50 protein-coding genes, 1 pseudogene and 1 riboswitch are annotated in these 53,905 nt (G+C 73.6%); of the genes and pseudogenes, 28 read left to right on the forward strand and 23 right to left on the reverse strand.

Annotated elements, in window-relative coordinates; translation table 11 throughout:
- The first annotated feature begins 54 nt into the window (after positions 1 to 54).
- Complete coding sequence (locus ACWFQ8_RS15960; protein WP_453786816.1) at positions 55 to 1,494, forward strand: alkaline phosphatase PhoX; 1,440 nt, start codon at positions 55 to 57, stop codon at positions 1,492 to 1,494.
- Positions 1,495 to 1,554: 60 nt separating this feature from the next.
- Here ACWFQ8_RS15960 and ACWFQ8_RS15965 read toward each other — a convergent pair whose 3' ends face one another.
- The 4 genes from ACWFQ8_RS15965 to ACWFQ8_RS15980 all read right to left on the reverse strand — a co-directional run bounded on the left by ACWFQ8_RS15965 (position 1,555) and on the right by ACWFQ8_RS15980 (position 5,182).
- The gene (locus ACWFQ8_RS15965) at positions 1,555 to 1,731 is read right to left on the reverse strand and encodes a hypothetical protein (RefSeq protein WP_453786817.1); all 177 of its coding nucleotides are present in this window, start codon (positions 1,729 to 1,731) and stop codon (positions 1,555 to 1,557) included.
- A gap of 102 nt (positions 1,732 to 1,833) precedes the next feature.
- Positions 1,834 to 3,111, reverse strand: coding sequence for a TerD family protein (locus tag ACWFQ8_RS15970; protein ID WP_453786866.1), 1,278 nt, complete (start codon positions 3,109 to 3,111; stop codon positions 1,834 to 1,836).
- Between the two features lie 62 nt (positions 3,112 to 3,173).
- Positions 3,174 to 3,395, reverse strand: a complete 222-nt coding sequence (locus tag ACWFQ8_RS15975) for a hypothetical protein (protein ID WP_453786818.1) — start codon at positions 3,393 to 3,395, stop codon at positions 3,174 to 3,176.
- Positions 3,396 to 3,649: 254 nt separating this feature from the next.
- Positions 3,650 to 5,182, reverse strand: a complete 1,533-nt coding sequence (locus ACWFQ8_RS15980) for an aldehyde dehydrogenase (NADP(+)) (protein WP_453786819.1) — start codon at positions 5,180 to 5,182, stop codon at positions 3,650 to 3,652.
- Positions 5,183 to 5,310: 128 nt separating this feature from the next.
- Here ACWFQ8_RS15980 and ACWFQ8_RS15985 point away from each other — a divergent pair, with 128 nt between their 5' ends.
- From ACWFQ8_RS15985 to ACWFQ8_RS16025, 9 genes are all read left to right on the forward strand, one after another.
- Positions 5,311 to 6,093 carry an IclR family transcriptional regulator gene (locus ACWFQ8_RS15985; protein WP_453786820.1) on the forward strand — a complete coding sequence of 261 codons (783 nt, stop codon included), beginning with the start codon at positions 5,311 to 5,313 and terminating at the stop codon, positions 6,091 to 6,093.
- A 205-nt stretch (positions 6,094 to 6,298) separates the two neighbouring features.
- Positions 6,299 to 7,282 carry a hypothetical protein gene (locus ACWFQ8_RS15990; protein ID WP_453786821.1) on the forward strand — a complete coding sequence of 328 codons (984 nt, stop codon included), beginning with the start codon at positions 6,299 to 6,301 and terminating at the stop codon, positions 7,280 to 7,282.
- Positions 7,283 to 7,389: 107 nt separating this feature from the next.
- The gene (locus tag ACWFQ8_RS15995) at positions 7,390 to 8,658 is read left to right on the forward strand and encodes a sensor histidine kinase (RefSeq protein WP_453786867.1); all 1,269 of its coding nucleotides are present in this window, start codon (positions 7,390 to 7,392) and stop codon (positions 8,656 to 8,658) included.
- Positions 8,659 to 8,729: 71 nt separating this feature from the next.
- Positions 8,730 to 9,350 carry a response regulator gene (locus ACWFQ8_RS16000; protein ID WP_453786868.1) on the forward strand — a complete coding sequence of 207 codons (621 nt, stop codon included), beginning with the start codon at positions 8,730 to 8,732 and terminating at the stop codon, positions 9,348 to 9,350.
- A 62-nt stretch (positions 9,351 to 9,412) separates the two neighbouring features.
- Positions 9,413 to 10,861 (forward strand): peptidoglycan D,D-transpeptidase FtsI family protein, encoded by a 1,449-nt coding sequence (locus tag ACWFQ8_RS16005; protein WP_453786822.1) that lies wholly within the window; start codon positions 9,413 to 9,415, stop codon positions 10,859 to 10,861.
- Between the two features lie 131 nt (positions 10,862 to 10,992).
- Positions 10,993 to 11,196: an antitoxin gene (locus tag ACWFQ8_RS16010; protein ID WP_453786823.1), complete on the forward strand. Its 204-nt coding sequence runs from the start codon at positions 10,993 to 10,995 to the stop codon at positions 11,194 to 11,196.
- A 179-nt stretch (positions 11,197 to 11,375) separates the two neighbouring features.
- Positions 11,376 to 11,588, forward strand: a complete 213-nt coding sequence (locus ACWFQ8_RS16015) for a hypothetical protein (RefSeq protein ID WP_453786824.1) — start codon at positions 11,376 to 11,378, stop codon at positions 11,586 to 11,588.
- 71 nt (positions 11,589 to 11,659) lie between these two features.
- Positions 11,660 to 12,718 carry an aminotransferase class V-fold PLP-dependent enzyme gene (locus ACWFQ8_RS16020; RefSeq protein WP_453786825.1) on the forward strand — a complete coding sequence of 353 codons (1,059 nt, stop codon included), beginning with the start codon at positions 11,660 to 11,662 and terminating at the stop codon, positions 12,716 to 12,718.
- A 532-nt stretch (positions 12,719 to 13,250) separates the two neighbouring features.
- A complete protein-coding gene (locus tag ACWFQ8_RS16025) occupies positions 13,251 to 13,400 on the forward strand; it encodes a hypothetical protein (protein WP_453786826.1) in 150 nt (49 codons plus the stop codon).
- A gap of 126 nt (positions 13,401 to 13,526) precedes the next feature.
- On the opposite strand, the pseudogene ACWFQ8_RS16030 reads toward ACWFQ8_RS16025, so the two are convergent.
- From ACWFQ8_RS16030 to ACWFQ8_RS16040, 3 genes and pseudogenes are all read right to left on the reverse strand, one after another.
- A pseudogene (locus ACWFQ8_RS16030) lies at positions 13,527 to 14,480 on the reverse strand (helix-turn-helix domain-containing protein).
- A 36-nt stretch (positions 14,481 to 14,516) separates the two neighbouring features.
- The gene (locus tag ACWFQ8_RS16035; protein WP_453786869.1) at positions 14,517 to 15,053 is read right to left on the reverse strand and encodes a nucleotidyltransferase domain-containing protein; all 537 of its coding nucleotides are present in this window, start codon (positions 15,051 to 15,053) and stop codon (positions 14,517 to 14,519) included.
- An 837-nt stretch (positions 15,054 to 15,890) separates the two neighbouring features.
- Positions 15,891 to 16,592: a hypothetical protein gene (locus ACWFQ8_RS16040; RefSeq protein WP_453786827.1), complete on the reverse strand. Its 702-nt coding sequence runs from the start codon at positions 16,590 to 16,592 to the stop codon at positions 15,891 to 15,893.
- A gap of 447 nt (positions 16,593 to 17,039) precedes the next feature.
- On the opposite strand from ACWFQ8_RS16040, the gene ACWFQ8_RS16045 reads away from it, so the two are divergent.
- Both ACWFQ8_RS16045 and ACWFQ8_RS16050 read left to right on the forward strand, forming a co-directional pair.
- A complete protein-coding gene (locus ACWFQ8_RS16045) occupies positions 17,040 to 18,167 on the forward strand; it encodes an amidohydrolase family protein (protein WP_453786828.1) in 1,128 nt (375 codons plus the stop codon).
- 393 nt (positions 18,168 to 18,560) lie between these two features.
- Positions 18,561 to 19,490, forward strand: coding sequence for an SCO1860 family LAETG-anchored protein (locus tag ACWFQ8_RS16050; RefSeq protein WP_453786829.1), 930 nt, complete (start codon positions 18,561 to 18,563; stop codon positions 19,488 to 19,490).
- 234 nt (positions 19,491 to 19,724) lie between these two features.
- Here the strand turns inward: ACWFQ8_RS16050 and ACWFQ8_RS16055 are convergent, their stop codons facing one another.
- Both ACWFQ8_RS16055 and cobC read right to left on the reverse strand, forming a co-directional pair.
- Positions 19,725 to 20,972: a CapA family protein gene (locus ACWFQ8_RS16055; RefSeq protein WP_453786830.1), complete on the reverse strand. Its 1,248-nt coding sequence runs from the start codon at positions 20,970 to 20,972 to the stop codon at positions 19,725 to 19,727.
- A gap of 265 nt (positions 20,973 to 21,237) precedes the next feature.
- Positions 21,238 to 22,662, reverse strand: a complete 1,425-nt coding sequence (gene cobC, locus ACWFQ8_RS16060) for an Rv2231c family pyridoxal phosphate-dependent protein CobC (protein ID WP_453786831.1) — start codon at positions 22,660 to 22,662, stop codon at positions 21,238 to 21,240.
- Positions 22,663 to 22,838: 176 nt separating this feature from the next.
- Between cobC and ACWFQ8_RS16065 the strand changes: the two genes are divergently transcribed.
- Positions 22,839 to 23,564: a ZIP family metal transporter gene (locus ACWFQ8_RS16065; RefSeq protein ID WP_453786832.1), complete on the forward strand. Its 726-nt coding sequence runs from the start codon at positions 22,839 to 22,841 to the stop codon at positions 23,562 to 23,564.
- Between the two features lie 11 nt (positions 23,565 to 23,575).
- Here the strand turns inward: ACWFQ8_RS16065 and ACWFQ8_RS16070 are convergent, their stop codons facing one another.
- The 7 genes from ACWFQ8_RS16070 to ACWFQ8_RS16100 form a co-directional block, all read right to left on the reverse strand.
- Positions 23,576 to 24,946: a cobyrinate a,c-diamide synthase gene (locus ACWFQ8_RS16070; protein ID WP_453786833.1), complete on the reverse strand. Its 1,371-nt coding sequence runs from the start codon at positions 24,944 to 24,946 to the stop codon at positions 23,576 to 23,578.
- On the reverse strand, positions 24,940 to 25,539 hold the full coding sequence (gene cobO / locus ACWFQ8_RS16075) for a cob(I)yrinic acid a,c-diamide adenosyltransferase (protein ID WP_453786834.1): 600 nt from the start codon (positions 25,537 to 25,539) through the stop codon (positions 24,940 to 24,942). Before cobO ends, ACWFQ8_RS16070 begins: the two co-directional genes overlap by 7 nt.
- Positions 25,539 to 27,707: a putative cobaltochelatase gene (locus ACWFQ8_RS16080; RefSeq protein WP_453786835.1), complete on the reverse strand. Its 2,169-nt coding sequence runs from the start codon at positions 27,705 to 27,707 to the stop codon at positions 25,539 to 25,541. The genes cobO and ACWFQ8_RS16080 overlap by 1 nt, the downstream gene beginning before the upstream one ends.
- Before the next feature lie 85 nt (positions 27,708 to 27,792).
- The gene (locus tag ACWFQ8_RS16085; RefSeq protein WP_453786836.1) at positions 27,793 to 29,313 is read right to left on the reverse strand and encodes a cobyric acid synthase; all 1,521 of its coding nucleotides are present in this window, start codon (positions 29,311 to 29,313) and stop codon (positions 27,793 to 27,795) included.
- Entirely contained in the window at positions 29,310 to 30,308 is a 999-nt protein-coding gene (locus ACWFQ8_RS16090) for a cobalamin biosynthesis protein (protein WP_453786837.1), read from the reverse strand. The genes ACWFQ8_RS16085 and ACWFQ8_RS16090 overlap by 4 nt, the downstream gene beginning before the upstream one ends.
- 37 nt (positions 30,309 to 30,345) lie before the next feature.
- A riboswitch (cobalamin riboswitch) is annotated at positions 30,346 to 30,499 on the reverse strand.
- Between the two features lie 116 nt (positions 30,500 to 30,615).
- A complete protein-coding gene (locus tag ACWFQ8_RS16095; RefSeq protein ID WP_453786838.1) occupies positions 30,616 to 30,837 on the reverse strand; it encodes a hypothetical protein in 222 nt (73 codons plus the stop codon).
- Positions 30,838 to 30,862: 25 nt separating this feature from the next.
- Positions 30,863 to 32,128 (reverse strand): anion permease, encoded by a 1,266-nt coding sequence (locus tag ACWFQ8_RS16100; protein WP_453786839.1) that lies wholly within the window; start codon positions 32,126 to 32,128, stop codon positions 30,863 to 30,865.
- Positions 32,129 to 32,437: 309 nt separating this feature from the next.
- Here ACWFQ8_RS16100 and ACWFQ8_RS16105 point away from each other — a divergent pair, with 309 nt between their 5' ends.
- Both ACWFQ8_RS16105 and ACWFQ8_RS16110 read left to right on the forward strand, forming a co-directional pair.
- Positions 32,438 to 33,568 carry an alpha/beta hydrolase family protein gene (locus ACWFQ8_RS16105; RefSeq protein ID WP_453786840.1) on the forward strand — a complete coding sequence of 377 codons (1,131 nt, stop codon included), beginning with the start codon at positions 32,438 to 32,440 and terminating at the stop codon, positions 33,566 to 33,568.
- A 116-nt stretch (positions 33,569 to 33,684) separates the two neighbouring features.
- On the forward strand, positions 33,685 to 35,127 hold the full coding sequence (locus ACWFQ8_RS16110; RefSeq protein WP_453786841.1) for a hypothetical protein: 1,443 nt from the start codon (positions 33,685 to 33,687) through the stop codon (positions 35,125 to 35,127).
- Between the two features lie 32 nt (positions 35,128 to 35,159).
- On the opposite strand, the gene ACWFQ8_RS16115 is transcribed toward ACWFQ8_RS16110, so the two are convergent.
- Positions 35,160 to 35,555 carry a VOC family protein gene (locus ACWFQ8_RS16115; RefSeq protein WP_453786842.1) on the reverse strand — a complete coding sequence of 132 codons (396 nt, stop codon included), beginning with the start codon at positions 35,553 to 35,555 and terminating at the stop codon, positions 35,160 to 35,162.
- A gap of 329 nt (positions 35,556 to 35,884) precedes the next feature.
- On the opposite strand from ACWFQ8_RS16115, the gene ACWFQ8_RS16120 reads away from it, so the two are divergent.
- The 8 genes from ACWFQ8_RS16120 to ACWFQ8_RS16155 all read left to right on the forward strand — a co-directional run bounded on the left by ACWFQ8_RS16120 (position 35,885) and on the right by ACWFQ8_RS16155 (position 41,451).
- Positions 35,885 to 37,483 carry an ABC-F family ATP-binding cassette domain-containing protein gene (locus tag ACWFQ8_RS16120; protein WP_453786843.1) on the forward strand — a complete coding sequence of 533 codons (1,599 nt, stop codon included), beginning with the start codon at positions 35,885 to 35,887 and terminating at the stop codon, positions 37,481 to 37,483.
- 352 nt (positions 37,484 to 37,835) lie between these two features.
- On the forward strand, positions 37,836 to 38,057 hold the full coding sequence (locus ACWFQ8_RS16125) for a helix-turn-helix domain-containing protein (RefSeq protein ID WP_030010789.1): 222 nt from the start codon (positions 37,836 to 37,838) through the stop codon (positions 38,055 to 38,057).
- A 166-nt stretch (positions 38,058 to 38,223) separates the two neighbouring features.
- A complete protein-coding gene (locus ACWFQ8_RS16130; protein ID WP_453786844.1) occupies positions 38,224 to 39,003 on the forward strand; it encodes an enoyl-CoA hydratase/isomerase family protein in 780 nt (259 codons plus the stop codon).
- A 209-nt stretch (positions 39,004 to 39,212) separates the two neighbouring features.
- On the forward strand, positions 39,213 to 39,644 hold the full coding sequence (locus tag ACWFQ8_RS16135; RefSeq protein ID WP_453786845.1) for an Asp23/Gls24 family envelope stress response protein: 432 nt from the start codon (positions 39,213 to 39,215) through the stop codon (positions 39,642 to 39,644).
- Between the two features lie 17 nt (positions 39,645 to 39,661).
- Entirely contained in the window at positions 39,662 to 39,865 is a 204-nt protein-coding gene (locus ACWFQ8_RS16140) for a hypothetical protein (protein ID WP_453786846.1), read from the forward strand.
- 7 nt (positions 39,866 to 39,872) lie between these two features.
- Positions 39,873 to 40,253: a hypothetical protein gene (locus ACWFQ8_RS16145; RefSeq protein ID WP_453786847.1), complete on the forward strand. Its 381-nt coding sequence runs from the start codon at positions 39,873 to 39,875 to the stop codon at positions 40,251 to 40,253.
- Positions 40,250 to 40,888, forward strand: a complete 639-nt coding sequence (locus ACWFQ8_RS16150; protein ID WP_453786848.1) for a DUF6286 domain-containing protein — start codon at positions 40,250 to 40,252, stop codon at positions 40,886 to 40,888. Before ACWFQ8_RS16145 ends, ACWFQ8_RS16150 begins: the two co-directional genes overlap by 4 nt.
- Positions 40,885 to 41,451: an alkaline shock response membrane anchor protein AmaP gene (locus tag ACWFQ8_RS16155; RefSeq protein ID WP_453786849.1), complete on the forward strand. Its 567-nt coding sequence runs from the start codon at positions 40,885 to 40,887 to the stop codon at positions 41,449 to 41,451. Before ACWFQ8_RS16150 ends, ACWFQ8_RS16155 begins: the two co-directional genes overlap by 4 nt.
- A 25-nt stretch (positions 41,452 to 41,476) precedes the next feature.
- On the opposite strand, the gene ACWFQ8_RS16160 is transcribed toward ACWFQ8_RS16155, so the two are convergent.
- The 5 genes from ACWFQ8_RS16160 to ACWFQ8_RS16180 all read right to left on the reverse strand — a co-directional run bounded on the left by ACWFQ8_RS16160 (position 41,477) and on the right by ACWFQ8_RS16180 (position 45,311).
- Positions 41,477 to 42,232: an SDR family oxidoreductase gene (locus tag ACWFQ8_RS16160; protein WP_453786850.1), complete on the reverse strand. Its 756-nt coding sequence runs from the start codon at positions 42,230 to 42,232 to the stop codon at positions 41,477 to 41,479.
- A 9-nt stretch (positions 42,233 to 42,241) separates the two neighbouring features.
- Entirely contained in the window at positions 42,242 to 43,030 is a 789-nt protein-coding gene (locus ACWFQ8_RS16165; RefSeq protein WP_453786851.1) for an SURF1 family cytochrome oxidase biogenesis protein, read from the reverse strand.
- Positions 43,031 to 43,236: 206 nt separating this feature from the next.
- A complete protein-coding gene (locus ACWFQ8_RS16170) occupies positions 43,237 to 43,470 on the reverse strand; it encodes a hypothetical protein (protein WP_453786852.1) in 234 nt (77 codons plus the stop codon).
- Between the two features lie 94 nt (positions 43,471 to 43,564).
- Positions 43,565 to 44,536 carry a DEDDh family exonuclease gene (locus tag ACWFQ8_RS16175; RefSeq protein ID WP_453786853.1) on the reverse strand — a complete coding sequence of 324 codons (972 nt, stop codon included), beginning with the start codon at positions 44,534 to 44,536 and terminating at the stop codon, positions 43,565 to 43,567.
- 151 nt (positions 44,537 to 44,687) lie between these two features.
- Positions 44,688 to 45,311 carry a TetR/AcrR family transcriptional regulator gene (locus ACWFQ8_RS16180; RefSeq protein WP_453786854.1) on the reverse strand — a complete coding sequence of 208 codons (624 nt, stop codon included), beginning with the start codon at positions 45,309 to 45,311 and terminating at the stop codon, positions 44,688 to 44,690.
- Positions 45,312 to 45,424: 113 nt separating this feature from the next.
- Between ACWFQ8_RS16180 and ACWFQ8_RS16185 the strand changes: the two genes are divergently transcribed.
- The 4 genes from ACWFQ8_RS16185 (at position 45,425) to ACWFQ8_RS16200 (ending at position 49,742) form a co-directional block, all read left to right on the forward strand.
- Complete coding sequence (locus tag ACWFQ8_RS16185) at positions 45,425 to 46,222, forward strand: acetoacetate decarboxylase family protein (RefSeq protein ID WP_453786855.1); 798 nt, start codon at positions 45,425 to 45,427, stop codon at positions 46,220 to 46,222.
- Between the two features lies 1 nt (position 46,223).
- The gene (locus ACWFQ8_RS16190) at positions 46,224 to 47,108 is read left to right on the forward strand and encodes an SDR family NAD(P)-dependent oxidoreductase (protein WP_453786856.1); all 885 of its coding nucleotides are present in this window, start codon (positions 46,224 to 46,226) and stop codon (positions 47,106 to 47,108) included.
- Positions 47,109 to 47,205: 97 nt separating this feature from the next.
- Complete coding sequence (locus ACWFQ8_RS16195) at positions 47,206 to 48,522, forward strand: amidohydrolase family protein (RefSeq protein ID WP_453786870.1); 1,317 nt, start codon at positions 47,206 to 47,208, stop codon at positions 48,520 to 48,522.
- Positions 48,519 to 49,742 carry an amidohydrolase family protein gene (locus ACWFQ8_RS16200; RefSeq protein ID WP_453786857.1) on the forward strand — a complete coding sequence of 408 codons (1,224 nt, stop codon included), beginning with the start codon at positions 48,519 to 48,521 and terminating at the stop codon, positions 49,740 to 49,742. Before ACWFQ8_RS16195 ends, ACWFQ8_RS16200 begins: the two co-directional genes overlap by 4 nt.
- A gap of 20 nt (positions 49,743 to 49,762) precedes the next feature.
- Here the strand turns inward: ACWFQ8_RS16200 and ACWFQ8_RS16205 are convergent, their stop codons facing one another.
- Entirely contained in the window at positions 49,763 to 52,864 is a 3,102-nt protein-coding gene (locus ACWFQ8_RS16205; RefSeq protein WP_453786858.1) for an NACHT domain-containing protein, read from the reverse strand.
- A gap of 113 nt (positions 52,865 to 52,977) precedes the next feature.
- Between ACWFQ8_RS16205 and ACWFQ8_RS16210 the strand changes: the two genes are divergently transcribed.
- Positions 52,978 to 53,905: sterol desaturase family protein (locus ACWFQ8_RS16210; RefSeq protein WP_453786859.1), on the forward strand; the 928-nt coding region annotated here is incomplete at its 3' end.

Genomic DNA, 53,905 nt, shown 5'->3' on the forward strand with positions numbered 1-53,905 from the left:
GTGTGCGCCGACGACCGCACGACAGGCGCACCACCTCCCCACCCAGGAGCCCCGATGCCGCTCAGCCGCAGAGACTTCACCTCCCGCACCGTCCTCGCCGGAGCGGGCATCGCGCTCACCGGCACGGTCGGCGCCCTCGCCACCGCACCGGGGGCGCTGGCGGCCGACCACGGCACTGACCGCGACGAGTACGGGCGGCCCTGCGAGCCCGGCTACGGCCCGCTGCTCCCCGACCCGGCCGGACTGCTCGCCCTCCCCGCCGGATTCTCGTACCGCGTGCTCACCCGCAGTGGTGTGACCAGGCTGGAGTCCGGCGAGAGCACCCCCTCCCACCACGACGGGACGGCCGCCTTCGCGGGCCACCGCGGCGTCACGCTCCTCGTCAACAACCACGAGCTCAAGGGCAAGCGGGAGAATTGGGCGCACCCCGTCCCGGCCGCCGAGGGCCTCGTCTACGACCCGGCCGCCGCCGGCGGCTGCACGGTGGTCGAGGTGCGACGCGGCGGCGAGGTCGCCGAATGGGTGGGCATCGCCGGTACGTCCACCAATTGCGCGGGCGGCACGACCCCTTGGGACACCTGGATCACCTGCGAGGAGAACTCGGACCCCGCCGGCAAGAACGGCATGACCAAGGACCACGGCTACTGCTTCGAGGTCGACCCGCACGACCGCCGGGCCAACCGCGACCCGCAGCCCATCAAGGCGTTCGGCCGGTACGACCACGAGGCCGTGGTCATCGACCCGCGCCAGGGCCACGCCTACCTCACCGAGGACGCCTCCGGCCCCAACGGGCTGCTGTACCGCTGGACCCCGCCCCGCGGCTTCCGGCACGGGCGGGGCAAGCTCCGTACGCTCGCGGCCGACGCCGGAGCGCTCCAGGCGGCCAAGTGCTTCGACAGCTCGGGCCGCTTCGTGGACGACCTCTCGCGGGCCACCCGCATCGGCACCGTCTACGGGGTCGACTGGGTGGACGTCGCCGACCGCGACGCGCGGACGGTGCCGGTGCGCAAGCAGTTCGCCACCGGTGCCGTGACCCGGGGGCGCAAGCTGGAGGGCATGTGGTGGGCGGACGGCGGCGCGTACTTCGTCTCCTCCTACGCCCGCGAGGAGAGCCCCGGCGCGGCACACGACGGCCAGGTGTGGTTCTACGACCCCAAGCGGCGCACGGTACGGCTGACCGTGCTGATCGGGGTGAACGGCGACCCGTCGGCGGGCGGCGGCTACGACGGGCCGGACAACATCACCGTGTCCCCGTACGGCGGTCTGATCCTGGCCGAGGACGGTTCCGGCCTCCAGCACCTGTTCGGCGCGACCGACTCGGGACGCACCTACCCGCTGGCGCGCAACGAGTTGAACATCGGGACGGCCGAGGAGCCGGAGTACTCCGAGTTCACCGGGGTGTGCTTCTCCCCGGACGGGCGCACCCTGTACGCGAACATCCAGGACCCGGGCATCATGCTGGCCGTCACGGGGCCGTGGCGGCGCACCCGCTGACAACGCGGACAGCGCCGGCGGACAAGCGCCGGCGGCCCCGCGGGGCCGCCGGTCCGTGCCTCACTGGGCCGCGGACACCCCGGAGTCGGAGGCGGCGGCCCACTCGGTGAGCAGGAACTCGTAGGCCTCTGCGGGCAACTCGTCGCCCACCCGGGTGTCGAAGAGGTGCCGTATCGCCTCGTTCGCCTCGGCGGCGGACGGGCGGGCGGGACCCGCGGGGGTGAATGACTTCTGCATGCCTTCCAGGCTACGGGCGGGCACCGGCCCCCCTCCCCGTCTCAGGGGTGGAATCGCTCACCCCGCGACCCGGGCGGTGGCTCCGCGTGCCCGCTCACCTGCTCAGAGTGCCTGCGCGGCGGGCTTCACCATGCCGCGCACTGTGCGCGACTTCACAAACTCGCCCATGGCCGTCATCTCCCACTCGCCGGAGAACTGCTTGATCAGCTTGGCCATCATCACGCCGGTCTGCGGCTCGGCGCCGGTGAGGTCGAAGCGCACCAGCTCCTCGCCGGTCGCCGCGTCGATCAGGCGGCAGTAGGCCTTGGCCACCTCGGTGAACTTCTGGCCGGTGAAGGAGTTGACCGTGAAGACCAGGCCGGTGGCGTCGGCGGGCAGCCGTCCGAGGTCGACCACGATCACCTCGTCGTCCCCGGCGCCCTCGCCGGTGAGGTTGTCACCGGAGTGCTTGACGGAGCCGCCGAGGATGGACAGCTTGCCGAAGTAGCAGCTGTCGAGGTGGTTGCGCTGGGGGCCGTAGGCGATGACGGACGCGTCGAGGTCGATGTCCTTGCCGCGGAAGGCCGGCTCCCAGCCCAGACCCATCTTGACCTGGGACAGCAGCGGACGGCCGCCCTTGACCAGGGAGACCGTCTGGTTCTTCTGGAGGCTGACGCGGCCCTTGTCGAGGTTGATCTTCCCCGCGCCGGGCGGGACGGTGGCGGGCGCGGTGGGAGGCGCCGCGGGGGCCGGCGCGGCCGGGGTGGGCGCGGCCGCGGCCGGCGTCGGACCGCCGAGCCAGGGGGAGACCGGGTGCGAGACCGGCGGGGCGGGCGGCGCGGGCGGAGCCGCGGGCATCACTGGCGCGGGGGTGACGGGGGTGACGGGAGCGGCGGCGGGGGCCGGCTCCTCCTCCACGGAGACCCCGAAGTCGGTGGCGATGCCGGCGAGGCCGTCCGCGTACCCCTGGCCGACCGCGCGCACCTTCCACGCGCCGCCGCGCTGGTAGACCTCGACGACGACGAGCGCGGTCTCGGAGCCCAGCTGCGGCGGGGTGAAGGTGGCGATCACCGCTCCGCCGTCCGCGTCGCGCACGGTGGCGGTGGGCTCGATGCCCTGGAAGGTCTGGCCGGCCGCGTCGGGGCTGGCCGTGACCACGATCCGCTCGATGCCCGGCGGCAGGGCCGCCGTGTCCACGGTGATGGAGTCCGGCGCCGAACCGCCGCCGGACCGGTGGCTGACACCGGGCCCGGAGGGCTGGTTGTAGAAGATGAAGTCGGCGTCGGAACGCACTTTGCCGTCCGCCGTGAGGAGGAGTCCCGAGACGTCGAGCCGGACGGGGGCGGCCACGTCCACCGTCACGCGAGCGGTGGCGAGCGGCAGGTTGGAGCCGGGGGTCATAACGGTCATGCCTCAAGAACGACTGGAGGGGCTGTGCCGTTCCCTTGCTCCCGCGGGTTGTTTCAGCTCCGGTTGCGGGGGTGGTTCTTCGCCGTGCGCTCGTTGCCGAACTTGTACGCGCCGGTCCAGCGGGCCATGACGAGCTGCGCGTCGCCGGACTCCACCTCGGCCAGGAACTTCTCGGCCCGAGCGCCGCGCAGGGTGGTAGCGGCGCGACCCCGGTGGGTGATGACGACGGAGGAGTCGGCGTGCTGCTGGTACGTGAATCCGTACGGTTTCGGCATGGGGCGCAGCCTGCCGTGCGGGTGGCTGCGGCGGCAACGGGTTTGGCGCGCCGCGGATGTGCTCCGGCGGGGCGGGGCGGGTGCCGGGTGCCGGTCCGGATCCGGTGGCGCCCGTGCGGCCCGGGGACCGACCGGGCGGGGCCGCGGTCCGGCGCGTCCGGCGGGGTGCGCCGGGGCCCGTACGCGTGTCCGTGCCCGCCGGGCCCACCGGGGTGCGCGTACGGGTCCCCGTACGCGCACCCCGGCGGGCGGTCTCAGCCGCCCGTCACGCGGCGCGGCAGCCCGAGCGGGTTGCTCTCGCGCAGCTCCGCCGGAAGGAGCGCGTCCGGCACCGACTGGTACGCCACCGGCCGCAGCCAGCGCTCGATCGCGGTGCCGCCGACCGAGGTGGAGTGCGAGGTCGCGGCCGGGTACGGGCCGCCGTGGTGCTGGGCCGGGGCCACCGCGACCCCGGTCGGCCAGCCGTTGACCACGATCCGCCCCGCCAGCGCCGTGACCTGCCCGATCAGCTCGGCGGCCGGACCCGGCGCGCCCTCGGTCTCGGCGGCCGACAACTGCAGCGTCGCGCTGAGGTTCCCGGGGAGCCGCGCCAGCACCGCGGCCGCCTCGCCCTGGTCGGCGTACCGCGCGAGCACGGTGACCGGGCCGAAGCACTCCTCCAGCAGGACCTCGTACCCGTCGCCGGGGGCGCCGTCGAGTAGCCGGCCGGCGGGCACGGTCAGGTACCCGGCGCCGACCGTGTGCTCCCCGCGGGCACCGGGGGGGACGGGCGCGGCGACGCCGGGCAGGGCGGCCCGCTCACGCACCCCGGCGATGAAGTTCTCCCGCATCCGGTGGTCGAGCAGCACCCCCGGCTCGGTCTCCCTGAGCGCCTTGGTGAGCGCGTGGGCGACGCGGTCGCCGTCCGCGCCCTCGGGCAGCAGGACCAGTCCCGGCTTCACGCAGAACTGGCCGACGCCCAGGGTGACCGCGCCCGCGAGCCCCGTACCGATCTCCTCGGCACGCTCGGCGGCGGCCCCCGGCGTGACCACCACGGGGTTGAGGGAGCCGAGCTCGCCGTGGAAGGGGATGGGCACGGGCCGGGCGGCGGCCGCGTCGAAGAGGGCCCGCCCGCCCCTGACGGATCCGGTGAAGCCGGCGGCGGACACCAGCGGGTGGCGGATCAGCTCCAGGCCGGCGTCGAAGCCGTGGACCACGGCGACCACGTCGGCCGGCAGTCCCACCGATACCGCCGCCCTGCGCAGCAGCGAGGCGCACAGCTCGGAGGTGGCCGGGTGGTCGGGGTGCGCTTTGACCACCACGGGGCAGCCGGCCGCCAGCGCGCTGGCGGTGTCCCCGCCGGGGACGGAGAAGGCGAGCGGGAAGTTGGACGCGGAGTAGACGGCCACCACGCCCAGCGGCACCTTGTACCGGCGCAGTTCGGGACGCGGCGGGGTGAGGGAGGGGTCGGCGCGGTCGATCCGGATGTCGAGGTAGGAGCCCTCGTCCACGGCGTCGGCGAAGGCGCGCAGCTGGCCGGTGGTGCGGGCCAGCTCGCCGGTGAGGCGGCCCGGCCCGAGCGCGGTCTCGGCGTCGGCGGCCTCCACCACCTGGGAGGCGGCCCCGTCGAGCAGTACGGCGGCGGCGCGCAGGAAGGCGGCGCGGGTGGCGGCGTCGGCGAGCGCGCCGCGGACCGCGTGGGCCGCGCGTACCGCTTCGTCCACCTCCCGGGATGTGGCCTCCGCCGCAACCTGCTCGCGCTGCTTCCCGGTGCGGGGGTCCACACTCCAGACTGGGGTCGCTGTCATGGGCCACTGCCTCCTGGATCGTTCAGTATTCTGAACGCCGTTCCGGTGGATGAATGATCACATCTGCTGCGGACTCTATTTCCGCGTCCTCCGCGTGACAAGAGGCGATCCAGAGGGGAAGCCGGCGTATGACGACGACCGAGTCGGGGAGCGCCGCGCAGGCGGCGCCGGTCAAATCGGCGGTGCGGACGGTCCAGCTGCTGGAGCACTTCGCGGCGCGGCCCGGACCGCACAGCCTGGCCGACATCCAGAACGACCTGGGACTGCCCAAGTCCAGCCTGTACATGCTGCTGCGCACGCTGGTGGGTCTGGGCTGGGTGGAGACGGACACCACGGGCACGCGGTACGGCATCGGCGTGCGGGCCCTGCTGGTCGGCAGCTCGTACATCGACGGGGACGAGGTGGTGGCGGCCGCCCGCCCCACCCTGGACCGGCTCTCCGACGACACGACGGAGACCATCCACCTGGCGCGGCTGGACGGGGCGAGCGTCGTGTACCTGGCGACCCGCCAGTCCCAGCACTACCTGCGGCCCTTCACCCGCGTCGGGCGGCGGCTGCCCGTGCACTCGACGGCGCTGGGCAAGGCGCTGCTGGCCACGCACACGGACGAAGAGGTACGGGCGCTGCTGCCGCCGCGGCTGGAGCCCGTCACCGAGCACACCATCACCGACCGGGAGCAGCTGGTGGAGGAGCTGGCGATGGTGCGGGAGCAGGGCTACGCGGTGGACCGGGAGGAGAACACCCTCGGGCTGTGCTGCTTCGGGGTGTCCGTGCCGTACCGGACGCCCGCGCGGGACGCGCTGAGCTGCTCGGTTCCGGTGGCCCGGCTGACGGCGGGGCACGAGCGGGTGATCAAGGCGGCGCTCTTCGAGGCGCGGGACCGGCTGTCGGTGGTGACGCGGCGGGGGTGAGGCGGCGGGGGTGAGGCGGCGGGGGTGAGGCGGCGGCGACGCGGTGCCGGGCGGGGCTGCGGGCGCGGGCCGGCGGGCGGGACGCGGTGCCGGGCGGGGCTGCCGCCCGGAACCTGGCGGAGGGTGCGGTTCCTCCCCCGGGTGGGGGAGGCGGTTCCCCATTGAGGGGGAGGTGGCGGGGCGGCGGGCGCGGGACCGTGGGGTCATGACCACACGAGAGGTTCACCCGACGTACGAGCCCCGGCCGTCGACGCCCCGCCGGGGGCGGGCGCGGCCGGTCCTGGGGGCGCTGGCCGTGACGGCCGCCGTGCCGTACCTGACGCTCAAGGCCGCCTGGTTGGCGGGGAGTCACATGGGGATACCGGCCGGCAGCGTGCTGCGCGAGCCCGGCCCCTTCCTCGCCGTCGCCAACGCCGTCACCCTGGCCATGGACGCGTGCGTGATCCTGCTGGTGCTGGTGCTCACCCGGCCCTGGGGCCTACGGGTGCCGGCCTGGCTGCTGGCGGTGCCCGTCTTCGTCGCCACGGGGCTGCTGACCCCGATCCTCCTGGGGTTCTCCGGCCAACTGCTCGTGCGTGCGCTCGGCTTCGGCGCGGAAACGGACGGGGGGACCGGCGGGCAGGCGCCCTTCCTGGACGACTGGGTCACCGACGTCGTCTACACCGGCTTCGCCGTCCAAGGTCTCGCCCTGGCCGGGCTGTTCGCCCCCTACGCCCAAGAGCGCTGGGGACGGCTGTGGCGGGGCGCACCGGGGGAGCGGCTGCCGTCGTCCACGGGGGTGATGGCGGCAGCCGCCGCGGTGACGGGCGCGGCCGTGGGCGGGACGTACCTCTACTGGACCTTCGGGGGCACGGCCGGCCTGGCCGCGGAGCGGGCGGCGTCATGGTCCGCCGAGGCGAGCGTGGGCGCCGCACTGCACGGGCTCTGCGCCCTGACCGCCGGGGCGGTGGCGGTGCTGCTGGCCCGGGGCGGCGGGAGAGGGGCCCGGTCGCTCGCCGTCGCCTGGACGAGCTCGGCCGCGACCGCGTGCTGGGGCCTGTGGATGCTGCTCGCCTCCGCGGGCCAGGACTTCGGCCCGGCGGAGGAGACCGCCGCGATCATGTACCTGCCCTACGCTGGCCAGATGATCACGGGATCGCTCTCCGCCGCCGTCCTCATCCGCCTCCTCATATCCCGCCGCCCGGCGTGAGGCGGTTCGGTACGAGCGGTGCGGGCGGTACGAGCGGTGCGGGCGGTGCGGGCGGGCCCGCGACCGTGAGCGGGCGCGGCGCTGGACCGGGGGCCCGGGCGGGGCGGCTGTTCGGGGCGCGGGCCCGGCTGCGGTGGGTCCACCTGATACTCGGCGGGGCCCTGCTGATGCCGTACTTCCTGCTCGCCCAGGTGGCGATCGGCGCGGTGGCGGGCGAGACCGGCAGCCTGTTCACCTCCTTGCCGGCGGTGCTCGCCTCGTACGCGGTGGCCCTGCCACTGGCCGCGGTCACCGCGGTGTTCGGGCCGGTGCGGCCGCTGTCGGTGGGCGCGGTCCGGGCCATGTGCGAGGTGCCCGGGGAGCTGCTGTCCGCGGGACCCGCGCGGTCCTGGGCGGCGCGGGGGCGGACGTCGGCCTGGTGGACCCTGCACCTGGGGGTCGGCGCGGTGGTCAGCGGGATGACGCTCGCGGTGCCGCCGATGGCCCTGGTCCTGACGGCACTGCCCTTCGTGCGCGCATGGCGGGAGGCCGGTCCGGTACGGATGTGGTTCGGCGCGCACCTCGACCCGTACCTGGCGCCGCCGCTCGGGCTCGCCCTGCTGACCGGGCTCGCCCTCGTCGCCGCCGGGGCCGGGTCGCTGCTGGCCCGGCTGGCGCCCGTACTCCTGGGGCCGACGGCGGCGGACCGGCTGGCCGCGGCCGAGGAGCGGGCCGCCGACCTGGCGGTGCGCAACCGCCTGGCGCGGGAGCTGCACGACGCGGTGGGGCACGCGCTGAGCGCGGTCACCCTCCAAGCGGTCGCAGCCCGGCGGGTGCTGGACCGGGACCCCGAGTTCGTACGGGAGGCACTCGCCGCCATCGAGGACACCACCCGGCGGACGGTGGACGAACTGGACGCCGTCCTCGGGCTGCTGCGGGACGGCGACCCGGCCCGGGCGGACGCCGCGCCCGCGCCGACCCTCGCCGCCGACCTCGGCGGCCTGCTGGCCCGCACCCGGGCCGCGGGCACCACCGTCACCGCCCACCAGGACCCCGGAGGGGACGGGGGCTGGGAGCGGCTGCCGGCCGTCACCTCCCGCGAGGCCTACCGCATCGTCCAGGAGGGCCTCAGCAACACCCTGCGCCACGGCGCGGGCCCCGTGGAACTGCGGATCCTCGTACAGGACGGGACGCGCGCCGGAGACCGTGAACTGGAGATCACCATGACCAATCCCCCCGCAGCCTCCGAGGGCCGGGAGCCGCGCACCACCGGCGGCCGGGGCCTGCGCGGCGCCGCCGAGCGGGCGTCGCTGCTCGGCGGCCGCGTCGAGGCGGGCCCGCACGCCGGCAGTTGGCGGCTGAGGGCCGTCCTCCCCCTGGGCGGAGGGGACCGGTGACCCCCGGCACCGCCCGCACCCACCGCACTCCTGCCGCGCCGCTGCGGGTGGTGGTCTGCGACGACGAGCGGATGGTCCGCACCGCCCTGCGGGTGATCCTCGAAGCCGAGCCGGACCTGGAGGTCGTCGGCGAGGCGGCCACCGGCGCCGAGGCCGTCCCGCTGGTCCGCTCCCTGGCCCCGGACGTGGTGCTGATGGACGTCCGGATGCCCGAGATCGACGGCATCCGGGCCACGGAGCAGATCCTCGCCACGATGGCCGAGCCGCCCCGCATCGTGGTCGTCACCACCTTCGAGAACGACGCGTACGTGTACGGCGCGCTGCGCGCGGGAGCCGCCGGGTTCCTCCTCAAGCGCGCCGATCCGGACGAGTTGGTCGGCGCGGTCCGGCTCGTCGCGCGCGGTGACTGCCTGCTCTTCCCGGCGGCCGTCCGCGCCCTCGCCGCCGCCCGCACGCCCGGCGGCCCCGGCGCCGCCGCGCCCTGGGTGGCCAGGCTCACCGACCGCGAGGCCGACGTCCTGCGCCTGATGGCCACGGGTCTGTCCAACCAGGAGGTGAGCGAGCGCCTCGGAGTCGGCGCGCAGACCGTGAAGACGCATGTCGCGGCCGTCCTCGCCAAGACCGGCTCCCGCGACCGCACCCAGGCCGTCATCGCGGCCTACGAGGGAGGCTTCCTCATGAAGAAAAGCTGAGAACCCCGCCACAATCGGGGCAGAGCGGAACGCCCGGTGCCCTTGAAGCGTCCTTCTGGGGGATGAACAAGACGATCAGGCGTGCGTCGGTCTTCTGTTTGCTCCTGGTGGTGGCCCTGCTGGTCCGCGTCACCTGGGTGCAGGCATACCAAGGCCAGGCCCTCGCAGACGACAAGAACAACCGGCGGAACCTCATCGGGCAGTACGAGAACCCGCTGGGCAACATCATCGTGGGCGGGGAGGCGATCACCGGCTCGACGAAGACGGGCGGCAAGGACTTCGGGTACAAGCGCACGTACGTCGACGGTCCCCTCTACGCGCCGGTCACCGGATTCAGCTCCCAGGCCTTCGGCACGAGCATGCTGGAGGGCATCTACAAGAACGTGCTCAACGGCTCCGACAGCCGGCTGAAGACGGTGATGGACATGCTCACCAACAAGCGGGCCGATCCGGGCAACGTCCTGACCACCATCGACCGGGACGTCCAGAAGGCCGGCTACGACGCGCTCCAGGGCAAGCAGGGAGCCGCTGTCGCCATCGACCCGGCGACCGGCCGGATCCTCGGTGTGGTCAACAACCCGTCCTTCGACCCCGGCCGCATCGCCGGCGCCAACGACGAACAGGCCTGGCAGGAACTCTCCGCCGACCAGGGCAGGGCGATGGAGAACGTCGCGCTGCGCAAACCGCAGGCACCGGGCTCCACCTTCAAGCTGGTCACGCTCGCCGCGGCGATCGAGAACGGTCTCGTCGGCAACCTCGACCAGCAGACCGGCATCGCCGACCCGTACACCATCCCCGGCACCCGCACACTGCTGCCCAGTGAGGCGGGATCGGCCGCCTGCAACAACGTCTCGGTGCGCACCGCCCTGAAGCTGTCCTGCAACAACGTGTTCGCGGAGCTCGCCTCCCAGCTGGGCCAGGACAAGATGCGGGCCATGGCCGAGAAGTTCGGCTTCAACGTGCAGATCGACACCCCGGTCCGCACCAACCCGCCGAGCACGTACCCGTCGAAGAAGATGTCGGTCGACCAGGTCGCGCAGACGGGCATCGGCCAGTTCGACGTGCAGGCCACCCCGCTCCAGATGGCGATGGTGACCGCCGCCGTCGAGAACGGCGGCAAGCTCGTCGCCCCCCATATGGTCTCCGAGGTCACCGACTCCGGCGGCAACGTGCTGGAGAGCTTCGACGACCCGAAGTCCCAGCAGGTCGTCAGCGAAAGGACCGCCTCGATGATCCAGGACGCCATGCGGACGGTCGCCACGGAGGGCGGCGGCAAGCCGGCGCTGGTGCCGGGGGCCGAAGTGGGCGGCAAGACGGGTACCGCCCAGCGCGGAGTCGACAACAGCCTCGCGCCGCTGGCCTGGTTCACCTCGTACGGCAAGCTGAACGGCAAGCAGATCGCCGTGGCCGTCGTGATCGAGAACTCCGGCACCGAGCGGTCCGAGATCGGCGGCGGCAAGCTGGCCGCCCCCGTCGCGCAGAAGATGATGGGGGCGTGGCTGAAGAAGTAGCCGCGGGCGCGGGGGCGACGCGCGGGGAACCGCCGTCACCCTCCCCCGGCCGCCCGGCACCGCCCGGGGTGCCCCCCGGGCCCGGTGGTGTCAGGCTGGGGGGACGGCCAGAGAAGTAGAGAGGACCTTTCATGTCCATGCTCAACAAGCTCAAAGACCTGATCAAGGGACACCCGGACCAGGCTCGCCAAGGAGTCGAGAAGGCGGGAGACGCCTTCGACAAGAGGACCGGGAACAAGCACCAGAGCCAGGTGGACACGGCCCAGCAGAGGCTCAACGACCAGATCGGCAAGCCACAGCCCCCGGCCGGGGACACCCGCCCGCCCCAGCCCTAGCGGGATTCGGCCGAGCCCCGTCGGCCCGCCCCGCCACGCGCGCCACGCCGCGCCGGGGCGGGGTCGGGCAACGGAAAGCCCCCGCGGGAAGCGGGATGGCGGGGTTGTCATGCGGCCGGTCCCACTCGGGCGGGCTGCTTTACCGCTGCTTGCCCGACCCTCCCGGCAGACCCGACGCCGTGCGGGCCGACGGGCGCGAGGCCGCCGGGCCGGGCGCGAACGCGGCGCCCTTCTCCGTCCTCGACCACCGCTACGGGATCTCCGGCGGGCAGCCGGCCGAGGTGTTCACCCGGGCGGTGGAGCCGGCCCGAACCGGCCGCGAGGTGACCGCGCCGACACCGGCCGCCGAGGCGTGCGAACCCGACGGGGCGTGCGCGGGCCCGCACATATAAGCATCCCTTGGGGTGGGGCAGTGAAACTCGGCCATGGACTTTGGGGCAGGGTCTGGCGCAGAGTGGAAGGCATGGATCTTCCGCTCGCCGAGGCCACCCGTGCCGAGTTCGCCCCCTCCACCGTCTACCTCAACACCGCCACCTGCGGGATCCTCCCGCGTTCCGCCGTCGCGGCCGTACACGACCTGGCCGAGGCGGCCGGGGCCGGACTCCCCGCCGGCTTCGGCGACTTCGACCGGGTGAACCGGGTCCGCGCCGCCTTCGGCCGGCTGGTCGGGGTCGATCCCGGGCGCGTGGCGGTCGGCTCGTCCGTGGCGACCCACGTCGCCCTCGTCGCGGCCTCCCTCCCGCCCGGCGCCGAAGTCCTCTGCCCCGAGGGCGACTTCGCCTCCGTGATCAACCCCTTCGTGGTGCGCGGCGACCTCAAGGTCCGCTTCGTACCGCTGGAGGCCGTGGCCGAAGCCGTCGGTCCGCACACCGCCCTGGTCTCGCTGAGCGCCGTGCAGTCGGCGGACGGGCGCGTGGCGGACCTGGCCGGGGTCCGCGCCGCGACGGCCGCGCACGGGGCCCGGATGCTGGTCGACGCGACCCATGCCGCGGGATGCCTGCCCTTCGACGCGTCGCCCTACGAGTACACGGTCACCGCCGGGTACAAGTGGCTGCTGGGCGGCCGGGGAGCCTCCTACCTGACCGTCTCCGAGGAGGCCCAGGACACGCTGACCCCGCTGCACGCCGGCTGGGTGGCCGCGGAGTCCATGTGGGACGCCACCTACGGGCCGATGCCGCAACTGGCCCGCGGCGCACGGCGCTTCGACGAATCCCCGGCCTTCCTCGCCTACCACGCGGCCGAGGCCTCGCTGGCGCTGCTGGAACGGATCGGCATCGAGGCCGTCCACGCCCACGACACCGCGCTGGCGGCCCGCTACCGGGCGGGTCTGGCCCGCCTCGGGCACGAGCCGGTACCCGGCGGGAGCGCCATCGTCTCCGTGCCGGGCCTCGCAGCCCGGCAGCCCGCCCTGCAGGCGGCCGGCATCGCCACGGCCGCGCGCGGGGGGACCTTGCGCGCCTCGTTCCACCTCTACACGACGGAGGCGGACGTCGACCGCCTGCTGGACGCCCTCGACGGCTAAACACCACCCGCCCGCCCGCCGGCCCGCTTCCGGGTCGGCCTCCGCCCCGCGCGGCACCGCTTCCCCGAGGCCACCACCCTGCGCGTCGAGGAGGCCTCTCTGTGGTGGCCCGGGCCCTCGCCGCGGACCCGGCGGCCCCGCTCGCGGCGGGCGGTGGCGCGCCGGCCGAAAAGCAGTGGAGGCCCGCAGACCCAACGGCTAGAGGTGCGCGGTACCGGCTCCGCGAGGGGACATCGGCCGCAGAGTTCCGAGGTTCGAGCCCTTGAGCGGGCACTACGCCACGTCGTGCCGCCCCTTCGCAGGGACGGACAACGGTGATGCCCGCAATCCACCAAAGCATTTCGGCTGTACGCCTCCCATTGGAGGCGTACAAGGGACGGACCAGTGTTTGCACCCACCGCCCGGGGCCGACGACGGGCCAACCGACACGCGGCTGCCGCGAGGCTCCGCCGGCGAGTGCAAGAGAAGGGGGCCGCGTGGCGTGACGGGTGCTTGAACGACTTCCCCCGCTTCTGGGGTGGACGTGGACCACGTGCGTCCCTTCCCCCTCGGGGGCGCGGACGTAAACAGCAACGTGCAAGTGGTGTGCCACGTGTGTCACCAGCTCAAGACCCGTACCGAGTTCGGCGGTGCCCGTGACGTGGCTCAGCGAGTCGCACGACCACGGCGCCGAGGACGTTGAACGGCTCGCGGCTGTGTGTGCTGCTCTTGCTGCTGCACCGCCCCGCAACGTGTTGGTCGTGAGTACGGCCGAGGACGTGACGAGCGCCGCAGCGATGCGCCCCACGCAGGAGTAGCTAGTGCCGCATCAGGCAACGTTTGCCCGGTCGACGACGGCGCGTAGGCGAAGATCGTCGGCGTGGCGGTTCCGCCAGATGATGTAGCGGCGGATCATGCTGCCCTGTTCCTTGTGGTCGGCGTGGTCCGTGCCGTCCAGGGTGAAATAGCGCAGGGCTGTGAACTGGGCTTCGATCCGGTTGAGCCAGGAGCTGTTGGTGGGTGTGTAGGCGATCTCGACATTCTTCGCTGCCGCCCAGGTGCCGACCCGCTGACACTTCCCTGTGGTCAGGTGCGGGGAGAAGTCGTCGCAGACGATCGCGATCCGCACTTCTGACGGGTAGAGGGTGCGCAGGTAGCGGCAGAACTCGACGAACTGGGTGCGCCGCTTGATCGGTTTGATGTTGTCCGTAGAGCTTGTCCTTGGACAGGTCGAGTGCGGCGAAAAGGTCGCCGTCGGCGATCGCGTAGAAGTGCTCGACGCGGGCCTTCTTGGCGGCGTAGTCCGGGTCGCGGGAGGTCTTCCAGGTCTTCAGGCGTTGAAAGGAGACGCCTTCCTCGCGGAGCAGGATGCGCAGGCCCTCGTGGCTGAGGTCGTCGACCACCCCCTCGGCGACCAGGAAGTCCGCCAGCTTGGTCAGGCTCCATGTTGAGGACGGCAGGTCGTGCTCGGTCGGCTTGGACTTCGCGATCTTCTTGATCTCGCGCCGCTCGGGCAGCGTGAACGTCTTCGGGCGGCCGCCCTTGTACTTCGGATACAGCGAGTCGAAGCCGTCGGTGTTGAAGTTGTGGATCACATCGCGGACCCGGTCACCGCTCGTGAAGGACACCTCGGCGATCTTCGCCACCGACATGCCCTGCGCGGACAGCAGCACCATCTGGCTCGCCGCCAGGTCACCACCGATCCGGTGCCCCTGCGGATGATCCGAAGCAGTCGCCGGCCCTCGTCGTCATCGATCTCACGGACGCGTACTCGTTCTGCCACTGACCGACGGTAGGGGACGACCGACGCCCAAGAACCTCACTCAGACCGCTTGCCCCGTGCTCTGAGGGCTGCTTCCAGTCGGGCGATGTCCTCGGCGTCCTTGGTCCGTCGAGGCCGGGAGGGATCCCAGGTGGGCATCATCCGCTTGATCTCGATCTGAGCCTGTGGACTGACGATCGCACATTCCAGAGCGCCGATACGGCCCGGCCCAGCATCGAGCATTCCCCCGGGCCAGGGCGCACCGACCCAGGGGCCCCCGGCGACCACCACACGGCCGGCCGTATCCCGGTCCAGGAGCGTAAAGCTGTTGTCCAGCCCGTCCTTGGAGAAATCGAGCTGCAGCTCAGGTGGCGGTCCTGGGACCGGTTTATAGCCGTGCAGCAGCAAGCCTTCCGCCAGGGCCCCGGCATCGTCTGTCCAGGCGAACCAGTCGATGTCCTCATGGTCTCGCGTGATCTCGCCGAGGAAGAAGTCCATGGCCCATCCGCCGCGAAGCCACAACGAGACCCCAAGAGCTCCGGCAACCTGCACAGCCTCAGCGATCAGGCGGAGCTGTTGATCCGCACGTCCCATGTCCACAGCCAGGCAGGCTATGCGGGAACCGCTCTACCCAGCAGATCATTTGTCTCCCACAGGGCGGGCGAACGATGCTTGATGCAGCACTAGGGCGGGCCCCGGCTCGGCACTGTGCCGCGTGGGGGCCGATCCTCGGGGCTGCTGTGCGGTTCCTCGGCGGGAAGAACACGGACGGGAACGTACAACCGCTCTGCCGCCCGTGCCATCGACTCAAGACCCGCGAGGACTTCGGGGCCGCTGGTGCCCTCTTCTGACTACCTCACGTGAGAACTGCCGACACCGTCGATTCCGCCAACCTTGTGACTCGGGGCAAAGGTGTTATGCATCCCATCCATGAACGAATCTCCGTTCAAGATCATGTTCAGATTCTGGGACTCATCCCGGTTCGAGCCTCCTGAATCCCCTAGCCCCAGGACGCCGTCAGCGTGAGCGGCCCCAGTAATCGTCAGGGCAGCCCCGGCGAGGGCGAGAGCGGCAAGCGTGCGCCTAGCGGTGTTGTTCATGCCTCGCCAACGATCTTCAACCCACCGGAGTCACGCCCGACTCACAGACACCGCCCCGTGGGGGTCCTGGCCAGACCTGTACGGAGCGAAAGGGGTGCGATGTAGGCGCGCACGCTGCCCCCACTCAGCTCTTTTCTGGACGGCTCGACTACTTGTGTCTGACCCGCCAACAGCGACGGGTTGGGGGGCTCTCTGCGTTTGGCGACCGGCTCGGGAGTGTGGACCAAGCCGGAGCGCGGGGCCTAAGCGCCGATGCCAATTCGGGCCCCATGCAGACTGCCGGAAGGACTGGCGGATCGTCAGGACGTCTCAATCTCCGACATGAGCAATCTCAGCGTGAGGGAATGCTTCTCCGGCGGCAGGGCATCCAGCGCGCCCCGTGCGTAGGCAGTCCCGCCGGATACGTCGCCGGACCGGGCGAGCATCGGGCCCCTGTGCATATCAACGCGAGTCGTGAACCCAGGCAGTTCTGTCGGAGTTCGCGGCGCGCCGCTTCCTGAGCCTGAACGGCTCCCTGATCGTCGCCCAGACGGGCCAAGAGGAGTGATAGGAAGACGTTCATCCGCCACCAGGGCACGGCGTAGTCGCTGGTGTGTTCGTGCGATCCCGCCTTGTCGAAGATCCGGCGGCCATCGTCGGCGAGCTTGAGGGCTGTGGCTCTGTCACCTCGAAGTGCTGCGGCATGGGCCTTGCCCATCACGGCGTTCAGGAGCCCCAGGGAGGGCTGCTTCGATATCGCCAAGGCTTGGTCCGCCAGCACGTCAGCGACTCCCAGCGGTGCGCCCTCATAGCCCAGCGCGATGGCTGCACGTCCACGGTCCCACACGCGCGCTTCGGCGTCTGCGGATTCGTCAGCTGCCCTTGCTGCCATTCGATACCAATGGACAGCCGTCGAGCCGTCCGACCCTGGGGACGTCTTGGCGTAGAGGGTCATCGGCCGGGAAGCCACCGACCACGGCCGGGGGTCTTCCAGCTGCTGCTGCACGGTGACGAGTTCGCCGGACTCCCGACGCTGGATGTCCGCAGCGCCCATTGACATGTACTCGGTGCCGTACGTGGTCAGCTTGGCTTCCCACTCGTCCGTCGACGGTCCGCCGCTCAGCCGTGCGGCAAAAACCTGCGTTGATCAGGTCAGAGGCGATCACGGGGGCTATGGGAGCCCGGGCAATGTCGGTAAGGAACTCGCGTCGGTCCACTTCACCTTCAAGGGCAGCTAGGGGAACGTCGAGTACGGCAGAGAGCGCGGCAAGGCAGAACGGGCCGAGCCTGGCCTTTGAACCCTCCGCGCCGTGACGGCGGGGCAGGTGGCGGGGGCGCCGGCCGAGCACGCCGGGATCGACTTCGTCTCGCTGGTGCACGCGGGTCAGGGGCGGCAGGTCCAGGCGGGGGTGGGTCCCGGCGGGGCTCTCTTCGTCCGGGTTGACCGGTTCGTCCGGGGGTTGCCGAAAGAGCGTACCGAGCACGCACGTACAGTGCCGACATGACCGATGCCGCTCCGTACGACGTGCCGCACCGCGCCGCCCCGCAGGACGTCCTGCACGTGAAGGGCCGGGTGCTGGTCGGACCCGACGAGGTCCGCGACGAGCTCTGGGTGATCGGCGGGAAGGTTTCCTACGAACGCCCGCGCACCGCCCGCGGGACGACCACGGTGACCGGCTGGGTCCTGCCCGGCCTGGTCGACGCGCACTGCCACGTGGGGCTGGACGCGCACGGCCCCGTCGACGCGGCGACCGCCGAGGTCCAGGCCCTCGCCGACCGCGACGCGGGAACCCTCCTCATCCGCGACGCCGGTTCGCCCTCCGACACCCGCTGGATCGACGACCGCGAGGACCTCCCGAAGATCATCCGGGCCGGCCGGCACATCGCCCGCACCCGCCGCTACATCCGCAACTACGCCCACGAGATCGAGCCCGCCGACCTCGTCGAGTACGTCGGCCGCGAGGCGCGGCGCGGCGACGGCTGGGTCAAGCTGGTCGGGGACTGGATCGACCGCGACGCCGGAGACCTGACGGCGTGCTGGCCGCGCGCCGAGGTCGAGGCGGCCATCGCCGAGGCGCACCGGCTGGGCGCCCGGGTCACGGCGCACTGCTTCGCCGAGGACGCCCTGCGCGATCTGGTCGAGGCGGGCATCGACTGCGTCGAGCACGCCACCGGCCTCACGCAGGACACGATCCCCCTGTTCGCGGAGCGCGGGGTGGCCATCGTCCCGACGCTCGTGAACATCGCGACCTTTCCGAAGCTGGCGGCGGGCGGCGACGCGAAGTTCCCGCGCTGGTCGGCCCACATGCGACGGCTCCACGAGCGCCGCTACGACACCGTCCGGGCGGCCTACGACGCGGGCGTGCCGGTGTACGTCGGCACGGACGCGGGGGGTTCGCTGCCGCACGGCCTGGTCGCGCAGGAGGTCGCGGAGCTGGTGAAGGCCGGGATCCCGCCGCTGGAAGCCCTCTCGGCGACGACCTGGGGCGCGCGCGCGTGGCTCGGCCGGCCCGGTCTGACCGAGGGGGCGCCTGCGGACCTCGTGGTCTACGCCGACGACCCGCGGGGGGACGTACGGGTGCTGGCGCAGCCGCTGCGGGTCGTCGTGAACGGCGGGGTACGGGCCTGAGCCGGCCGGAGGCCGAAGCGCGGGCCCGCGCCCGCCCGGCCTCCCGCCCGCCCGGCCTCCCGCCCGCCCGGCCTCCCGCCCGCCCGGCCTCCCGCCCGGCCTCCCGTCGGGGCGGCACAGTGTTGACGGGTCGTGACGTCGGAAGCCCGACGGTCGTTGTGCATGCCCGTCGAGGGGTCTGCAGAGCGGCGGCACGTGACGGGAGGGAACTGAAGTTCTTCGTGGGGCGCGGGGATTCGAATGCCTGCATGGAAACCACCCTTTGGGATGAACTCACGTCAGGTCGCCGCCCGTTCACTCTCCCTGCGTAAAGATTCCGGGGTCGAGGCCGTGGCGCGCGATGTCCCCCATGGGCGACGCGACGGCACCCATCTCCCCGGGGGTTCCACCATCTTGAACAGCAACACCTTCCGCATGCCCGCGGCCGTCCTGCTCGCCACGGGGGCGGTCGCCCTGCTCACCGCTCCGCCCGCCGTCGCCACGGGAGGCGGCGCGGGCAGCGAGGGCAAGGCCGGCGCCGTCGTCCTGCGCGCCGCACTGGACGTGGGCCTGCTCGACAAGACCGTGCACGTGCCGCTGAAGGCGACCCTCAACGAGGTCAGCGCATCCGCGACGGCGGAGCAGACGGCGCTGACGGTCGAGCTCGACGGGGTCGAGGGCGGCAAGCCGGTCAGCGTCCTGCGCGCCGACGTCGCCACGTCGAAGGCCACCGCCGACCAGACCCGCGCCGAGGCGGAGGTGAACCTCGCGAAGGCCTCCGTCCATGTGCCCGGCCTGCCGCTGCTCTCCCTCATCGAGGTGGAGAAGGTCACCTCCAAGGCCGTCTGCGAGGTGGGCGAGAAGCCGGTGGCCGGCTCGAACGTCCTCGGTACGGTCACCGCGCTGGGCAAGCGGACCACCCTCTCGGCCGGCAGCCCGACCAAGGTCGAGGTGCCCGGGGTGGGCGTCGTCAACCTGGAGCTGTCCGGCACGCAGACCACCTCCGCGACGGCGGCGGCCACCGCGCTGCGCCTCAAGGTGTCGGTGAACCCGCTGAACCTGAACGTCGCGCAGGTGGAGGGCGAGATCGTGCTCGCGGAGGCGCACTGCGAGTCGCCGACGGCCCCGGCGCCCACGCCGTCCGCGAAGTCGGACATCAAGGTGCAGTCCGCCACGGGCACGGGGACGGGGGTGACGACGGGGACCGGCGGCTCGGCCACCGGGGCCAACCTGGCCGAGACCGGCGGCGGCTCCCTGACCCCGTACCTCGCGGGCGGCGCGCTGGTCCTGCTGGGCATCGGAGCGGCCGCGCTGGTCGTGACCCGGCGCGGCCGGACCTCGTAGGCGGCGGACGCGGGAGCCGGCCGCGGCCGCCCGGGAGAGCACCTGGAGGGGAGTGCTCGGCGGGCGGCGCGCGGCGGCGTCGTCGTCGAGCGTCGCAGAGCAAGAGGGCAGGAGGACGCGGGGCAGGAGGACCGGACGCAGCAGCAGGACGGCGGGGCAGGGAGGCAGGGGTTCGGCGGGCGGGGGTTCGGCGGGGCGGGGCCGCGTGGCGTCCCGCCGACTCCGCGGCCCCGCTCAGCGCGTGGCGTGCCGCAGCCCCTGGCCGGCCGCGCCCCGCGACAGCACGGCTTCCGTGACCTGCCGGTCTATCCGGGCGTACTCGCTCCGCTTGCCGGCCGCGAGCGTGCCGTCGCCGGCCGAGCAGGAGGCGCAGACGACACGGAACGGCGGTCCCATGTCCGAGTACTGCGTGAGGTACTCGGCCTTCACCACCTCCCAGCGGCCGGGGTGGCCCGCCGCCGGGGCGAAGGTGAAGCGCGGGACGGAGGACTGGTTGCCGCGCAGTTTGCCGGCCGGGACGAAGCTGGCGACCTGGTCGCCCATGCCGAAGACCACCCAGGTGCCGTTGATCTTCTCGTAGGGCTGCGGCACGTGGTTGTGCGTGCCGAGGACCAGGTCGATGTCGGCGAGTCCGTCTGCCGACCGGGAAGCGGTCAACTCCTGAGCCAGCAGGGTCTGTTGCCGATCCGGAGCGGTCTGCCACTCGGTGCCCCAGTGGATGCTGAGGACCACCGCGTTCGCGCCGGCCGCCCGGGCGGCGCGGGCGTCGGCGATGATCCGGTCCCGGTCGATGAGGTTGACGGCCCAGGGCTTGTCCGGGGGGAGCGGGATGCCGTTCGTGCCGTACGTGTACGACAGCTGGGCGACCGTGGCGCCGCCGGCCGAGAGCAGGGCGGGGGCCCCGGCCTCCTCCGCGCTGCGGGCCGATCCGACGTGGGGGAGGCCGACCCGGTCGAGGTGGTCGAGGGTGCGTACGAGGCCGTCGTAGCCGGCGTCCAGCGTGTGGTTCGAGGCGGTGGAGCAGCTGTCGTACCCGGCGTCCTTCAGGGCGTCGGCCAGTTGGTGCGGAGCCGTGAAGGTCGGGTACCCGGTGTAGGGGCCGCCGGGGGGTCCGTAGGGTATCTCGTGGTGGCATATCGCCAGGTCGGCGCCGGAGACCACGGGCTTGACGCCGGCCAGTATCTTCCGGAAGTCGTACTCGCCGGCCCCGCCGGCCCCGCCGCCCGCGTCGTCCGCCGCCCTCTGCACGATCGACGGGTACGGGATGATGTCGCCGGTCGCCACCAGGGTGAACGACGTGCCGGCCGGAGCGGCGGCGCTGCTCTCGGGGACGGCGGGCCGGTCCGCTCCGGGCTCGTCCCGCAGCGCCTGCTCCGCGGCGGGAGCGCGCCCGGAGTCGAGCAGTCGCGGCGCGGCGTGGATCGCGCCGCCCACGAGGAGCAGCCCGGCCAGGGCCGCGGCTGCCGTGGCCGGTCCCTTCATTCCCCACCCCCGACGTCGCACGGCGATGCGGGGATCGTCACCCGCACCGTCCGCACGGCCATCGTAGGCGGCCGTCCTGATGACACGCCCGTCCCGCGGCCGTCCGGCCCGCCCGACCGCTCCCCGGTGCCCCGCGGCCGTCCGGCCCCCGCCCGACCGTTCCCCGGTGTCCCGCGGCCGTCCGGCCCGCCCGACCGTTCCCCGGTGCCCCGCGGCCGTCCGGCCCCCGCCCGACCGTTCCCCGCCGCCCGGCCCCGCCCCGCGGTCAGCCGCGGCCCACCACGTTCAGCGCGCGGTCCAGGGCCTGGAGCAGCCGGCCCGTCGTCGCGCGGTCGCGCACCGCCAGCCGCAGCCAGGAGGAGTCCAGCCCCGGGAAGGTGTCCCCGCGGCGCACGGCGAAACCGAGGGCGCGCAGCCGGGTACGGACCTCCGCGCCCCCCACCACCCGGATCAGGACGAACGGGCCTTGCGCCACCCCCGCGAGCGTGACCTCGTCGAACTCGGCGAGCCCGGCCAGCAGGTGATCCCGGTCCACCGCGATCCGCAGCGCCGCCTCCCGCGCCTCGGCCAGCGCCGCGGGCGCCAGGCAGGCCTCGGCCGCCACCAGGGCCGGGGTCGAGACCGGCCACAGCGGCTGCGCGGCCGCGAGCTTGGCGATCACCTCGGGCTCGGCCAGTACGTAGCCGATCCGCAGCCCCGCCAGCCCCCAGGTCTTGGTGAGGCTGCGCAGCACCACCAGCCCCGGCACGTCCGTCCGCCCGGCCAGTGCCTCCCGTTCGCCCGGGACGGCGTCCATGAACGCCTCGTCCACCACGAGGATCCGGCCCGGCCGGGCCAGCGCGGCCAGAGTCGCCGCCGGGTGCAGGACGGAGGTCGGGTTGGTCGGGTTGCCCACCACCACCAGGTCCGCCGTCTCGGGCACCGCCGTCGGATCCAGCCGGAATCCGTCCGCCGACCGCAGCACCACCCGCTCCACCCGGTGGCCCGCGTCCCGCAGCGCCGCCTCGGGCTCGGTGAACTGCGGGTGCACCACCACGGGCCGTACGGCCCCCAGGGCGCGCGCGATCAGTACGAAGGCCTCCGCCGCGCCGGCGGTCAGCAGCACCCGCTCGGTCGGCAGTCCGTGCCGGGCGGCCACCGCGGCACGGGCCGCGCGGCCGTCGGGGTAGGCGGCGAGGTCGTCGAGGGAGGCGGCGAGCCGTCGCTTGAGCCACTCGGGCGGAGTGTCCGACCGTACGTTGACCGCGAGGTCGACCAGCGCGGAGCCGGTGTCCCGCACCTCCGCGTCCCCGTGGTGGCGCAGGTCGTGTGCCGAGGCCGTGGCCACCGCGCAGGTCGCGGCCATCGACCGGCGCTTCGGTACGAGGAGTTCCCCGCCGGCGGCGAGCGCCGCGGCCTCCGCCACCGAAGGCGTCCCGGTGGCGGCTCGGACGGATTCCGAGGGGTGCGGCACGGTGATCGCGGCGAGCTCTTCGGCGGAGTAGCCGAGCAGCGGGACGCCGAATCGTTTCGCCGCCTCCATGAGCCCCGCCTCGTCCGCCTTCGACTCCACCGTGGCCAGCGCCGTCACCGACGCCGCGGCCAACCCCGCCCCGCGCAGCGTCTCCTCGACCAGGGCATAGACCTCGGCCGCGGAGACCCCCGCGCGCCCGCCGACCCCGACCACCACCTGTGTCACGTACTCGCCCACCGGAATCCTCCCTCCGTAGCCATGGTCCCGCTCGCCCGTCGCCCGTAGCCCGTCACTTCGGCCGCCACCCGTCACCCGCCACTCCTCCACGGGCGGCGGCCCGCCGTCAACACGCCGCCGCCCGCCACCGGGGCGCGGACGTGCGCGCGGGCCGAGGAATCGGTATCCAGGGGCACATGGCCGTGATCGTGGCGCTGGGCGCGTTCCTGATGACCCTGGTGGGCGGATGGACGGCGCAGCGCGTCACCGACCGCCGCCACCTCGTGCTGGGCCTCGCCGGCGGGCTCATGCTCGGTGTCGTCGGCCTCGACCTGCTCCCGGAGGCCATGCACGCGGCGGGGGAGGAGGTGTTCGGCGTACCGCTCGCCCTGCTGCTCTTCGTGGCCGGGTTCCTGGTCGCGCACGTGGGGGAACGCCTGCTGGCCGTACGGCAGGCCGCCCACGGGGCCGAGGACGGGGGCCGGGTCCCGCAGGTCGGGCTGACGGCGGCGGCCGCGATGGTCGGCCACAGCCTCGCCGACGGCGTCGCCCTCGGCGCGGCCTTCCAGGTGGGCGGGGGCATGGGCATCGCCGTGTCGCTCGCCGTCATCACCCACGACTTCGCCGACGGGTTCAACACGTACACGCTCACCAGCCTCTACGGGAACACCCGCCGCAAGGCCCTGCTGATGCTCTTCGCGGACGCCGCGGCCCCGGTCGTGGGCGCGGCGTCCACACTGCTGTTCACCCTTCCGGAGGAACCGCTGGGCGCCTACCTCGGCTTCTTCGGCGGCGTCCTGCTCTACCTGGCCGCCGCCGAGATCCTGCCCGAGGCGCACCACGAGCACCCCCTCCTGTCCACCCTGCTGTGCACGGTGGGCGGGGTGGCCGGGATCTGGCTGGTCGTGGGCCTCGCGGAGTGAGCCGGGCGTTCTCACCGGGCCCGTGCCGCGGCCACGAAGTGCCGTGCGACGGACGGCTCCGCCGCCCAGTGCGTGTGCAGGTAACTCGCGTGCACACCACCCTGTACGAAGCCCTCGACGCGGCGTTCCGGGTGCGTGAAGCCCCAGGCCGGCGAGGCCCCCGCACCCGGGTCGATGACCGTCCGGTGGAACTCGTGCCCGCGCAGCCGGGTCCCGGCCGGGGCCAGCGGGCTGTCGGAGAGCGCCACCGCCTCGCGGTAGCCCAGCGTCAGGCGCTCCGACATCCGCGCGTCGGCGTCGAGCACCGCGCACATGGGCTTCCCGTCCAGCGACCGGGCCAGGTACAGCAGCCCGGCGCACTCCGCCGCCACCGGGCCGCCGGCCTCGGCGAAGGCGGCGACGGCCGCGCGCAGCGGCTGGTTGGCCGACAGCTCGGGCGCGTACACCTCGGGGAATCCGCCGCCGATCACCAGGCCGCGGGTCCCCTCGGGCAGCGACTCGTCCCGGAGCGGGTCGAAGGTGACCACGTCCGCCCCCGCGGCCGTGAGCAGCTCCGCGTGCTCGGCGTAGGAGAACGTGAACGCCGGTCCGCCCGCGACCGCGATCACCGGCCGCCCGGCGGGGCCGGGCGTGTCCGCCCGCGCACCCTCCGGCGACCACGGCTCGCAGTCCAACGCCGGGGCCGTACGGGCCAGGGCCATCAGCGCGTCCAGGTCGCACCCGGCCCGGACCTGCTCCGCCAGGGCAGCCACCGAGGCCAGGGCGTCGGCCCGCCGCTCGGCGACCGGCACCAGGCCCAGGTGCCGCGACGGAGCGGCCACCTGCGGAGCGCGCCGCAGGACGCCGAGGACCGGCATCCCGGCCTCCTCCAGTGCCTCCCGCAGCATCACCTCGTGCCGGTCGGAGCCGACCTTGTTGAGGATCACGCCCCCCAGCCGCACCTGCGGGTCGAAGGAGGCGAAGCCGTGCACCAGTGCCGCCACCGACCGCGACTGCGAGGACGCGTCCACCACCAGCACCACCGGCGCCCGCAGCAGCTTAGCCACCTGCGCCGTCGACGCCAGCTCGCCCCGGCCCGCGGCCCCGTCGTAGAGCCCCATCACGCCCTCCACCACGGCGAGGTCGCACCCGGCCGCCCCGTGCGCGAACAGCGGAGCGACCAGCTCCGGTCCGCACATGAAGGCGTCGAGGTTGCGCCCGGGCCGGCCGGTGGCCAGCGCGTGGTAGCCGGGGTCGATGTAGTCGGGCCCGGCCTTGTGCGGGGACACGGCGAGGCCGCGCTCCGAGAAGGCGGCCATCAGGCCCGTCGTGACGGTGGTCTTGCCGCTGCCGGAGGACGGCGCGGCGACGACCAGCCGGGGAATGGGGAGCGAGGTCACCACTCGATGCCCTTCTGGCCCTTCTGGCCGGTGTCCATCGGGTGCTTGACCTTGGTCATCTCGGTGACGAGATCCGCGAACTCCAGCAGCTTCTCCGGCGCGTTGCGCCCCGTGATCACCACGTGCTGGGTGCCGGGCCGGTCGCGCAGCACCTGGATGACCTCGTCGACGTCGATCCAGCCCCAGTGCATCGGGTACGCGAACTCGTCGAGCACGTACAGCCTGTGCGTCTCGGCGGCCAGGTCCCGCTTGACCTGCTCCCAGCCCTCCTTGGCCGCCTGCTCGTTGTCGAGCTGCGCGTCCCGCTGGACCCAGGACCAGCCCTCGCCCATCTTGTGCCAGACGACGGAACCGCCCTCGCCGGAGGCGCCGAGCACCTTGAGCGCGTTCTCCTCGCCGACCTTCCACTTCGCCGACTTGACGAACTGGAAGACCCCGATCGGCCAGCCCTGGTTCCAGGCCCGCAGCGCCAGCCCGAAGGCCGCCGTCGACTTGCCCTTGCCGGGGCCGGTGTGGACGAAGACGAGCGGGCGGTTTCGGCGCTGGCGCGTCGTGAGTCCGTCGTCCGGAACGACGGACGGCTGTCCCTGCGGCATTACGCGGCCCTCCTGTGGCTGTGGTTGCTGTTCCCGCCGCCGTGTGACGCGGCGGCGGAAGTCACCGATGTACGTACGTCCTTCACGAGCCCGGCCAGCGAGTCGGCCCGCAGCCCGTCCAGCGTCACGGCGGGGCCGCCGAGGTCGGCGGCCAGCACCCCGGCCAGCCCCAGCCGGACCGGACCGGACTCGCAGTCCACGACGACGGACGCGACGCCCTGGGCCCGCAGCAGATGGGCGCCGCGGCCCGCGAGCTCCCGGGGCGTGCCGCCCGAGCGGTCCCCGGCGCCGCCGGCCGACGTGGCGCGCCCGTCGGTGACGACCACCAGCAGCGGCCGGCGCGAGGGGTCCCGCAACCGCTCGACGCGCAGCACTTCGTGGGCCTTCAGCAGCCCGGCGGCCAGCGGAGTGCGGCCCCCCGTCGGCAGCTGCTCCAGCCGGGCGGCGGCCGCGTCCACCGAGGAGGTGGGCGGCAGGGCCAGCTCCGCGGACGACCCCCGGAAGGTGATCAGGCCGACCTTGTCCCGGCGCTGGTAGGCGTCGAGCAGCAGCGACAGCACCGCGCCCTTGACCGCGCTCATGCGTTGCCGGGCGGCCATGGAGCCGGAGGCGTCGACGACGAACAGCACGAGGTTGCCCTCGCGGCCCTCCCGCGTCGCCTGGCGCAGGTCGTCCTTGCGCACGATCAGTCCCGGGCCGCTGCGGCCGCGGACCTTCTGGTGCGGGGCGGCGGCCCGGACGGTCGCGGCGAGGTGCAGCTTCGTCAGGTGGCCGCGCGGGTGCTGGGCCCCGGTGGTCCGGCCGTGGGCGGTACGGGCGCGCGAGCGCCGCCCGGAGGCGCCCTCGCCGAGGCCCGGCACGCTCAGCATCCGGGTCCTGAACGGCTCCGCGGCCCGGACGGCGGCCTGCTCGGGCCCGCCCGCCCCGTCCTCGCCCCGCGCGGGCTGCGGCTCGGGTGCCTCCGGTGCGTCGTGCCCCTCGGGGGCGTGCGGCGCGTCGGCGGTGTCGGGAGCCGGCGGCGCCGCGTCGCCCGTGTCGGGCGTCCCGGGTCCGTCGCCCCGCGGGGGCATCCCGCCGCCCCCGCCGTCGGGGCCGCCATCCGGGCCGTCGTCGTCGGGGTCCTGCGGCTGCGGGTCGGGCTCGTCCTGCGGCTCCTCGTCGGGGAACCGGTCCAGGATCTCGTCCAGCTTGTCCTCGTCGAGGCCGGGCGCGTCGAAGGGACTGCGCCGCCGCCGGTGGGGGAGCGCCAGCAGTGCCGCCCGGCGGACGTCCTCCTTGCGCACGGCGGTCCGGCCGGCCCAGGCGGCCAGCGCGGTCGCCGTGCGGGCCATCACGATGTCGGCCCGCATGCCGTCGACCTCGAAGGCCGCGCAGGTCGCGGCGATCTGGAGCAGTGCGGTGTCACCGAGCGAGACCTGCGGGAGCAGCGCCCTCGCGGCCACCACCCGGGCGCGCACGTCCTGTTCGTCGCCGGCCCAGCGGGTCGCGAAGCCCGCGGGGTCGTCCTCGTAGGCGAGTCGGCGGCGCACGACCTCGACCCGCTGGGCGGGCTCGCGGGAGGCGGCGACCTCGACGGTCAGCCCGAACCGGTCGAGCAGCTGCGGGCGCAGCTCGCCCTCTTCCGGGTTCATCGTGCCGACGAGCAGGAAGCGGGCCGCGTGGCGCACCGAGACGCCCTCGCGCTCGACGTAGGAGGCGCCCATCGCGGCGGCGTCCAGCAGCAGGTCGATCAGGTGGTCGTGGAGCAGATTGACCTCGTCGACGTACAGGATCCCGCGGTGCGCGTCGGCGAGCAGCCCTGGCTCGAAGGCCTTCACGCCCTCGGCGAGGGCCCGTTCGATGTCCAGGGCGCCGACGAGGCGGTCCTCGGAGGCGCCGACGGGCAGCTCCACCATCCGGGCGGGCCGGGCGCTCCCGGGCCCCGTCTCGTGCGGACCGTCGGGGCAGGCCGGGTCGGGCGCGCCGGGCGCGCACGAGAAGCGGCACCCGGGCACCACGTCCACCTGCGGAAGCAGGGCCGACAGGGCCCGCACGGCGGTGGACTTGGCGGTTCCCTTCTCGCCGCGCACGAGCACACCGCCGACCGCCGGGCTCACGGCGTTCAGCAGCAGCGCCAGCCGCAGGTCGCTCTGACCGACGACAGCGGTGAACGGATAGGGCGTGCTCATGTGTTGCTCACTCCTTCGGTGCTGCGGACCGGGCCGGAGCCCGGCTCCGGGAAGGGGCCGGGCGGGGGGAAGCCCCGCCGGGCGCTCACGGCGCCCCCGGCGGCAGGAAGGGCAGGCCCGCCGGGGCGCCGGTCTCGATCAGCCGCAGCAGCGCGTCCGTGTCCGCGTGCTCCTCGATCAGATCGCCGAGCAGGTCCAGCTGCTCCTCCCGCAAGGCCTCGAACGAGGTGTCCGGGGCCGGTACGAAGCGCCGCCCGGCCGCCGCCGCGACCTCGCGCAGGAACGCCCTGCGGAAGCCGTCGGACTCCAGCGAGCCGTGCCAGTGGGTGCCCCACACCGATCCGACCCGGCAGCCGTCCAGGAAGGCCTCGCCGCCCAGCACCTCGGCCACGCCGTGATGGATCTCGTACCCCGAGACCGGCTCGCCCAGCGCCGAGCCGGTCGGCCGCGCCAGGGTCTTCTCCGTCCGGAACCGCACCCGCACGGGCAGCAGTCCGAGGCCGGCCACCGAGCCGGCCCGCGACTCGACCTCGTCCTCGATGTGCTCGCCCAGCGCCTGGAACCCGCCGCAGATGCCCAGCACCGGGCGGCCCTCGGCCGCCCGCCGTGCCAGGGCGTCCGCGAGCCCGCGCTCGCGCAGCCAGGAGAGGGCCCGCACCGTGCCCCGGGTGCCGGGTACGACGACCAGGTCCGCGTCGGCCAGTTCCTCGGCCCGGTCCACGAACCGCACGACGACGCCCGGCTCGGCGGCCAGGGCGTCGACGTCCGTGAAGTTGGACATCAGCGGCACCGCGCACACGGCGACCCGCAGCACGTCCTCACCGACCGGCGGCGCCACCACGGACTCCCGCACGGCGCCGCGCAGCGAGACCCGCAGGCCGTCCTCCTCGTCGATGCCGAGGCCGTGCCGGAAGGGCAGCACCCCGTACGTCGCCCGGCCCGTGAGGCCGCGCAGCATCTCCATGCCCGGCTCCAGCAGCGAGACGTCGCCCCGGAACTTGTTGACGAGGTATCCGGCGATCAGCGACTGGTCCTCGGGGGACAGCAGCGCCGTCGTCCCGAAGAAGGAGGCGAAGACCCCGCCCCGGTCGATGTCGCCGACGACGACCACCGGGAAGCGCGCGGCCCGCGCGATGCCCATGTTCACGATGTCGGTCCGGCGCAGGTTGATCTCGGCCGGACTCCCCGCCCCCTCGCAGATCACGGCGTCATACGTGCCCCGCAGCTGCTCCAGGCAGTCCGTGACGATGCCGAGCAACTGCTCCTGGCGGCCCCCGTGGTAGCCGCGGGCGCTCATCTCGCCCACCGGCTTGCCCAGCAGCACCACCTGGCTGGTGCGGTCGCCGCCCGGCTTGAGCAGCACCGGGTTCATCAGCGCGGTCGGCTCCACGCGGGCCGCCTGCGCCTGCATGGCCTGGGCGCGCCCGATCTCGGCGCCCTCGCGCGTCACGAAGGAGTTCAGCGACATGTTCTGGGCCTTGAAGGGCGCCACCTTCACACCGCTGCGGGCCAGCCAGCGGCAGATGCCCGCCGTGACCACGCTCTTGCCCGCGTCCGACGTCGTTCCCGCGACGAGCAGTCCGCCGCCGTGCTTCGCGCCGTTCATGCGCGTCCTCCCCTCGTCGTGCCGCAGGCCCTCGAAGCCCACGTACCGGCCCCCGTCGCGCGGGCGACCGCGAGCCGGGCGACCGCGCAGGCCCCCAGAGCCAGCCAGGTCACCCGCCGCGACAACCGCACCGCGCGCTCGATGTCCGCGACCTCCACCGCCCGCCCCCGGGCGCCGTTGAGCACGGCCCGGTGCTCGACCCGGCCCCCGTACGCCAGGGTGCCGCCCAGCCGTACGCCGAGGGCGCCGGCGAAGGAGGCCTCCACGGGTCCGGCGTTGGGGCTGGGGTGCGCGGCGGCGTCGGCGCGCCAGGCCCGTACGGCTCCCCGCCGGTCGGGTCCGGCCAGTACGGCGGCCAGCGCCGTCAGCCGGGCGCCCGGCCAGCCCGCCGCGTCGTCGAGCCGGGCGGAGGCCCAGCCGTAGCGCAGGTAGCGGGGGGACTTGTGGCCGACCATCGCGTCGAGCGTGTTCACGGCCCGGAAGGCGAGCAGGCCCGGCACCCCGGCGACGGCGCCCCACACGAGGGCGCCGACGACGGCGTCGGAGGTGTTCTCGGCGACGGATTCCACGACGGCGCGGGCCATCTGCTGCTCGTCCAGGGACTGCGGGTCGCGTCCGCACAGGTGGGGCAGCCGCCGCCGGGCGGCCTCGGTGTCGCCGGCGGCGAGCGCCGCGCCGATGGTGCGGGCCTCCCGGCCCAGCGAGGTGCCGCCCACGACGGCCCAGGTGGCGGCGGCGGTCAGCGCGATCCGGACCACGGGTGGTGCGGAGCGCACGGCGCGGGCGCCCAGTGCGCCGACCGCCGTCGCGCCCCCGGCGCACACCAGGGTGTGCAGGAGGCCCCGGGCGCGGTCGTCGCGCCACAGGGCGCGCTCCACCGCGGCGGCGGCTCGTCCGAAGGCGGCCACGGGGTGCCCTCGGCGCGGATCCCCGAGGATCCGGTCGCCGATCAGGCCCGCCGCGGCGCCGTACGCGAAAACGCGATCGGCACGCATGGTGGCAGGTATGTCCTCACTCAGGGTCCGCGCCCTGGTTCGACGTGTCCGGCGGCGAGAGTTCCTGGCTCCCGGGACGCACGCGCCGCGTGCGCTCCCCGGTGACAGTGGCGGGACCGCGCCGGAATCGCACCGGACTTCCTCTCCATGCCGCCGTATTGGCTCGGGCAGTCCACCACGCACCGAGAACGCCCGTCAACTCGCCGTTGACCTGCGACGAGGGTCCGGCCGGGCATGCGAAAGCTCCCCCCGGGAAGAACCCGGGGGGAGCTGCCGCGGCGAACCGGACGCGCCTCGGCGCGCCGGATCAGGCGACGATCAGGTAGATCCCGTAGCCCACGGCCGCCGCGACCAGCGCGAAGCAGGCGTACGCACCGCTGCGGGCCAGGGTGGCGGCGCCGCCCTGCTCGGTGGCGGCCTCGTGCTTGGACAGGCCCACCAGGCCCAGGGTGAACAGGGCCACGAGGGCGACGGTGGCGGAGAGGCTGACCCCGAAGACGGAGCCGAGTGCTTCCCAGTCGATCTTCATACTGCCGTTCCTCTGTCTGTCTCGGTCAGACCGCGGCGGCCGGAGCCGCCGGGGTCGTCGTCGCGGCCGGGATGGTGGCCTTGAGGTCCTCGTCGCTCACCGCGGCGGTGGTGGCGGCCGCGAGGGTCGGCGGGACGGTGACGGCGGCCATGGCCGTGGTGACCACACCCGGCTCCTCGGCGCCGACCGGCTGCACGTCGTTGACGTTGTGGTGGTCGACGACCTGGCGGCGCGAGATGAGCCAGATGGCGAGGCAGGAGCCGACCAGGAAGACGGTGACCGCGGCGATGCCGACGTCACCGGTGCGCATGACCAGCTCGGCGCCGGCCGCGACCAGGCCGGCGGCCGGCAGGGTCAGGCCCCACGCGATGAACATGCGGGTGGCGGTGGACCAGCGGACCACCCCGCCCTTGCGTCCCAGACCCGCACCCATGACGGCGCCGGAGCACGCGTGGGTGGTGGAGAGGGAGAAGCCGAGGCTCGACGAGGCCAGGATGACGCTGGCGGCAGAGGTCTGGGCGGCGAAGCCCTGCTGCGGCTGGAGGTCGGTGAGGCCCTTGCCCATGGTGCGGATGATGCGCCAGCCGCCCAGGTAGGTGCCCATCGCGATGGCCAGACCGGCGGAGACGATGACCCAGACCGGCGGGTTGGCGCCGGCGGGCAGGGCGTTCCCGGCGACGAGCGCCAGGGTGATGATGCCCATCGTCTTCTGCGCGTCGTTGGTGCCGTGCGCGAGGGAGACGAGACCGGCCGAGGCGATCTGACCGGTGCGGTAGCCCTTCGCGGAGGTCTTCTCGCCGACCTTGCCGCCGAGCTTGTACGTGACCTTCGCGGCCAGCATCGCGGCCAGACCGGCGACGAGCGGCGCGGCGATCGCGGGGATCAGCACCTTGGTGACGACGACGCTGCCGTTGACCGCGCCGATTCCGGCGGAGGCGACGGCGGCACCGATCAGGCCGCCCATCAGGGCGTGCGAGGAGCTGGAGGGCAGGCCGACCAGCCAGGTGACGAGGTTCCAGAGGATCGCGCCGACCAGAGCGGCGAAGATCACTTCCGGCTGGATGCCTTCCTCGTTGACGAGGCCCTTGGAGATCGTCTTGGCGACCTCCACGGACATGAACGCGCCGACGAGGTTGAGCACGGCGGACATGGCCACCGCCGTCTTGGGCTTGAGGGCGCCGGTCGAGATGGTGGTGGCCATCGCGTTGGCCGTGTCGTGAAAACCGTTCGTGAAGTCGAACACGAGAGCGGTGATGATCACGATCCCGAGGAGAAGCGTTATGTGCTCCATTTACCCAGGCTTCTGTTTGACGTCAGTGGCTCGGCGACCGTAGGCAACCTGGATGAACGGAAGATGAACTGGCACGGGCCGATCGGTGTACTGCCTCGCCACGCGATCGGAACCTTCGTCCCGGTTCTGGCGGAGATACATCGATTAATGCACGTCAAAGCCGGGTGAATGAACCCCTCCGCGCCGGATCCCGGACATACGGGCGGCGCCCTCCGGAACCGGAAGGAGAGATGGATCACGCCCGCCGCGGCGCGGCCGGGCCGCGCCCCTCCGGTGGCCCCCCGGGATCGGCGCCCCGACACTGGAGCCGTGCGTACCGCGACAGCGACGGCAGCGGCCGTCACCACCATGCTCCTGGGCGCCGGCGCGGCCGCCGTCGCGGCCGGCCGGTACGCCGCCGGCGCCGCCCTGCGGCACCGGCCCGGGTGCCCGCTGCCCGGCGGGCCGCGCCTCACCGTCCACTCCACCGCCGCCGGCCGGATCGCCCTGACCCGCTCACTGGCCTCCCTGCGCCCCGGTACGTACGGCCTGGACGCCCCGGGGGTGCACGCCGTCGTCGGACCCGTCCTCACCGGGGTGCCCCACGACCCGGACACCGTCGTACGCCGGCTCCTCGCCGTCACCCACGGCTCCCTCGACCCCGGCACCCGGCTCACCCTCACCCCCCAGGTCCACCTCGGCGATCCGCGTACCGCCCTCGGCCTCGACCACGCCGACGTGGACGTCCCCGGGGAGCTGGGCGCCCTGCCCGCCTGGTTCGTCCCCGCGGCCCGGGACACCTGGGTCATCACCGTGCACGGGCTCGGCAGCAGCCGCGAGCACCCGATGGTCGTCATGCCCTTCCTGCACCGCCAGCGGCTGCCCGTCCTCGACCTGGGCTACCGGGGCGACCTGGGCGCCCCCGCCTCCCCGGACGGCCTCGGGCACCTCGGCGCGTCGGAGTGGCGTGACCTGGACGCCGCCATCCGCTACGCCCTGCGCTACGGGGCCCGCCGCGTGATCCTGCACGGCTGGTCCACCGGCGCCACCATGGCCCTGCACGCCGCCGAGCGCTCGGCGCTGGCCGGCCGCATCTCCGGGCTGGTGCTCGACTCGCCCGTGCTCGACTGGCACGCCACCCTGCGCGCGCTCGCCGCGGCCCGCCGCACCCCGGCCCCGGTGCTGCCGCTCGCCGTACGGGCCGCCGAGAGCCGCGCGGGGCTGCGCGCCGACCGGCCGGCGCCGGGCGCAGACCCCGCCGCGCTGCGCGTCCCCGTCCTGATCCTCCACGGCCCGGACGACGTGTTCGCCCCGTGGGGCCCCTCCCGCCGGCTCGCCGCCGCCCGCCCCGACCTGGTCACCCTGCACACCGTGCGGGCCGCCGGGCACGGGGCGATGTGGAACGCCGACCCGTCCGGCTACGAGGAGGTCCTGCGCCGTTTCCTCACCCCCCTCATGTGAAGGCCGTGTGCCGGAAGCGACGTGGAGGCCGGGTTGTCCCGGTCTGTACCTCGGGTGGGAGCGGTAACGGACAGTTCCGTTTGGGCTTTCGGCCAGTGACGGGCGAGACTGCTTCCGTGACGTCCCGAAAGCCTGATGAGCAGTTGGCTCGCGACTCCAGACTCCGACTCGTCTCGCCGCGTTCCGTCGCCGCGGCCCGCAAGGCGGTGACCGACCGCCGCACCCGACCCGCCCCCAGACCCCCGGCGGGCACTCCCGCCACGGCGGACCTGGCGAACCGCGCCCGGGCCTCGCTCGCCGACGCCGTACGCCTGACCCGCTGGGCCGAGGTCAACCTGGGCGCCGGGGACGGCGGCCGGGCCGCGCCCTCCGGCGCCCTGGCGGCGGTCGACGTCGAACGGGCCGCCGGGGAACTGAACCTGACACACGGGCAGATCCGGGTCGGCTGGGACCGCGCCCGGCTCGCCGGACTCGTCGAGGTGCACGGCGGCCACGCCCGGCCCGGCTGGCGGCTGCGCGCCTGGGACCGCGACGACACCGCCGTGCTGCGCGGCTGGGTCGCGCTCTTCGACGCCTGGTCGCTGGTCCACCCCGCCCCCGCCGACATCGCCCCCGCGGCCGTCGCCGAGGTCGTCGAGGCCATGCCCCAGCTCCTCTCCCTGCTCCAGCTGTCCGCCGGCCCGGTGAGCGTCCCGGACCTGCTCGACCTGCTCGGGCAGCGCGTGACCGAACTGCGCGACGAGCGCTGCGAGGTCCCCTACGACGCGGGCGCGCAGGGAGCCGGGGGAGCCCCGGCGGCGCCGACCGCCGGACGGACGGCCCTCCCCGCGCCGCCCGTCCCGCTCGCCCGGCTGCTGCGCTGGGCGCTCGGCGGCCTCGCCGCCGTGGACGCCGTCACCCTCGGCCCCGCCCGCGCGACCCTCACCCCGCTGGGCAGTTGGGCGGTCTGGGTCAAGCTGGAGCAGATCTGCGTCGCCGCGCAGAGCCCCGCCGGGAACATCGAGCAGTCCGCCGCCGCGATGCTGCACGGCTGCGCCCGGCTCACCCCCGGTCCGGCCCGCGCCGAGTACCGGGCCTGGCTCGCCGCCCGGCCGGTCGGCCACGCGGTCAGCGAGCTGCTGCACGCCGCCCGGGGGGACGACGCGCTGGTGCGCGGCCTCGCCTTCGAAGCGCTGCGGGTGGTCGGCGCGCCCGCCGAGCCCGAGGTGCGCGCCGCCGCCCGCGAGCCCGCCCTGCGCCCCTACGCCCTGCTCTGGCTGGCCGAGCACGACGGGGTCGACCCCGACGAGGCCCAGGACGTCCTCACGCCCGAGGAGTCGACCTGGCTCTGGGTGGACACCGCGGCAGCCATCGCCGACCACGGCGAGGCCGACCTGCTGGCCCGTCACCTCGACTCGGCCGTGCGGACCACCGTGCCCCGGTTCCTCGACGAGGTGCGTGCCGTCGGCCACCCGCGCACCGTGCAGGTCCTGGTCGCGCTGGCGGCGGCCCACCCCGACCCGGCGCTGGCCAAGGCGGTCCGCCGCGCGGCCTTCCAGGTCCACACCGGCGGCGTGTAACGCGCGTAGCGGCACGGACGCGCCGCGGGTCCTCAGGCCTGCGGCGCGTACGTCCCGAAGCTCCAGATGTTGCCCTCGCCGTCCCGGGCCATGTAGTCCCGGGAGCCGTAGTCCTGGTCGGTCGGCTCCATCAGGACCTCCACGCCGTGCTCGACGGCCCGCCGGTGGTGGGCGTCCACGTCCTCCACGACGACGTACACCCCCGACGGCCCCGCGTCGACCATGGCCTGGTCGAAGACCCCGCCGGTGCCCTTGCTGCCCAGCATCACCACGCCGTTGCCGTACGCCAGCTCCGCGTGCACCACGGAGCCGTCCTCACCCTCGTACACGGCGACCTGGCTGAACCCGAAGGCCTCGGTCAGCAGCTTGATGGCCGCCTTCGCATCGCGGTAGACCAGGGTGGGACAGATGGACGGAACGCCTGCCATGACGATCACTCCCTCTCGTGACGGTGACCCGCGTCACAGCATGGCAGGCGCCGCCGACCGCCGGCGGAAGGTGTCGCACCGGGCCATGTCGCCCGTGCGGCAGCCCTCGCGGAACGACTGCCGCTCCGCCGGGCCGCAGTGGGGCTTCGGCCGGACGGGGGACGCGGGGAGGCGCTCCCGGCGGGGCGGGCGGGTGCCCGGCGACCCGCAAAGTAGTTGCGCACCCCCGGTAGAATGTCTTCCATGGCAAATCTCCTCGCGGGTTAGCGGCGTCGAAGCTTGCGCGTCCTGCCCCCCTTCCGCCGTCCCCACCGCCCTGGAGTATTTCCGTGATCACCGCAACCGGCGTCGAGCTGCGCGCCGGAGCCCGCGTCCTCATCGAGTCCGCCTCCTTCCGCGTCGCCAAGGGCGACCGCATCGGACTGGTCGGCCGCAACGGGGCCGGCAAGACCACGCTGACCAAGTGCCTCGCCGGCGAGGGCCAGCCCGCCGCCGGCACCATCGCCCGCTCGGGCGAGGTCGGCTACCTGCCGCAGGACCCCCGCACCGGCGACCTCGACGTCCTGGCCCGCGACCGGATCCTGTCCGCGCGCGGCCTCGACGTGCTGATCAAGAAGATGCGGATGAACGAGGAGCGCATCTCCACCGGCGCCGGCGCCACCCGCGAGAAGGCGTTGCGCCAGTACGAGCGCCAGGAGACCGAGTTCCTCACCAAGGGCGGGTACGCCGCCGAGTCCGAGGCGGCCACGATCTCCGCCGCGCTCGGGCTGCCCGACCGGGTGCTGGGCCAGCCGCTGCACACCCTCTCCGGTGGTCAGCGCCGCCGCGTCGAGCTCGCCCGGATCCTCTTCTCGGACGCCGACACCCTGCTCCTCGACGAGCCCACCAACCACCTCGACGCCGACTCCATCGTCTGGCTGCGGGACTACCTGAAGAGCTACCGCGGCGGCTTCATCGTGATCTCCCACGACGTCGACCTGGTCGAGACCGTGGTGAACAAGGTCTTCTACCTGGACGCCAACCGCTCCCAGATCGACGTCTACAACATGGGCTGGAAGCTCTACCAGCAGCAGCGCGAGGCCGACGAGAAGCGCCGCAAGCGCGAGCGCCAGAACGCGGAGAAGAAGGCCGCCGCCCTGAACTCGCAGGCCGACAAGATGCGCGCCAAGGCGACGAAGACCGTCGCCGCGCAGAACATGGCCAAGCGCGCCGACCGCCTGCTCGCCGGCCTGGACGCCGTCCGCGTCTCGGACAAGGTCGCCAAACTGCGCTTCCCCGACCCGGCGCCCTGCGGCAAGACCCCGCTGACCGCCGAGGGCCTCTCGAAGTCGTACGGCTCGCTGGAGATCTTCACCGACGTCGACCTGGCCATCGACAAGGGCTCACGCGTCGTCATCCTCGGCCTCAACGGCGCCGGCAAGACCACCCTGCTCCGCCTGCTCTCGGGCACCGAGAAGCCCGACACGGGTGTCGTCACCCCGGGCCACGGCCTCAAGCTCGGCTACTACGCCCAGGAGCACGAGACCCTGGACCCCGAGCGCACGGTCCTGGAGAACATGCGCTCCTCCGCCCCGGACCTTGACCTGGTGGCCGTCCGCAAGACGCTCGGCTCCTTCCTGTTCTCCGGGGACGACGTCGACAAGCCCGCCGGGGTGCTCTCCGGCGGCGAGAAGACCCGGCTCGCCCTGGCCACACTGGTCGTGTCCGCCGCGAACGTGCTGCTGCTCGACGAGCCCACGAACAACCTCGACCCGGCCAGCCGCGAGGAGATCCTGGGCGCGCTGCGCACCTACAAGGGCGCCGTCATCCTCGTCACCCACGACGAGGGCGCCGTCGAGGCACTGGAGCCGGAGCGCATCATCCTGCTCCCGGACGGCGTCGAGGACCTCTGGGGACCGGACTACCGGGACCTCGTGGCCCTCGCCTGATCCGGTTCCGCTTCTGATCCAGTTCCTTATGGATCATTCGGCTCAGAGGTGATCCATCATCTGAGTGAGGCAGTCTCGTACCGCTGCGCGTCGTACGAAGGCCCCGGCCGTCCCCTTCGGGGGGTGTCGCCGGGGCCTTCCATTTCTCCGCTCCCCACCCCTGACCTGGTGATTCCCCGGGAGGGTCGGAGAGTGTGACGGAGGTCATGCAGCGGAAGGGGAGATTCCGTTCTGCTCGCGCGTCCACCGCTCCGGAAATGCCGTCGTACCGACCTTGCTGAATGGGTGGCCAGGAAGCGGGGGAGGGGTGATCATGAGAAGTCCAGAGCGCACTTCCCACGAGGAGGCACGGGTGGCCGAGACTCTGAAGAAGGGCAGCCGGGTAACCGGCGCCGCGCGCGACAAGCTCGCGGCAGACCTGAAGAAGAAGTACGACTCCGGTGCGAGTATCCGGGCGCTGGCCGAAGAGACCGGCCGGTCCTACGGATTCGTGCACCGGATGCTCAGTGAGTCCGGGGTCTCGCTGCGTGGTCGCGGAGGCGCGACGCGCGGTAAGAAGGCTGCTACGGCCTGACCCCCGGGCCCATCGTTCCGAGGTTCCACAGGCGTCAAAGGTTCAACAGCTCCACCGTTCCAACGGTTCCTTCGGTGACCCCCGGTCGGCCTCCCGGTCGGCTGGGTGGTTACTGTGCAGTCACTTAGGCCGGGTCCACGGCCGACTGCACACCGGAGGCATACGGATGGCTCTGCTCGACAAGGACGGCGTACGACTCACCGTCGACGACACGGTCGCCACGGTGACACTGACCAATCCGACCAAGCGAAACGCCCAGTCCCCCGCGCTCTGGCGGGCTTTGGCGGAGGCCGGGAGGTTGTTGCCGGGCACCGTCCGCGTCGTCGTGCTGCGCGGCGAGGGGAAGTCCTTCTCCGCCGGGCTCGACCGGCAGGCGTTCACCCCCGAAGGTTTCGAGGGCGAGCCGTCCTTCCTCGACCTGGCACGCGGTTCGGACGAGCTGCTCGATTCCACCATCGCCGAGTACCAGGAGGCGTTCACCTGGTGGCGGCGCAATGACGTCATCTCCGTCGCCGCGGTGCAGGGGCACGCGATCGGCGCCGGCTTCCAGCTCGCGCTCGCGTGCGACCTGCGCGTGGTCGCCGACGACGTGCAGTTCGCCATGCGCGAGACCAGCCTGGGCCTCGTCCCAGACCTGGCCGGAACCCAGCCCCTGACCACCCTCGTCGGCTACGCCCGCGCGCTGGAGATCTGCGCGACGGGCCGCTTCGTGCACGCCGAGGAGGCCGAGCGGGTCGGCCTCGCCAACCTCGTGGTCCCGGCCGACGAGCTCGACGCCGCCGTCCAGGACCTCACCACCGCGCTGCTCGCCGCCCCCCGGGACGCCGTGATCGAGACCAAGACCCTGCTGCGCGCCGCGCCGGCCCGCGCGTACGACGACCAGCGCGCCGCCGAGCGCGCCGCTCAGGCCCGCCGCCTGCGCGACCTCGCGGGCCTGTCCGACTGACCTCGCGAAGGCCCCCGCGAGCACCCGGCCGCCGCCCCGCTCCCCGCCACGGGAGCGGGGCGGCGGCATACGCGGACGCATGCGGGGCAGAAAGGCAGCGTTACCCGTTCCGCCCGACCGGAGCAGCCCCCGGCGCGTCGGCGGGCCCGCCCGCTTACGGTGGTGGGAGTCCCTACCGAGCAGGACCGCCTCACTCCTAAGGACAAGCGATGACCGAATCCTCCCTGGGGAGCCCCGCCAAGGACCCCGGCGACCGGGGCCGCACGAGCATCGCCGACGGCGTCGTCGAAAAGATCGCCGGACTGGCCGCCCGCGAGGTGGTCGGCGTCCACGCCATGGGCAGCGGCAGCGGCCTCTCCCGTACCTTCGGCGCCGTCCGCGACCGGGTCCCCGGCGGGGCCAAGTCCGCCGTCAGCCGGGGCGTCAAGGCCGAGGTCGGCGAGGTCCAGACGGCCCTCGACCTGGAGATCGTCGTCGACTACGGCGTGGCGATCCGCGACGTGGCCCGGGCGGTCCGCGAGAACGTCATCTCCGCCGTCGAGCGCATGACCGGGCTGGAGGTCGTCGAGGTCAACATCGCCGTCAGCGACGTCAAACTGCCCGACGAGGAAGACGAGGAGCCGGAGTCCCGGCTCCACTAGCCGAGAGGAGCCCCGCAATGAGCATGGCTGTCGTCGGCCTCCTGGCCGGCCTGGCCCTCGGCTTCGCCGGATACTTCGGCGGCTTCGGGGCCTTCCTCCTGGTGGGGGCCCTCGGCGCCGTCGGCTTCGTCGTCGGGCGGTTCCTCGACGGGGACCTGGAACCGGGGGACCTGTTCCGCCCCCGCGACCGGGACCGCGGCCGCGGCGACCGGCGCGGGTGAGGCGCCGATGACCACGCCGCGGACCGCACCGCCCCGGGTGGAGGCCGCCGAGCGCGGATCCACCCGTATCGCCGACCGGGTCGTCGCCAAGATCGCCGCCCAGGCCGCCCGCGAGGCGCTCGCCGACGGCGCCGGCCCGGCGCCCGGAGCGGGCGCGCCCCCGCACTCGACCGTCACCGTGCACCACGACATCGCCCGGGTCCGGATCGGCCTGGAGCTCGACTATCCCTCCGACCTCGCCGCCCAGTGCGCGGCCGTACGCCGCCAGGTCACCCGGCGGATCGAGGAGTGCGCGGCGATGGCCGTACCCGAGGTGGACATCGAGATCGAGCACCTGCACTCAGCGCACGCCCGGCCCGCCGCCGGGCGGGACCGGCGGCTGCGGTGACGGCTCCCGCCCGCGCCACCGACGGCGGCGCCACCGACGGCGGCGCCACCGACGGCGGCGCCACCGACGACGCCGCCGCGGGCCCCGTCTCCGGCCCGGCCCGCGTCACCCGCTTCCGCTCCGCCCGGCGGATCCCGGCCGCGCTCACGGCCCTGGTCGTGCTGGGCGCGGCGGGCCTGCTCCTGTATGACCTGGCCGCCGTGCGCGCCGGCCGCCCCGGCATGGTCTGGCGCCGCCAGCTCTCCTACGAGCTGGACCGCGCCACCCCCGCCGATCCCTGGGTCCTGCTCGCCGGCGCGGCCCTCGCCGCGGCCGGGCTGGTGCTCCTGCTGCTGGCGCTGGCCCCCGGACTGCGCGGGATCCTGCCGATGCGCGTGCCCGCCTCCGCCCGCGGCGTGCGGGCCGGCTTCGGCCGCAAGGACGCCGCGCAGGTGCTGCGGGACCGGGCGATGGAGGTGTCCGGGGTGCGGTCGGTGAAGGTCCGGGTGGGCCGGTCCCGCGTCGGCGTACGGGCCACCTCGCACTTCCGCGAGCTGGACGACGTACGGGCCGACCTCGACGCGGTGCTCGTAGTCGGCATCGAGGAACTGGGCCTGGCGCACCCACCACGGCGCCGGGTACGGGTCGGGCGGTGAGCGGGGTGCTCGCAGTGGTGAACCGGATCGTGCTGGCGCTCGTCGGCCTGGTCCTGCTCGCGGCGGGAGCCGCGCTGCTGACGGCGTCATGGCCGTTCGGCGGCCGGCACGCGCCGCTGCTGGCGCGGGAGACCCGGCACCGGTACGGGCACGCCGAGGGCTGGTGGTCGTGGGCGGTGCTCGCCGGGCTCGCGCTGTGCGTGCTGCTGGCGCTGTGGTGGCTGCTGGCCCAGTTCAGGCGCGCGCGGCTGCGGGCGGTGGCCGTCGACACCGGTGACGGGGCGTACGCCCTGCTGCGCGGGCGCGCGTGGGAGGAGGCGGTGGCCGCCGAGGCCGGCGCCCTCGACGGCGTCGCGCGCTGCCGCGTCGCGCTGCACCGCAGCCGCGGGGCACCCGCCCTGCGGATCGCCCTGGAACTGGAGCCGCACGCGGTGCCGGCCGACGCCCTGGCGGCTCTCGCGGGCCCGGTACTGGGCCACGCGAAGTCGGCGGCGGGCCTCGCCGAGCTGCCGACGGAGGCCCGCCTGAAGGTCACGTCCCACCGGGCCCAGCGGGTGACGTAGGGCCCGGACCCGGAGGGACGGCGGGTCAGAAGCCGTGCCGGGAGCCGCCGTCGACGGGCAGCATGACGCCCGTCAGGTACGAGGCCGCGGGCGACAGCAGGAACGCCGCCGTGCGCCCGAACTCCTGCGGCTCCCCGTACCGCCCCAGCGGGATCGCGGCCTCGTTCCGCGCCCGCGCGGCGGCCGCGTCCCCCGAGAGCGCGTCGAGTTCGCGCACCCGGTCGGTGTCGATGCGGGCCGGGAGCAGGCCGAAGACCCGGATCCCGCGCGGACCCAGTTCGACCGAGAGGGATTTCGCGAAGCCCGCGAGCCCCGGGCGCAGCCCGTTGGAGATGGTCAGGCCGGGGATGGGCTCGTGGACCGAGCCCGACAGCACGAAGCCGATCACCCCGCCCTCGCCCAGTTCGGCCGCCGCCGCCCGGGCGAGGCGGACCGCGCCCAGGAACACCGACTCGAAGGCCGCCGACCACTGGGCGTCCGTGTTGTCCGCGGCGGAGCCCGGGGCCGGCCCGCCCACGCTGATGAGGATGCCGTCGAAACGGCCGAAGCGTTCGCGGGCGGCGGCCACGAGCCGCTCCGCCGCGGCCGGGTCGGCGTTGTCGGCGGCCACCCCGGCCGCGCCCGGGCCCAGGGCGGCGGCCGCGTCTGCCGCCCGCTTCTCGTCCCGGCCGGTGAGGAGCACCTTCGCGCCGTCGGCGGTCAGTTCGCGGGCTGAGGCGAAGCCGAGGCCGCGGGTGGCCCCGGTGACGACATAGACACGGTCCTTCAATCCAAGATCCATGCCGATACGCTACGCCGCCGTCACCGGCTCCCGCTCGGTGCCTCGGGCCGCCGCCTCTTCGCGGTCGCGCTTCTCCCGGCGGACCAGCACGAGCCAGCCCACCGGCACCGCGGCCGCGAACAGCCACCACTGGACGGCGTACGCCATGTGCGCGCCGATCGAGTCGTGGTCGGGCTCGGCGACCGGCTCGGGCCCGCCGTCCGAGGCGTCCGGAGCGGTGAGTTCCAGGTAGCCGCCGAGCACGGGCCGCCCCAGTGTCTCGGACTGCCGGCCGCTGTTGATCAGCATGACCTGACGGTCCGGCAGCCCCGCGCGGTCCTTGATGCCGCTGCGGCCGCTGGTCTCGTCGGCCTTGAGCCGGCCGGAGACCGTGACCTCGCCCGCGGGCGCGGCGGGGACCTGGGGGTAGGCACGGGGATCGCCGCCGCCCGGCACCCAGCCCCGGTTGACCAGCACGGCCCGGCCGTCGCCGAGGACGAGCGGGGTCACGACGTGGAAGCCCACCTTGTCGTCGGCCGAGGTCCGCATCCGTACGACCACTTCGTGCGCGGCGTCGTAGGTACCGGTCGCGGTGACCGCCCGCCAGAAGTCCGCGCGCGGCACCCGGTGGCCCGGCGAGGTGACCTCGGTCACGGGGACGGGCGGGGCCTTGAGGTTGGCCTCGATCAGCTGGTTCTGCGCGACCCGGTGCTCATGGCGGTGGAACTGCCAGAACCCCAGCTTGGCCATCACGGGGATGAGGACGAGGGCGACGAGGGTGAGGCACACCCACTGCCGGGTCAGCACAAAGCGGTACACGCCCACGACGGTACCCCCAGTCGGGACGACCCCGGCGGCCGGGTGGCCGTCCGGGGTCGCGGGAGGCTCGGACAAGGGGACGGGGGAGGCCCGGGCCGGGGGTGGCGGAACGGCCCGGGCGGGGGGTGGCGCAAGGGTCCCGGCGGGGGGTGTCGAACGGCCCGGGCCGGGGGGTGGCGGAAGGGCTCGGGCCGGGGAGTCGGACGTCAGACGTGGTCCTTGATGCCCACCTTCCCTTCCGCGCGGGCGCAGTGCGCCCCGCAGAACCACTGCCCCTCGACATCGACGCCCTGCCCGATGATCTGGACCCGGCAGTGCTCGCAGATGGGCGCCATGCGGTGGATGGCGCAGGAGAAGCAGTCGAAGACGTGCACGGCGCCCTGCGCGTGCACCTCGAAGGACATGCCGTAATCGTTTCCGCAGACCTCACAACGTGCCATGCGCCGCATGCTGCGCACAGCGGCCGACCGGAACAAGATCCACCGGGGTGAGTCGCCGTGCGGGCACCCACCCGGCGCAATCCGCGGTCCGGTCTCAGTCCTCGGCCGCCGCCACGTCGCGCAGCAGTTGCGTGAAGGCCGCCTCGTCGACGACCGGGGTCCCGAAGGACTTCGCCTTGACCGTCTTCGAGGTCGCCGAGTCGGGGTCGTTCGTCACCAGCAGGCTCGTGAGCCGCGACACACTCGTCGCGATGTGCAGGCCGGCCTCGACCGCCCGGTCCTCCAGCAGTTCCCGCTCCACCGAGGTGTCCCCCGAAAAGGCGATCCGCATGCCCTGCTTCAACGGCTTGCCGTCCTCGAAGCGTCCCGGGTTCGGGTGCGGGCACGCCGGCCGCTTGCGCGAGGGCCGCCAGCTGCCGCCCCGGTAGGAGGCCTGGTAGCCGACGCGCGGCGTGGCCGGTGAGTCCGACCACTCGGTCAGCGGCCGGCATTCGAGCAGCGGGAGCCGTACCCCGTCGCGCGCGGCGGCGTGCAGCGACGGCCGGAACGCCTCCGCCAGGACCCGGGCGTCGTCCAGCGCGTGGTGCGCGCGCTGCTGGACCACACCGAAGTGCGCGGCGAGGGACTCCAGCTTGTGGTTGGGCAGCGGGAGGTCCAGTTCCTTCGACAGGGCGATGGTGCACAGCCGCTGACGGACCGGCGCCGCGCCGGCGGCCCGCGCGTACTCGCGGGCGATCATCTGCCAGTCGAAGATGGCGTTGTGGGCGACGAGCACCCGGTCCGCGAGCCGGTCGGCGAACTCCTCGGCGATGTCCTCGAAGAGCGGCGCGTCCTGGAGCATGGCGCTGGTCAGGCCGTGGATCCACACCGGCCCCGGATCCCGCCGCGGGTTGACCAGCGTGTACCAGTGGTCCTCCACGTTGCCCCGGGCGTCGAGCCGGTAGACGGCCGCGGAGACTATCCGGTCGTCGCGAGCGAGCCCGGTGGTCTCCACGTCGACGACCGCGTACCCCTGGGGGTACGCGGTCGGCCACGTCGTCTCTGCGGTCGTACGGTCGTCGAGCATGGTCACAGAGGATATCGGCCCCGACCGACAGCCACGGCCCCGACGGTCCGCCGGCCCAACTCCGCCACGGGGCACCGGCGCCCACTCGGGCGCAATCCGGTGCGCGCACTGCGGCGCCACCGGGGCCCGACGCGGCCGCCGGTGAACCGGCTCAGCGGTCCGGGGCCAGGAGGGCCGACACCAGGGCCCGTACGGAGACGGTGAAGAGCCGGTCCGGGTCCGCGGGCTTGGCCAGCGCGCGGGCGAGTGCCGGGTCGTGCGGGGCGGCGGCGGGGTCCCAGAGGTCGCTCTCGGCGGGGGACTGCGCGGGGGAGCGTTCGCGGTTGCGCTCGACGAGCAGGAAGCCGATCGCCTGGAACTGGATCGCGCGCACCGCGTCGGCCGCCCGGCTGCCGCGCAGCCCCGCCGCGTGCACCTCGTGGACGAGTGCCTGCTGGGCGGGCAGGAACATCCGCTCGGTGAGTCCGCGTTCGTGGACCATCGCGATCAGGTGCGGGCGCTCGCGCAGTTCACGGCGCAGGGTGCGGGCCACGGACAGGATCCGGTCGGCGGGAGTGCGGCCGGCCGGCCGGATGGCGCCCATCTCCTCCACCGTCCGCTCCACGAGGGCGTCCAGCAGCGACTCGCGGTTGCCGACGTGCCAGTAGATCGAGGTGACCGCGGTGCCGAGCTCGGCGGCGAGCTTGCGCATGGTCAGGGCGGCGGGGCCGTGCTGCTTGACCAGGGACGCGGCGGCGTCCAGTACGTCCCGACGGGTCAGCGTACTTCTGGCCATGTCCGGCCCAGCCAATCTGTTGGAGCGTCAGTTCTGCCGCGTGCACGGGTCTTTACCCTTCATCGGCGTCGGTGTAACTGTGTTACAGAACCGACCGAAGGGTGGTGCGAGTCATGGCACGCGTACGGTACGGAGCGCGGACCGAGGCCGAGATCGCGGCGTCGCGCGAGAAGAGTTCCAAGCTCCCCGACATCTGGTCCACGGGTGTGGTGGCCGTCTGGGAGAGCGACCCGGACGTGGTCGCGGCGGTCCTGCCGCCCCCGCTCAAGCCGGCCGACCGGCCCCTGGTACGGGTCAACATCAGCAAGGTCGACCTGCCCGGCTACCCCCTCGGGGCCGGCTCCGTGGCCGTCGCGGCCCAGCACGGCGGCGTGCGGGGCTGGTACCCACTGGTGATGCCGATGACCCACGAGCGCGCCCTGACCGGCGGCCGAGAGGTCTTCGGCGAGCCCAAGAAGCTGGGCGAGGTCACCGTCGAGCGCGAGGGGCTCGTCGTCCGGGCCGCCCTCGCCCGGCACGGGATCGCCTTCGTGGAGGTGCGCGGCGCCGTCGACCGCGAGCTGCCGCTGCCCGAGCCCGTCCGGAAGACCGACTTCTACTTCAAGTTCCTCCCGGCCGTCGACGGATCGGGCTTCGACGCGGACCCGGTCCTGGTCCACTGCACCCGCAACGAGAAGGTCCGCAAGTTGGAGCACATCACCGGTGACGTGGTGCTCCGCGAGTCGATGTTCGACCCGATCGCCGACCTCCCCGTCCGCCGGCTCGTGGAGATCACCATCGGTGAGAAGACCACCGACCAGACGGGCAGGGTCGTCGAGCGGGTCAGCGCCCAGGCCCTCCTCCCCTACATCCACCAGCGGTACGACGACCCGATGCAGATCCTCGACGGCCCGCCGGAAGGCAGTGTCTGAGATGCGACTGGAACCGGGACAGGTCGCCGTCGTCACCGGCGCCGCCGGCGGCATCGGACTCGCCATGGCCCGCCGCTTCGCCGCCGAGGGACTCAAGGTCGTCCTCGCCGACGTGGAGGAGCCCGCCCTGCGCGAGGCCGCCGCCGACCTCACGGCGCAGGGGGCCGAGGTCCTCGCGCAGCTCGTCGACGTCAGTGACCGCGACCGCGTGCTCTCCCTGGCCGACGCGGCGTACGAGGCCTTCGGCGCCGTGCACGTGCTGTGCAACAACGCGGGCGTCGGATCCGGAGCCGAGGGCCGGATGTGGGAACACGATCCCAACGACTGGAAGTGGGCCTTCTCCGTCAACGTCTGGGGCGTCTTCCACGGCATCCAGGCCTTCGTCCCCCGCATGATCGCCGCCGGCGGACCGGGCCACGTCGTCAACACGTCCTCCGGCGACGGCGGCATCGCCCCGCTCCCCACCGCGTCCGTGTACGCCGTCACCAAGGCGGCCGTGGTCACCATGACCGAGTCGCTCTACGCCCACCTCAAGGCGGAGGGCGCGGACATCGGCGCCTCCGTCCTCTTCCCCGGACCGCACATGCTGCGCACCGGGCTGTGGGAGTCCCACCGCAACCGGCCCGAGCGGTACGCGAAGCAGCGGCCGCGCAGGACCCCGTACCGCAGCCTCGACCAGTACGAGGCCGCGATGAAGCGGGCCGGCCACGAGGTGGACTTCACGCCCGTCGAGGACGTCGCCGAGCACGTCGTCGACGGGATCCGCGCCGACCGCTTCTGGATGCTCCCGGCGAGCGAGCACAGCGACCGGCAGATCCGTGCCCGGTCGCGGTCGATGCTCGACCGCGCCAACCCCGCCTACCTGGAAAGCTTCATCCTCGACTGAGGGGCCCGCCGTGCCTGACACGCATGTGAACGACCCGAACGACGTGAACGCCCCGGACGACGTGAACGCCCCGGTCGACGTGAACGCCCCGGTCGACGTGAACGTCCCGGACGGCGCGAACGCCCCGGACCGCGCGGGTGAAGACCCGTACCTGATCATCTCCTCCGACTGCCACGCGGGCCTGCCCACCGAGCTCTACCGCCCGTACCTGGACTCCCGCTTCCACTGCGCGTTCGACGACTTCCTCGGCCGGCGCGACGCCCGCCGCGCGGAGGCCACCCGCCTCGGCGTCCGCAACGAGGCCTTCGCCGAGAAGTGGTTCCACGACCACCAGGAGGGCCTCAAGGGCGGCTGGGACACGGGGCAGCGGCTGAAGGAACTCGACGGCGACGGCGTGGCCGCCGAGGTCGTCTTCCCCGACGCGGACGCGGTCGACAGCCGGACCGCGGCCCCCTTCGGCGTGGGCCTGGGGCTGTCCGGCGACCAGGACCCCGAGCTGGGCATGGCGGGCGCACAGGCGCACAACCGCTGGCTGGCCGAGTTCGTCTCCGAGCACCCCGAACGCCACTGCGGCGTCGCCCTGCTCCCCATCACGGGGGAGCCGGACAAGGTCGTCGCGGAGATCCACCGGGCCAAGGAGTCCGGACTGGGCGCGCTGATGATCCCGTCGATGTGGGTGGACAAGGCGCCCTACCACGACCGCCGCTACGACCCCGTCTGGGCCGCGGCGGCCGAGACGGGGATGCCCGTCGTCACCCACTCCGGGGCCTCGCCCCGCCACGAGTACGGCGACCACCTCGGCATCTTCGTCTCCGAGGTCACCTGGTGGCCGGCCCGCCCGCTGTGGTTCCTGCTCTGGTCGGGCGTCTTCGAACGCCACCCGGGCCTGAGGTTCGGGGTGGCCGAGTCGGGCTGCTGGTGGCTGCCGAACCAGCTGTGGTTCATGGACCGCCTCTACCTCGGCGCCCACGGCGGCAAGAAGCTCTCGCCGTTCGAGGAGCTGAAGCGACCGCCGAGCGAGTACCTGGACCGCCAGGTGTTCATCTGCGCGACGAACACCAAGCGGCGCGAGCTGGCGCAGCGGTACGAGATCGGCGTGGACAACATCCTGTGGGGCTCCGACTTCCCGCACCCCGAGGGCACCTGGCCGGCCACCCGCGCCTGGCTGCGGAAGACCTTCCACGACATCCCGGTGGCGGAGACCCGCCGGATGCTGGGCCTCGCCGCCGCCGAGGTCTTCGGCTTCGACACCGGCAAGCTCGCCCCGATCGCCCGCCGGATCGGCCCCACCCCCGCCGAACTGGGGCAGTCCGCGGACCAGGCGGCGGTGGAAGCCTCCTGGGCCCGCTCCCGGGACGTGGGCCGCCACTGGCTGACGGAGCACGACTTCCCGGTGCTGGGCGTGAACCCGTGACGGCCTCGGACCGGTACACGGTCATCTCCGCGGACTGCCACGCGGGCGCCGACCTGCTGGACTACAAGCCGTACCTGGAGAAGCGGTACCACGAGGAGTTCGACGCCTGGGCCGCCTCGTACGTGAACCCGTACGAGGACCTCCTCGCCGAGACGGCGGACCGCAACTGGAACTCCGGGCGCCGACTGGCCGAGCTGGAGGCCGACGGCATCGTGGCGGAGGTCCTCTTCCCCAACACCGTCCCGCCGTTCTTCCCCAACGCCTCCCTGTTGGCGCAACCGCCCACGGCCGCGGAGTTCACCCTGCGCTGGGCCGGACTCCAGGCCCACAACCGCTGGCTCGCGGACTTCTGCGCCGACGCCCCGGGGCGTCGGGCGGGGGTGGTCCAGATCCTGCTGAACGACGTGGACGCGGCCGTGCGGGAGATCCGCCGTACGAAGGAGGCGGGCCTCACCGGCGGCATCCTCCTGCCGGGCGCACCGCCCGGCAGCGGGATCCCCGAGCTCTACTCCACCGCTTACGACCCCATCTGGGCGGTCTGCGACGAGCTGGACGTCCCCGTCAACCACCACGGCGGCTCGGCGTCCCCGCCGCTCGGCGACGAACCGGCGGCGCGCGCCGTGTTCATGGTGGAGACCACCTGGTTCTCGCACCGGGCGCTGTGGCACCTCATCTTCGGCGGTGCCTTCCGCCGCCACCCGGGCCTCAAGCTGGTCCTCACCGAGCAGGGCTCCGGCTGGATCCCGGGCGTGATGGAGATGCTGGACTACTACCACGGCCGCCTGGTGGCGGCCTCGGCCACCGCCGAGTCCAAATTCGGCGCGGGCCTGGCCGACTCGATGGGCAAGGGCCCGAGCGAGGTCTGGCGGGACAACTGCTTCGTGGGAGCCAGCTTCATGCGCCCCCACGAGGTCCCGCTGCGGGACCGGATCGGCCTCGACAAGATCATGTGGGGCAGCGACTACCCCCATGACGAGGGCACCACGCCGTTCTCCCGCGAGGGCCTGCGCATCGCCTACGCGGGTCTCCCGCGCGAGGAGGTCGCCGCGATGGTCGGCGGCAACGCGGCCCGGGTCTACGGCTTCGACCTGGACCTCCTGGACGCGGTGGCGGCGAAGTGCGGCCCCCTGGTCTCGGAGGTCGCGCGACCCCTGACGGCGATCCCCCCGGCCGCCACCAGCCCGGCCTTCGCCCGCGGCGGCTCGGTCCGCGTCTGGTGACCCCTCCCCGTCGGCGCGGCTCAGTCCCTGTGAAGGAGCCGCTCCGGCGGGAACAGCTCGGTTCCGCGCAGGGCGTTCGCCCCGTACAGCTCGACGGTGAGGCCTTCCCGGTCCGCCAGCGGCGTCAGATCGACGACACCGGTGCTGCGGGCCAGCGCGAGCCGACGCAACCGGGGCAGCTCCCGCAGCGGTTCGAGCCCCGAGGCGACGTCGCACTTCTCGAACATGAGCGTGGTCAGGTTCTGATGCCGGACCAGGGAGCGGGGGTCCACCGCGGCGCCGTTGAGCTGGAGCGTCTCCAGGTCCGGCACCGATCGCTGCGCGGCCAGTTGGCTTGCCTGCCGGTCACCGGAAAGGGTCAGCAAGTCGAGCCGCGGCCACCGTTCGAGACCGTCCAGACCGATGTGGCGGGCCCCTTTCCACAGTCCGAACGCGGAGAGGGAGTCGGGCAGCTCCAACTCCGCGACGTCGGTGATGTCGGCCTTGAAGTCCAGCGCCACATGGTTCAGCGAACCGATCGCGGCCAAGGGCCGCAAGGACAGGCCGTCGGGGAGGCGGGAGAGGGTCAGGCTCCGCAAGGGCAGACCGGTCAGCGGGCCGAGGTCGCTGACGCCGGGGCACAGGTAGAGGCCCAGACGGGTGAGCCGTTCCAGCCGGGTCAGCGGGGACAGGTCGGTGAGGCCCGGGTCCTGCTGGATCGTGAGCCCTTTGAGTTCGCGTAGGCCGGTCACCTCCCCCGACAGCCCGATCCCGTCGTGCAGGCTCAGGTACCGGACGCCCGGAAGCCGGCGCAACTGGGCCAGCTCCTCCGGAGTGCGGACGTTCAGATAGGTCAGGCCGAGATCGACTCCGGCCAGCACCTGGTCCACGTATCCGGCCCGGTCGAAGTTCTCCCAGCCCAGGACGATCTGCGTCATGACCATCGGGCGGGTGTCCACCCGGAACCGCGCGATCGTGTCGCGGGCCTGCGGCCCGCCGACCAGGGCCGCTGTGCGGACGACCGCCGCGGCCTCGGCCTCGGACAGGCCCTGCGGGCCGGGTAGCAGGTCCAGCACCAGTTCCCCGGCCTTCGCCAGCTCCGCCGCCCGGGACAACCGCTGCGGCGGCAGCAGCGCGGCGGTGCGCGTCTCGGTCTCCCGCCGGACCTCGGGGTCGAGTTCGGGCGCGTGCTCCAGGCAGACGGCGGCCAGCAGTACCAGCCGACCGTGCACGGCCTTCGACCGGTCCGCGCGCCGCAGCAGCCGGCGGATCAGCAGTGCCCGCTCGTCGGGCCTGGCGTGGCCGACCGCCATGCGGACCACGTCGTCCCACGTGTCGTCGTGCGCGTTGTTGACCAGGGCGCCGAAGTCCCGGGCCTCCACGGCGGCCTTGGCGCCAAGGTAGTCCTGGAACGTGCGGTGGACGAAGACGACCGACCCCTTCATGGGCTCCAGGAGGAGCCCGCTGCGGATCAGCAGGTGGGAGAAGATCCGGTCCGGGCCGCCCTGCTCGCGCAGCTGGGGCATGGCTTCCAGCCACGTCTCCAGCATCTGCACGGCCTCGTCGCGGGAGGCCTCCACCTGGCCGTTGCGGATGAGCCAGTACGCCAGCCGCTGGAGCAGGAGGATCTGTTCGTCCCGAGTGAGGTAGACCCCTTCGACGGTACCGATCTCCCGCTCCGCGTCCCGCCGGAACAGCAGCATGTCCAGTGCGGCGTCGTACAGCTCCTTGCGGGCCCGGGGCAGCTGCATCCGCCGGTCCCGGTTCAGGGCGCACAGGAGCGCGCACATCAGCGGGTTCGTGGCCAGCCGCCCCAGATCCCGGCGGGAGGCCACCGCTTCGAGGAGCGAGGCCTCGTACCGGTCGAGCCGGGCCGTCTCCTGCGGATCCGGGCACTCCGCCCGCGCCGCCGCGTGCCAGTGTCCTACGAACGCCCGGATGTCGTCGCGTCCCATCGGCAGCAGGGCGTGCGCACGGAAGCCCTGGCCGGCCAGCCAGTCCTCCGGGATCGCCGAGGGCCGGGTCGTCACCACGTAGCGGGCCCGGGGGAAGGCGGTCACGAGGGAGCGCAGCCATGCCTCGGTACGGTTGCGCAGGCGCTGCGGGACCTCGTCCACGCCGTCGACGAGGACCAGGGCCCGGCCGCTGAGCAGCAGGTCCTCGGCCCAGCCCGCCGGGGCCGTCAGCGGAACGCCCGCGGCGCGCAGGAAGTCCTCCGGCGGCGGCAGGCTCTCGGCCGAGGTGAACGACCGCAGCCGCAGGACGAAGGGGACGCAGGTGTTCCAGGTGTCCAGGGCCGCCCCGAAGGACCGCCGGGCGGCGTTGACGGCCAGCCACTGCACCAGTGTGCTCTTGCCCGAGCCGGCCGGCCCGCGCAGCAGCACGCGGTCCGCCGAGGCCAGGGCGTGCTCCGCCCGCCGGGAGCCCTGGTGGGGTTCCGGTTCCCCCGGGAGCAGTTGTTCGCCGCTCACCGCCAGGCCGATGTAGGCGATGTCCAGCGGCCATTCCTGCCGGGACCGGCCGAGGGTGAGGCCGAAGAGCTGGAGCCGGCCGTGGGTGCGGGCGAGGTACTCGGCGTACCGCTCCTCGAAGGCGTGCGTGGCCCCGTCGTCGCGGCCCGCGTGCAATCGCTCCAGGGAACGGGCCAACGCGGAGGTCCGGCGCACCAGTTCCACGTCCGCCCGGGCTCCGAAGCCGGGCAGGGTCGTCACGTACTCCACCGCATGCGCGCAGCACAGGCCGACCAGTTCCCGGTACGCGCGCTCCGCCCCCTCGGCCAGGCCCGCCGGCGGGGTACGGGCCAGTACCGCCGCCGTGACGGCCGCCGGGTCCAGGTCCAGGGCGAAGAGAGCGTCCGCGTCCAGCGGGCCGAGCGCGGCGAAGGCGTCGCCGACCGCGTCCACGGCCGCCAGGCGCTCGTACTCCGGGAGCCGGTCGGCCGCCTCGCCCAGCCGGGGCGCCAGGGAGGCCGCCAGGCGGCGCGCCTCGCCCTCCCCGAGCTCGGCCGGCCGCCGCCAGCGCGGCGCCGGAGCGGCCGGGTCCCGGGCCAGGCCGGCCCCCGGGGCGCGGGCCAGGAGGGACTTCAGGAGCGCCGCCGCCGCCGTGCCCGCCACCCGTAAGAGGACCGTCTCGAACCCCGTCACCGCGCCTCCCCACGCCGGGGGCCAAGTATTGCGGGTACCTGCGGTAACTCGGATGAATACCGATCGGTAACAACCTCTAGCGGCACCCCGGAGGGCGCCTCTATGGTGCGGGCATGCCGAACCTGCCCGATGTCGTGCTGTGGTCCGTACCCGCCTTCGTGCTGCTCACCGTGATCGAGCTGGTGAGCTACCGGCTCCATCCCGACGAGGACGCCGCCGGATACGACACGAAGGACGCCGTCACCAGCATCACCATGGGGCTGGGCAGCATCGGCTTCGACCTCCTGTGGAAGATCCCGGTCGTCGCGGTCTTCACCGCCGTCTACGAACTCACCCCGCTGCGTGTGCCGTTGCTGTGGTGGACGATCCCCCTGATGCTGCTCGCCCAGGACTTCCTCTACTACTGGCAGCACCGCGGCCACCACGTCATCCGCATCCTGTGGGCCTGCCACGTGGTCCACCACAGCAGCCGGCGGTTCAACCTCACCACCGCCCTGCGCCAGCCCTGGACCAGCGCGACCACGTACTGGTTCTACCTGCCGATGGTGGCCGTGGGGGTGCACCCGGCCGTGATCCCGTTCTGCTACGGGATCAACCTGCTCTACCAGTTCTGGGTCCACACCGAGCGCATCGGGAAGCTCCCCCGGGCCTACGAGTACGTCTTCAACACCCCGTCCCACCACCGCGTCCACCACGCCTCCCAGGGCGGCTACCTCGACCGCAACTACGGCGGCATCCTGATCGTCTGGGACCGGATGTTCGGCTCCTGGGTCGGGGAGACCGACAAGCCCGTGTACGGCCTCACCAAGAACATCGACACCCACAACCCGCTGCGCGTGGCCACGCACGAGTACACCGCCATCGCACGGGACGTGCGCGCCGCCGGGACCTGGCGCCAGCGGGCCGGGCACGTCTTCCGCGGCCCCGGCTGGCAGCCCGCCCCCGCCTCCCGGGCCAGGGGCGGTGCCCCGGCTCCGGCCGCCGCTCCGGCCGCCGCTCTCGCCCCGGCCGCCGCTCTCGCCCCGGCCGCCGCCCCCGCGC

It is taken from the genome of Streptomyces sp. NPDC055254, assembly GCF_053606025.1.

Coding starts and splice junctions, on each gene's coding strand:
- ACWFQ8_RS16000 (WP_453786868.1), top strand. CDS start 8,730: ATGGTCCGCACCGCCCTGCGGGTGATCCTCGAAGCCGAGCCGGACCTG.
- ACWFQ8_RS16090 (WP_453786837.1), bottom strand. CDS start 30,308: ATGCGTGCCGATCGCGTTTTCGCGTACGGCGCCGCGGCGGGCCTGATC.
- ACWFQ8_RS16010 (WP_453786823.1), top strand. CDS start 10,993: ATGTCCATGCTCAACAAGCTCAAAGACCTGATCAAGGGACACCCGGAC.
- ACWFQ8_RS16140 (WP_453786846.1), top strand. CDS start 39,662: ATGAGCATGGCTGTCGTCGGCCTCCTGGCCGGCCTGGCCCTCGGCTTC.
- ACWFQ8_RS16005 (WP_453786822.1), top strand. CDS start 9,413: ATGAACAAGACGATCAGGCGTGCGTCGGTCTTCTGTTTGCTCCTGGTG.
- ACWFQ8_RS16190 (WP_453786856.1), top strand. CDS start 46,224: ATGCGACTGGAACCGGGACAGGTCGCCGTCGTCACCGGCGCCGCCGGC.
- ACWFQ8_RS15965 (WP_453786817.1), bottom strand. CDS start 1,731: ATGCAGAAGTCATTCACCCCCGCGGGTCCCGCCCGCCCGTCCGCCGCC.
- ACWFQ8_RS16170 (WP_453786852.1), bottom strand. CDS start 43,470: ATGGCACGTTGTGAGGTCTGCGGAAACGATTACGGCATGTCCTTCGAG.
- ACWFQ8_RS16085 (WP_453786836.1), bottom strand. CDS start 29,313: ATGAACGGCGCGAAGCACGGCGGCGGACTGCTCGTCGCGGGAACGACG.
- ACWFQ8_RS16135 (WP_453786845.1), top strand. CDS start 39,213: ATGACCGAATCCTCCCTGGGGAGCCCCGCCAAGGACCCCGGCGACCGG.
- ACWFQ8_RS15990 (WP_453786821.1), top strand. CDS start 6,299: ATGACCACACGAGAGGTTCACCCGACGTACGAGCCCCGGCCGTCGACG.
- ACWFQ8_RS15970 (WP_453786866.1), bottom strand. CDS start 3,111: ATGACCCCCGGCTCCAACCTGCCGCTCGCCACCGCTCGCGTGACGGTG.
- ACWFQ8_RS16175 (WP_453786853.1), bottom strand. CDS start 44,536: ATGCTCGACGACCGTACGACCGCAGAGACGACGTGGCCGACCGCGTAC.
- ACWFQ8_RS16080 (WP_453786835.1), bottom strand. CDS start 27,707: ATGAGCACGCCCTATCCGTTCACCGCTGTCGTCGGTCAGAGCGACCTG.
- ACWFQ8_RS16160 (WP_453786850.1), bottom strand. CDS start 42,232: ATGGATCTTGGATTGAAGGACCGTGTCTATGTCGTCACCGGGGCCACC.
- ACWFQ8_RS16180 (WP_453786854.1), bottom strand. CDS start 45,311: ATGGCCAGAAGTACGCTGACCCGTCGGGACGTACTGGACGCCGCCGCG.
- ACWFQ8_RS15975 (WP_453786818.1), bottom strand. CDS start 3,395: ATGCCGAAACCGTACGGATTCACGTACCAGCAGCACGCCGACTCCTCC.
- ACWFQ8_RS16045 (WP_453786828.1), top strand. CDS start 17,040: ATGACCGATGCCGCTCCGTACGACGTGCCGCACCGCGCCGCCCCGCAG.
- ACWFQ8_RS16035 (WP_453786869.1), bottom strand. CDS start 15,053: ATGGGACGTGCGGATCAACAGCTCCGCCTGATCGCTGAGGCTGTGCAG.
- ACWFQ8_RS16020 (WP_453786825.1), top strand. CDS start 11,660: ATGGATCTTCCGCTCGCCGAGGCCACCCGTGCCGAGTTCGCCCCCTCC.
- ACWFQ8_RS16100 (WP_453786839.1), bottom strand. CDS start 32,128: ATGGAGCACATAACGCTTCTCCTCGGGATCGTGATCATCACCGCTCTC.
- ACWFQ8_RS15960 (WP_453786816.1), top strand. CDS start 55: ATGCCGCTCAGCCGCAGAGACTTCACCTCCCGCACCGTCCTCGCCGGA.
- ACWFQ8_RS16115 (WP_453786842.1), bottom strand. CDS start 35,555: ATGGCAGGCGTTCCGTCCATCTGTCCCACCCTGGTCTACCGCGATGCG.
- ACWFQ8_RS16145 (WP_453786847.1), top strand. CDS start 39,873: ATGACCACGCCGCGGACCGCACCGCCCCGGGTGGAGGCCGCCGAGCGC.
- ACWFQ8_RS15980 (WP_453786819.1), bottom strand. CDS start 5,182: ATGACAGCGACCCCAGTCTGGAGTGTGGACCCCCGCACCGGGAAGCAG.
- ACWFQ8_RS15985 (WP_453786820.1), top strand. CDS start 5,311: ATGACGACGACCGAGTCGGGGAGCGCCGCGCAGGCGGCGCCGGTCAAA.
- ACWFQ8_RS16040 (WP_453786827.1), bottom strand. CDS start 16,592: ATGGGCGCTGCGGACATCCAGCGTCGGGAGTCCGGCGAACTCGTCACC.
- ACWFQ8_RS16130 (WP_453786844.1), top strand. CDS start 38,224: ATGGCTCTGCTCGACAAGGACGGCGTACGACTCACCGTCGACGACACG.
- cobO (WP_453786834.1), bottom strand. CDS start 25,539: ATGCCGCAGGGACAGCCGTCCGTCGTTCCGGACGACGGACTCACGACG.
- ACWFQ8_RS16065 (WP_453786832.1), top strand. CDS start 22,839: ATGGCCGTGATCGTGGCGCTGGGCGCGTTCCTGATGACCCTGGTGGGC.
- ACWFQ8_RS16095 (WP_453786838.1), bottom strand. CDS start 30,837: ATGAAGATCGACTGGGAAGCACTCGGCTCCGTCTTCGGGGTCAGCCTC.
- ACWFQ8_RS16185 (WP_453786855.1), top strand. CDS start 45,425: ATGGCACGCGTACGGTACGGAGCGCGGACCGAGGCCGAGATCGCGGCG.
- ACWFQ8_RS16055 (WP_453786830.1), bottom strand. CDS start 20,972: ATGAAGGGACCGGCCACGGCAGCCGCGGCCCTGGCCGGGCTGCTCCTC.